General features: G+C 39.5%; 47 protein-coding genes and 1 pseudogene (1 of these 48 running past the window's edge). 34 read left to right on the plus strand and 14 right to left on the minus strand.

Annotated elements, in window-relative coordinates:
* Nucleotides 1–530 precede the first annotated feature (530 nt).
* Complete coding sequence (locus BAU15_RS10740; RefSeq protein ID WP_161842744.1) at nucleotides 531–2,384, plus strand: acyltransferase family protein; 1,854 nt, start codon at nucleotides 531–533, stop codon at nucleotides 2,382–2,384.
* Between the two features lie 138 nt (nucleotides 2,385–2,522).
* On the opposite strand, the gene BAU15_RS10745 is transcribed toward BAU15_RS10740, so the two are convergent.
* Both BAU15_RS10745 and BAU15_RS10750 read right to left on the minus strand, forming a co-directional pair.
* Nucleotides 2,523–2,810 carry a GIY-YIG nuclease family protein gene (locus BAU15_RS10745; RefSeq protein ID WP_161842745.1) on the minus strand — a complete coding sequence of 96 codons (288 nt, stop codon included), beginning with the start codon at nucleotides 2,808–2,810 and terminating at the stop codon, nucleotides 2,523–2,525.
* Nucleotides 2,800–3,534 (minus strand): tRNA1(Val) (adenine(37)-N6)-methyltransferase, encoded by a 735-nt coding sequence (locus BAU15_RS10750; RefSeq protein ID WP_161842746.1) that lies wholly within the window; start codon nucleotides 3,532–3,534, stop codon nucleotides 2,800–2,802. Before BAU15_RS10750 ends, BAU15_RS10745 begins: the two co-directional genes overlap by 11 nt.
* A gap of 174 nt (nucleotides 3,535–3,708) precedes the next feature.
* Here BAU15_RS10750 and BAU15_RS10755 point away from each other — a divergent pair, with 174 nt between their 5' ends.
* From BAU15_RS10755 to BAU15_RS10770, 4 genes are all read left to right on the plus strand, one after another.
* Nucleotides 3,709–4,329: a lysophospholipid acyltransferase family protein gene (locus BAU15_RS10755; RefSeq protein ID WP_161842747.1), complete on the plus strand. Its 621-nt coding sequence runs from the start codon at nucleotides 3,709–3,711 to the stop codon at nucleotides 4,327–4,329.
* Between the two features lie 368 nt (nucleotides 4,330–4,697).
* Nucleotides 4,698–5,831 carry an exonuclease SbcCD subunit D gene (locus BAU15_RS10760; RefSeq protein WP_161842748.1) on the plus strand — a complete coding sequence of 378 codons (1,134 nt, stop codon included), beginning with the start codon at nucleotides 4,698–4,700 and terminating at the stop codon, nucleotides 5,829–5,831.
* Nucleotides 5,832–8,984: an AAA family ATPase gene (locus BAU15_RS10765; protein ID WP_161842749.1), complete on the plus strand. Its 3,153-nt coding sequence runs from the start codon at nucleotides 5,832–5,834 to the stop codon at nucleotides 8,982–8,984.
* Between the two features lie 16 nt (nucleotides 8,985–9,000).
* The gene (locus BAU15_RS10770; protein WP_161842750.1) at nucleotides 9,001–12,186 is read left to right on the plus strand and encodes a DEAD/DEAH box helicase; all 3,186 of its coding nucleotides are present in this window, start codon (nucleotides 9,001–9,003) and stop codon (nucleotides 12,184–12,186) included.
* Between the two features lie 185 nt (nucleotides 12,187–12,371).
* Here the strand turns inward: BAU15_RS10770 and BAU15_RS10775 are convergent, their stop codons facing one another.
* The gene (locus BAU15_RS10775; RefSeq protein WP_161842811.1) at nucleotides 12,372–13,082 is read right to left on the minus strand and encodes an HAD family hydrolase; all 711 of its coding nucleotides are present in this window, start codon (nucleotides 13,080–13,082) and stop codon (nucleotides 12,372–12,374) included.
* 304 nt (nucleotides 13,083–13,386) lie between these two features.
* Here BAU15_RS10775 and BAU15_RS10780 point away from each other — a divergent pair, with 304 nt between their 5' ends.
* From BAU15_RS10780 to pepF, 5 genes are all read left to right on the plus strand, one after another.
* On the plus strand, nucleotides 13,387–15,102 hold the full coding sequence (locus tag BAU15_RS10780; RefSeq protein ID WP_161842751.1) for an ABC transporter ATP-binding protein: 1,716 nt from the start codon (nucleotides 13,387–13,389) through the stop codon (nucleotides 15,100–15,102).
* Between the two features lie 748 nt (nucleotides 15,103–15,850).
* On the plus strand, nucleotides 15,851–16,249 hold the full coding sequence (gene spxA, locus BAU15_RS10785) for a transcriptional regulator SpxA (RefSeq protein WP_161842752.1): 399 nt from the start codon (nucleotides 15,851–15,853) through the stop codon (nucleotides 16,247–16,249).
* Nucleotides 16,250–16,571: 322 nt separating this feature from the next.
* The gene (locus tag BAU15_RS10790) at nucleotides 16,572–17,228 is read left to right on the plus strand and encodes an adaptor protein MecA (protein ID WP_161842753.1); all 657 of its coding nucleotides are present in this window, start codon (nucleotides 16,572–16,574) and stop codon (nucleotides 17,226–17,228) included.
* Nucleotides 17,229–17,525: 297 nt separating this feature from the next.
* On the plus strand, nucleotides 17,526–18,587 hold the full coding sequence (locus BAU15_RS10795; RefSeq protein WP_161842754.1) for a competence protein CoiA: 1,062 nt from the start codon (nucleotides 17,526–17,528) through the stop codon (nucleotides 18,585–18,587).
* Nucleotides 18,588–18,667: 80 nt separating this feature from the next.
* On the plus strand, nucleotides 18,668–20,485 hold the full coding sequence (pepF, locus tag BAU15_RS10800) for an oligoendopeptidase F (RefSeq protein WP_161842755.1): 1,818 nt from the start codon (nucleotides 18,668–18,670) through the stop codon (nucleotides 20,483–20,485).
* Nucleotides 20,486–20,690: 205 nt separating this feature from the next.
* Here pepF and BAU15_RS10805 read toward each other — a convergent pair whose 3' ends face one another.
* Together BAU15_RS10805 and BAU15_RS10810 are read right to left on the minus strand one after the other, a co-directional pair.
* The gene (locus BAU15_RS10805) at nucleotides 20,691–21,341 is read right to left on the minus strand and encodes a ClpXP adapter SpxH family protein (protein ID WP_161842756.1); all 651 of its coding nucleotides are present in this window, start codon (nucleotides 21,339–21,341) and stop codon (nucleotides 20,691–20,693) included.
* Nucleotides 21,342–21,450: 109 nt separating this feature from the next.
* Nucleotides 21,451–22,026: a CYTH domain-containing protein gene (locus BAU15_RS10810; protein ID WP_161842757.1), complete on the minus strand. Its 576-nt coding sequence runs from the start codon at nucleotides 22,024–22,026 to the stop codon at nucleotides 21,451–21,453.
* A gap of 197 nt (nucleotides 22,027–22,223) precedes the next feature.
* Between BAU15_RS10810 and yjbM the strand changes: the two genes are divergently transcribed.
* Genes yjbM through mgtE form a run of 4 tightly spaced genes read left to right on the plus strand, consistent with a single transcriptional unit; the run spans nucleotide 22,224 to nucleotide 25,983 of the window.
* On the plus strand, nucleotides 22,224–22,889 hold the full coding sequence (gene yjbM / locus BAU15_RS10815; RefSeq protein WP_161842758.1) for a GTP diphosphokinase: 666 nt from the start codon (nucleotides 22,224–22,226) through the stop codon (nucleotides 22,887–22,889).
* A 13-nt stretch (nucleotides 22,890–22,902) separates the two neighbouring features.
* Nucleotides 22,903–23,700 carry an NAD kinase gene (locus tag BAU15_RS10820; RefSeq protein ID WP_161842812.1) on the plus strand — a complete coding sequence of 266 codons (798 nt, stop codon included), beginning with the start codon at nucleotides 22,903–22,905 and terminating at the stop codon, nucleotides 23,698–23,700.
* A 3-nt stretch (nucleotides 23,701–23,703) separates the two neighbouring features.
* Complete coding sequence (locus BAU15_RS10825) at nucleotides 23,704–24,594, plus strand: RluA family pseudouridine synthase (RefSeq protein WP_161842813.1); 891 nt, start codon at nucleotides 23,704–23,706, stop codon at nucleotides 24,592–24,594.
* Nucleotides 24,595–24,618: 24 nt separating this feature from the next.
* The gene (gene mgtE, locus BAU15_RS10830; protein ID WP_161842759.1) at nucleotides 24,619–25,983 is read left to right on the plus strand and encodes a magnesium transporter; all 1,365 of its coding nucleotides are present in this window, start codon (nucleotides 24,619–24,621) and stop codon (nucleotides 25,981–25,983) included.
* A 134-nt stretch (nucleotides 25,984–26,117) separates the two neighbouring features.
* Here the strand turns inward: mgtE and BAU15_RS10835 are convergent, their stop codons facing one another.
* Nucleotides 26,118–26,762, minus strand: a complete 645-nt coding sequence (locus tag BAU15_RS10835) for a copper homeostasis protein CutC (protein ID WP_161842760.1) — start codon at nucleotides 26,760–26,762, stop codon at nucleotides 26,118–26,120.
* A gap of 107 nt (nucleotides 26,763–26,869) precedes the next feature.
* Between BAU15_RS10835 and BAU15_RS10840 the strand changes: the two genes are divergently transcribed.
* From BAU15_RS10840 to recD2, 4 genes and pseudogenes are all read left to right on the plus strand, one after another.
* On the plus strand, nucleotides 26,870–27,727 hold the full coding sequence (locus BAU15_RS10840; RefSeq protein ID WP_161842761.1) for a methyltransferase domain-containing protein: 858 nt from the start codon (nucleotides 26,870–26,872) through the stop codon (nucleotides 27,725–27,727).
* 228 nt (nucleotides 27,728–27,955) lie between these two features.
* Complete coding sequence (trmL, locus tag BAU15_RS10845) at nucleotides 27,956–28,462, plus strand: tRNA (uridine(34)/cytosine(34)/5-carboxymethylaminomethyluridine(34)-2'-O)-methyltransferase TrmL (RefSeq protein ID WP_161842762.1); 507 nt, start codon at nucleotides 27,956–27,958, stop codon at nucleotides 28,460–28,462.
* A gap of 234 nt (nucleotides 28,463–28,696) precedes the next feature.
* Entirely contained in the window at nucleotides 28,697–29,332 is a 636-nt protein-coding gene (locus BAU15_RS10850) for a histidine phosphatase family protein (protein ID WP_161842763.1), read from the plus strand.
* A gap of 142 nt (nucleotides 29,333–29,474) precedes the next feature.
* Nucleotides 29,475–31,773: pseudogene (recD2, locus tag BAU15_RS10855) on the plus strand (SF1B family DNA helicase RecD2); the annotation flags it as partial.
* Nucleotides 31,774–32,280: 507 nt separating this feature from the next.
* On the opposite strand, the gene BAU15_RS10860 reads toward recD2, so the two are convergent.
* A complete protein-coding gene (locus BAU15_RS10860; protein ID WP_161842764.1) occupies nucleotides 32,281–33,255 on the minus strand; it encodes a diacylglycerol/lipid kinase family protein in 975 nt (324 codons plus the stop codon).
* 204 nt (nucleotides 33,256–33,459) lie between these two features.
* Here BAU15_RS10860 and BAU15_RS10865 point away from each other — a divergent pair, with 204 nt between their 5' ends.
* The 3 genes from BAU15_RS10865 to BAU15_RS10875 all read left to right on the plus strand — a co-directional run bounded on the left by BAU15_RS10865 (nucleotide 33,460) and on the right by BAU15_RS10875 (nucleotide 35,817).
* Nucleotides 33,460–33,903, plus strand: a complete 444-nt coding sequence (locus BAU15_RS10865) for a MerR family transcriptional regulator (protein WP_161842765.1) — start codon at nucleotides 33,460–33,462, stop codon at nucleotides 33,901–33,903.
* 1 nt (nucleotide 33,904) lies between these two features.
* Nucleotides 33,905–34,306 (plus strand): FMN-binding protein, encoded by a 402-nt coding sequence (locus BAU15_RS10870; RefSeq protein WP_161842766.1) that lies wholly within the window; start codon nucleotides 33,905–33,907, stop codon nucleotides 34,304–34,306.
* A gap of 485 nt (nucleotides 34,307–34,791) precedes the next feature.
* Nucleotides 34,792–35,817: a glycosyltransferase family 4 protein gene (locus tag BAU15_RS10875; protein WP_161842767.1), complete on the plus strand. Its 1,026-nt coding sequence runs from the start codon at nucleotides 34,792–34,794 to the stop codon at nucleotides 35,815–35,817.
* 122 nt (nucleotides 35,818–35,939) lie between these two features.
* Here the strand turns inward: BAU15_RS10875 and BAU15_RS10880 are convergent, their stop codons facing one another.
* Both BAU15_RS10880 and BAU15_RS10885 read right to left on the minus strand, forming a co-directional pair.
* Nucleotides 35,940–37,103, minus strand: coding sequence for an NAD(P)-dependent malic enzyme (locus BAU15_RS10880; RefSeq protein ID WP_161842768.1), 1,164 nt, complete (start codon nucleotides 37,101–37,103; stop codon nucleotides 35,940–35,942).
* A gap of 148 nt (nucleotides 37,104–37,251) precedes the next feature.
* Entirely contained in the window at nucleotides 37,252–38,523 is a 1,272-nt protein-coding gene (locus BAU15_RS10885; RefSeq protein ID WP_420022126.1) for a 2-hydroxycarboxylate transporter family protein, read from the minus strand.
* A gap of 214 nt (nucleotides 38,524–38,737) precedes the next feature.
* On the opposite strand from BAU15_RS10885, the gene BAU15_RS10890 reads away from it, so the two are divergent.
* From BAU15_RS10890 to efp, 5 genes are all read left to right on the plus strand, one after another.
* Nucleotides 38,738–40,288, plus strand: a complete 1,551-nt coding sequence (locus tag BAU15_RS10890) for a Spo0B domain-containing protein (RefSeq protein ID WP_161842770.1) — start codon at nucleotides 38,738–38,740, stop codon at nucleotides 40,286–40,288.
* Nucleotides 40,266–40,970, plus strand: coding sequence for a response regulator (locus BAU15_RS10895; protein WP_161842771.1), 705 nt, complete (start codon nucleotides 40,266–40,268; stop codon nucleotides 40,968–40,970). Before BAU15_RS10890 ends, BAU15_RS10895 begins: the two co-directional genes overlap by 23 nt.
* A gap of 768 nt (nucleotides 40,971–41,738) precedes the next feature.
* The gene (locus BAU15_RS10900) at nucleotides 41,739–41,987 is read left to right on the plus strand and encodes a GlsB/YeaQ/YmgE family stress response membrane protein (RefSeq protein ID WP_161842772.1); all 249 of its coding nucleotides are present in this window, start codon (nucleotides 41,739–41,741) and stop codon (nucleotides 41,985–41,987) included.
* A 177-nt stretch (nucleotides 41,988–42,164) separates the two neighbouring features.
* Nucleotides 42,165–42,566, plus strand: coding sequence for a transcriptional regulator Spx (gene spx, locus BAU15_RS10905; protein WP_161842773.1), 402 nt, complete (start codon nucleotides 42,165–42,167; stop codon nucleotides 42,564–42,566).
* Between the two features lie 153 nt (nucleotides 42,567–42,719).
* Nucleotides 42,720–43,283 carry an elongation factor P gene (efp, locus tag BAU15_RS10910; RefSeq protein ID WP_161842774.1) on the plus strand — a complete coding sequence of 188 codons (564 nt, stop codon included), beginning with the start codon at nucleotides 42,720–42,722 and terminating at the stop codon, nucleotides 43,281–43,283.
* A 564-nt stretch (nucleotides 43,284–43,847) separates the two neighbouring features.
* Here efp and BAU15_RS10915 read toward each other — a convergent pair.
* The 4 genes from BAU15_RS10915 to BAU15_RS10930 form a co-directional block, all read right to left on the minus strand.
* On the minus strand, nucleotides 43,848–44,195 hold the full coding sequence (locus BAU15_RS10915; protein WP_161842775.1) for a DUF6176 family protein: 348 nt from the start codon (nucleotides 44,193–44,195) through the stop codon (nucleotides 43,848–43,850).
* 241 nt (nucleotides 44,196–44,436) lie between these two features.
* Entirely contained in the window at nucleotides 44,437–45,081 is a 645-nt protein-coding gene (locus BAU15_RS10920; RefSeq protein WP_161842776.1) for a FusB/FusC family EF-G-binding protein, read from the minus strand.
* Nucleotides 45,082–45,420: 339 nt separating this feature from the next.
* Nucleotides 45,421–46,365, minus strand: coding sequence for an acetylxylan esterase (locus tag BAU15_RS10925; RefSeq protein WP_161842777.1), 945 nt, complete (start codon nucleotides 46,363–46,365; stop codon nucleotides 45,421–45,423).
* Nucleotides 46,362–47,540 (minus strand): AGE family epimerase/isomerase, encoded by a 1,179-nt coding sequence (locus BAU15_RS10930; RefSeq protein ID WP_161842778.1) that lies wholly within the window; start codon nucleotides 47,538–47,540, stop codon nucleotides 46,362–46,364. Before BAU15_RS10930 ends, BAU15_RS10925 begins: the two co-directional genes overlap by 4 nt.
* A 140-nt stretch (nucleotides 47,541–47,680) precedes the next feature.
* On the opposite strand from BAU15_RS10930, the gene BAU15_RS10935 reads away from it, so the two are divergent.
* The 8 genes from BAU15_RS10935 (at nucleotide 47,681) to BAU15_RS10970 (ending at nucleotide 57,318) form a co-directional block, all read left to right on the plus strand.
* The gene (locus BAU15_RS10935) at nucleotides 47,681–48,613 is read left to right on the plus strand and encodes a glycoside hydrolase family 113 (RefSeq protein ID WP_161842779.1); all 933 of its coding nucleotides are present in this window, start codon (nucleotides 47,681–47,683) and stop codon (nucleotides 48,611–48,613) included.
* A gap of 90 nt (nucleotides 48,614–48,703) precedes the next feature.
* Nucleotides 48,704–50,020, plus strand: coding sequence for an ABC transporter substrate-binding protein (locus BAU15_RS10940; protein WP_161842780.1), 1,317 nt, complete (start codon nucleotides 48,704–48,706; stop codon nucleotides 50,018–50,020).
* Nucleotides 50,021–50,330: 310 nt separating this feature from the next.
* Entirely contained in the window at nucleotides 50,331–51,215 is an 885-nt protein-coding gene (locus BAU15_RS10945) for a carbohydrate ABC transporter permease (RefSeq protein WP_161842781.1), read from the plus strand.
* Nucleotides 51,215–52,072: a carbohydrate ABC transporter permease gene (locus BAU15_RS10950; RefSeq protein WP_161842782.1), complete on the plus strand. Its 858-nt coding sequence runs from the start codon at nucleotides 51,215–51,217 to the stop codon at nucleotides 52,070–52,072. Before BAU15_RS10945 ends, BAU15_RS10950 begins: the two co-directional genes overlap by 1 nt.
* Before the next feature lie 22 nt (nucleotides 52,073–52,094).
* Entirely contained in the window at nucleotides 52,095–52,694 is a 600-nt protein-coding gene (locus tag BAU15_RS10955) for a hypothetical protein (protein WP_161842783.1), read from the plus strand.
* A 114-nt stretch (nucleotides 52,695–52,808) separates the two neighbouring features.
* Nucleotides 52,809–55,088: an alpha-galactosidase gene (locus BAU15_RS10960; RefSeq protein ID WP_237580185.1), complete on the plus strand. Its 2,280-nt coding sequence runs from the start codon at nucleotides 52,809–52,811 to the stop codon at nucleotides 55,086–55,088.
* A gap of 2 nt (nucleotides 55,089–55,090) precedes the next feature.
* Nucleotides 55,091–56,518: a glycoside hydrolase family 1 protein gene (locus BAU15_RS10965; RefSeq protein ID WP_161842784.1), complete on the plus strand. Its 1,428-nt coding sequence runs from the start codon at nucleotides 55,091–55,093 to the stop codon at nucleotides 56,516–56,518.
* An 83-nt stretch (nucleotides 56,519–56,601) separates the two neighbouring features.
* Complete coding sequence (locus BAU15_RS10970; protein WP_161842785.1) at nucleotides 56,602–57,318, plus strand: GntR family transcriptional regulator; 717 nt, start codon at nucleotides 56,602–56,604, stop codon at nucleotides 57,316–57,318.
* Between the two features lie 134 nt (nucleotides 57,319–57,452).
* Here the strand turns inward: BAU15_RS10970 and BAU15_RS10975 are convergent, their stop codons facing one another.
* On the minus strand, nucleotides 57,453–57,671 hold the final stretch of the coding sequence (locus tag BAU15_RS10975) for a pyruvate, water dikinase regulatory protein (RefSeq protein ID WP_161842786.1). It continues 600 nt past the right edge of the window; the window shows 219 of its 819 coding nt (coding positions 601–819); the start codon falls outside the window, past its right edge — the gene reads right to left on this strand; it ends in the stop codon at nucleotides 57,453–57,455.

Here is a 57,671-nt window from a genome sequence, read left to right on the forward strand (position 1 = left end):
AAGTATACTTAATGTTTTTCCTTTTTCTCGATTTAATAATTAGTTGATACCCTGAGTTAAGAAATGCTTGGCAAAGTAAGATTATCGAAAGAGAAATAACAGGGATTGGAAATATTCTACCGTTAACTAATGTTTCATTCACCGCGAAAAGAGGGGATAACTACGGCTTGATTTACCGGAATAGTTCAGGGGAACGCCAATCAGGGAATTAATTGTAAATTTATCGAAGGAAGCTTCTGGCGAAGAGATTGCTTTACTAGAAAATCAAAAAGGTATCCGTGATTTCTTAGACAAGAAATTTGTGAGTCAATCTATATCTCTTATTACAAACAGAATACTAGATTTCCAATTGTTACGAAATGTTAAATTATCTTGAAGGTCTCACAAAAATTTGAAAAATGACTCCTTTTTTAGCTGATTTTGTGGGAAGATAGAGTATACAAAAAATTATCACTAGTTGCGCTCAGCTATTACACAATAACTGTTGTATAATATAGCTATGAAATAAATTGAAAAGTTGGAAATAATCAATGGAAAAACAAAAACGATTAAAAACTAGTCGCTACATTACAGGGATTGATGGGCTTCGCTCATTGGCTGTGATTGGCGTTATCTTATATCATTTACTGCCTTCAACTATGAAGGGTGGATACCTAGGGGTTCCCGTGTTTTTTACGGTCTCAGGTTATTTAATTACTGACTTACTCTGCCAAGAATGGGAGCAAGATAAGCGAATCAGCATCGGCCAATTTTATGTTAGGCGGATGAAACGATTGTACCCGAGTTTAGTGTTTCTATTAGTCACTGCCTCGGCTTATATTACACTATTTCAACGGAATTTACTGGCGAATTTGCGTGAAACGGTTTTTAGTTCATTAGTCTATCTAAATAACTGGTGGCAAATTAATAATGGGCTATCCTATTTTGATCGATTTGCAAATGAGTCGCCATTTACGCATATTTGGTCATTAGCTGTTGAGGGACAGAATTATCTGATTTGGCCGGTGCTCTTTTATTTTTTAATGAAGTTTGTTAAAAGGCGTGATCGGATATTTTATTTTATTATGGCGCTTTCGGTGCTATCTGCTATTAGCATGGCCGTGCTTTATACACCGAATGTCGATCCGACAAGGGTCTATTATGGAACAGATACTCGGTTCTTTTCGATTGGCTTGGGGAGTGCGCTAGCTTTTGTCTGGCCAAGTACTCGCTTGAAAAAGGAAGTGCCGCAACAGGCTAAACGATTGATGAACTATGCAGGAATTGGTTCGTTTCTAATTCTTGTTTTGGCGTTTTTATTTCTAGATGCTCATTATAATTTTATTTATTATGGAGGCATGTTCCTTGTGAGCTTGCTCTGCGTCATTTTGGTGGCTGTGACGGCTCACCCAGGTGCGAGTATTAATCGCTGGCTGACTAATCCGGTCTTTACTTGGATTGGGAAACGGAGCTATGGGATTTATCTGTATCAGTTTCCGGTAATGATATTCTATGAGTCAAAAATTTCTAATCTAGGGGATCAAGTCGGCTTGCACACGTTGATTGAATTGGTTTTGATATTAGTCATCAGCGAGTTGTCGTATCGTTTCATCGAACGGCCTCTTGGACGCTTTGATTATGGTCATCTGATTACCAAATTCAAACAGCGTATACGGACACCACTTTTGCCCAAAGAGATAGCACTATTAACAGTTTCTGGATTGGTCTTATTGACTGCCTTAGTGGGGTGGATTATTGCTCCAAATAATACATTGACTGCTGATCAAACGAAACTGCAGCAGCAAATTTCTGATAATAAAAAAGTCGCAGAGAAAAGTAAAACAACCAATCAGGAAGCCGTTGCACCTGAAAAACTTACTAAAAAATACGAATTAACCACTGCTCAGGCAGAACAGGCCAAAGACTTGCCACTGACTTTATTCGGTGATTCACTGGCTTTAGGTGCGACAACTGACTTACAAGATGTCTTTCCAAATATCGTAGTGGAAGGTGAAGTGGGACGTCAGTTGTACGACAGCCCACCAATTATTCAGTCTTTGATAGATCAAAATCTACTGGCTGAGAATGTCTTAATCATTTTAGGAACAAATGGCTCATTTACAGAAGCGCAGATGGATGATGTTATGAAAACGATTGGGCAACGGAATGTCTACTGGGTCAATACCCACATCCCGACCAAGCGCTGGCAAAATGAAGTCAACGCGATGCTAGATAGAGCAGCTGAAAAATATGATAATTTGTTTGTAATTGACTGGTATGACTATAGCGAAGGAAATGACGAATGGTTCTACGATGATCGTGTCCATCCTAACGAAGATGGAATGGAACGCTATGTATCATTTATTTCTGCGAAGTTGTTGGAAGAGGTAGAAAAAACTAAATAGTGTACAGAAAAGCTGAGCCACAGTGATGGGCTCAGCTTTTTTTGGAATATTGGGTTAGTTTTCACTTTATATTTATCTTCGGAAATCTCTTTTGAGATGGAGCACACATTGCAATGAAATTCATCCTGATTATTGAATTCAGCCTTTCGGTACTGGATAACTTGCGGCTGGATTTTTGAGGTAGGCTTCTTTTTGTTTTCTGCTTAGGCGTTTGAAGGCGGCTTCGGCTTTTGTGGCTTCGCTTCGGGTGGCAAAGCTTTCCGCGTGGATCATTTCCAGCGGGCGGCGACTTTCTGGATGCGTGTACTTGGCACCGATTCCTTTGTTATGTTCGGTGAGTCGACGAGCTAAATCGGTGGTGTAGCCGCCATAAAACGTGTTGTCTTTGCAGTGTAAGACATAGAAGTAATGTGCATCAGCGGCCATAGAGCATCTCCTTTAACTCTGGGGTATACTCATTTTCTTGACTATAGGTAAAGAGTGGAGGAAGCACTCGGAAGCCGTTCATTCTTCCGTCTTTGATGCCTTCGATGAGTAGCGCATTAGCTTCTTTGCCAGCTTTTGGATAGACGAACTGAACTTTTTTAGGAGCAATCCGCTGTTGCTTCATCTCATCGATAATTTCTAGGAAACGATCCGGTCGATGGACCATAGCTAGATGACCGTTTGTTTTTAATAATTTAGATGAAGTCGCAATCACTTCGTGTAGAGTCGTCTGGATTTCATGACGAGCAATCGCTAAATAGGGATTTGGATTCTTTCGACTGGTGGGTAATTCCTTGAAATAGGGTGGATTACAAACGACCAAGTCAACAGAATCAGGGGCCACTTTTTGGCAGGTATCTTTCAAATCCATTTCATATAATTTGATTTGTTCTTCTAGTTGGTTAAGGCGAATACTGCGCTGCGCCATATCAGCGAGTCGAGGTTGTAATTCGACTTGGATAATTTCTGTCTTGGTTTTTCGGCTCATAAATAAGCCAACTGCACCGTTTCCTGCACAGAGATCAACAATCCGGCCTCTTTTTGGTGGCGTAGGAAAGTTAGCAAGAAGGACCGCATCGATTGAGAAAGAAAAAACCTCTTTGCTTTGGATAATTTGGATATCTTCAGCGTAAAGCTGATCGATTCTTTCGCCTTCTTTTAGCATACGAAACAATTCCTCCTTGAAAATTGATAAGAATTACTTAAAAAAATCATACTTATGTATTATACTACGTTAAGTGGGGAGAAGAAATAGGGAATCAAGCTTGCTAAAAAGTGAGTGTGTTCTTTGTTTAAGAATCCTTATTGATGTGACCAATGGCCAGGAGAGGAAGAGACTATGTTTTATAGATTTATGCGCGGCATTGTCCGTTTTGTATTGTTTGTGTTGAATGGAAATGCTCGTTATCAAAATAAGGAAAAGCTACCAACAGATGAAAATTACATTTTGGTGGCCCCTCATAGAACTTGGTGGGAGCCTTTGTATCTTGCAGTTGCAGCCGCGCCAAAACAATTTAGCTTTATGGCTAAGGAAGAATTATTTAAAAATCCGATTCTCTCATTTATTTTGAGACATGCTAATGCGTTCCCTGTAAATCGAGACAAACCGGGACCTAGTGCGATTAAGACTCCTGTTAAGCGGTTGAAATCAACGGATTTAAGCTTAATTATGTTTCCAAGTGGGACGAGACATTCATCAGAATTAAAAGGTGGTATGGCGCTAATCGCTAAAATGTCGAAAACGAAGATTGTTCCTAGTGTCTATCAAGGACCGCTAACTTTTGGCGATTTATTAAAGCGGAAACGCGTAATTGTCCGATTTGGTGAACCAATCGATATTAGCGACATCAAAAAGATGGATAAAGAAGGCTTAGCTGAAGTTGAACGCCGTACGCAAGAAGCGTTTAATCGACTAGATAAAGAAATTGATCCGAATTTTACCTACGAAGTAAAAAAATAATCGAGTAGGAAATAATGAGTTGAATAAGAGAAGGCTAGGAGCAAGCAGTTCCTGGTCTTTTTTTGATGTGGGCTGAAAAAAATGGACTCTTTTCCAAAGATTGCTCTATGCTTACCGTCCCACTAAGTACTATTTATTGGATATGAATGGTTCCAGTTTCCTTTTATCTCATATTTAAATAACAATTTTGGAATAATAGAATCATAAAACTTTGGGATTTGTTTTTCAATTTGAGCTTTTCGTCGTGTTTGAACGAAAATATGTCACGAATATCGCGAAATTTGTTATAATGGTAAGAAGCCCTTTTTTATAGGGAGACGAGAGAAGAAAAATACAACTAAACTGGTAAATAGGTTGAGGTGAAGAGCATGCGATTTTTGCATACAGCGGACTGGCACATTGGGAAAAAGCTTCATGGCTATGATTTGTTAGAGGACCAAAAGAAAAGTATGAAGGATATTTTGGCGATTGCACAAGATGAAAAAGTTGATGCGATTGTCATTGCGGGGGATTTGTATGATCGCTCAGTACCTTCTGTAGAAGCGGTGGAGGTCTTTAATCAGCAGATTATTGAGATGAATTTGGAGGCGAAGTTTCCAATTTTGGCGATCTCAGGAAATCATGATAGCAGTACGCGATTAGAGGCAGGAGCGCCGTGGTTTTCTCAAACTAATTTCCATTTGTATACACGATTAGAACAAGCTTTTACACCGATTGAGTGGGAAGATACGCAGTTTTTCTTATTGCCTTATTTTGAACCGATTGCGGCTCGTTTATATTTTGAGGATGAATCGATTCGAACCTTGCAGCAAGCGATGGAACGTGTGATTGCAGCGATGAAAGAATTATTTTCCCCGGATAAAAAACAGGTTTTAGTGAGTCATTTCTTTGTTGCAGGCAGTGAGAAGAGCGATTCAGAGACGAAAATAGAGGTCGGCGGGTTAGATGGTGTGCCTGGGAGTTTGCTGACAGATTTTGATTACGTAGCGCTAGGACATTTGCATGGCAAAGATGCCTTGCATCAAGAGAATGCCCGTTATAGTGGCTCGCCGTTGAAATTTTCACTATCGGAGCTGAACCAAGAAAAAGGCGTTTGGCTTATCGAGACAGAGCCGACCGTCTCGTACCGCTTTGTTCCATTGACGCCTTTACATGAGATGGTGGCGGTGACAGCGGAGTTCAATGAGTTGATTTCACCTGACTTTTATCAGAACATAGAGAGAGAAGATTATTTGCAGATTCGTTTATTAGATCGTGCAATTATTCCGAATATGATGAATCAATTACGGCAAATTTATCCGCATATTCTAAGTGTTGAGCGGGTAAATGGTCGTGAAGAGGGTTCGAAACGCCAAACAAATTTGCAACAGAAAAAGTTAAACCCTAGTGAATTGATTGCGACCTTTTTTGAGGAAATGACTGAGGAACAGTTGACTGATCAGCAACAGGTTTGGGTGGCTGAAGCGTTACAAAACTTAAATGAATTGGAGAGAAGAAAATAAATGCAACCGAGAAAATTGACATTAAAAAATTTCGGACCGTTTATCGATGAAAGCTTAGATTTCTCGAAGCTTTCAGATTCTTCTCTCTTTTTGATTAGTGGGAAGACCGGTTCAGGTAAAACGACTTTATTTGATGGCATGACGTATGCTTTGTTTGGTGAAACTTCTGGACGCTTACGTTTAGGAAAAGAGATGCGTTCTTCTTTTGCGCCACCGTCTGAAGAAACGGCGGTTTCCTTTTTATTCGAGCATCAGGATTTATTGTATTTGGTGGAAAGAAGACCGGAGCAGATTTTGACGAAAAAAAAGGGCGAGGGCGTCCGTACCCAAACGGCGAAAGTTTCTCTGACGATTATGGAGGCTTCTGGAAAGGAGCTACGCCAATACACAAAGAGAACTGAAGTCGATCAAACAATTAAAGAACTGCTGCATTTAGATGCGAAACAGTTTTCCCAAATCGTACTTTTACCACAAGGCGAGTTTCGCAATTTCTTAGTAGCTAACAGTAATGAAAAAGAAGCGGTATTAAGGAATTTATTTGGCACACAGCTGTACCAGACGATTAATGAATGGTTGAAGAGTCGCTTGAAAAAGCAGCAAGAGCAGTTGGATCATTTGTTTATCGAGACGGATCATTTACGGCAACAGTTTATTTGGCAGGGTGAGCCGGTTGAAGCAGTTTCTACACAGGAATTGATGACTAATTGGGCAACAGATTTAGCGCTTCAAGAGGATGAAGTGAAGCTGGTTAATACACAGTTTGAGGCGTTGCAGAAACAGCAGGAGTCGGCGGAAAGAACGTATTATCAATCGAAGGAATTGATGGATGCGTTTGAACAGTTGGCAGTGGTGCAAGAGCAGCAACTGAAAAATCAAGCGAAGCAACCAGAGGTAGCTGAACTGAAACAGCGCGAGCAGGCGTTACGCTGGGCAGAGAAACAACAGGGGCTTGTGGAAAAACAAGAAACAGCTCGTAAACAGCTGGTAAAAATCACGAGTCAAAAAGAGCAAGTATTGAAAACACAGAGTGAATGTGTGCAGGCTTTCTCGATTTGGGAAGAGCAAAAGGAAGCGGCTGTTGCGTGGGCTGAGCGATTGAAGAACGCGCAAGAACGCGTGCAGAAGGTCCAATTTTTATTGCCGATTGCTAAAGAATACGAAGCGTTACTTACCAGTCAAAAGGAACAGGAAAAGGCGCTAGAAGAGTTGACGACACAGAGTCAGCAACTGGAAGAGGCCAAACAGACGAACGAAAAAGAGCGAGATCAGTTAGCACTCATTAGTAAAGAACGTGAATCGTGGCAGGAAGAGAAGCTGTCATTATATGAAACGGATCAGTTATTTACAACTTTTCAACAAGCTGAGGATTCACACAAAGAGGAACGCGCTAAATACGACGTCTTAGTTGAAAAGAACGCGCAAGGAGCCCAACAGCTAGAACTATTTACTGCGCAGGTACAGGAAAAAACACAGGAGTTAGCGACCGTTAAAAGTCAGTGGGCAAAGATGCAGATTGCGCGTTTGAGTTTATTGTTAGTTCCTGGCGAGCCTTGTCCAGTATGCGGGGCAACAGAGCACCCAACTGGCACAGCTGAACATCAGACGTATTCGGCTGAAATGATTAATGAGAATGAAGAAGAGCTTGCTTTGGCCGAAGAGAATTTGTTGCAAGCACAGCAGAGAGTGCAACAACAAGAAGCGCAACAGCAGCAGAATTCATTATTAATTCAGGCTAGTCAAGCGCAACAAGAGCAATTATTGAAACAGGTAGAGGCATGTGAACAGAAGCTTTGCGAACAGATTCAAGCGAGCTATGCTTTAACACCTGAATTATTGACAGCTTTTGCGGATCAGTCATATGCTGATATTTTGACTCAATTGACGACGATGCATCAGGAGCAAGGGCTGAAAATTCATCAGGCAGAGCAACAGATGCTAGAAATTGATGAGACCTTGGAACGTGTGAAGTCAGAGCAGATTGTGGTGGAACAGAGTCTAGCGGAGAAGAAAAATAAATTGGGTGAGCTCTCCGGACAGATGCAGTCGATTGCTAAGCAAATGGGCCAAGAATCATTGCCACAACTAGAAGAAGAACAGGCCCGTTTAACAGCAGAGATGGAGCAATTAGCGGCACAAATAGCTACTCATGACAAGGAAGGCATACAGTTGCGCGAGGATTTGTTGAGAATTAAGGAACAGGTTCATAGCCTTGAAGAACAACAAGCTGAACAGAAAAAAGCGGTAGCGACAAATCAACAGGTGTTGGAAGAAGTGATTGCTGATACTTCTTTTGTTGAAACACTGGAAGACGTAAATGGCTTATTAGCAGAGGTTGGGCAGCTAGAGAGCATGCAACAAATGATTCAGGAGTATGAGCAAGAGGTCGTAGTCTTGAAGAGTCGCTGCCAAACGTTGAAAGACAAAATTGGTGAGCAGGAACGACCAGATTTAACCGCTATTCAACTGATTTGGGAAGAGAAGAAGCAGCAAATGCTTGCCTGCAAAGAAGAAGTGGTGCAGAAATCAGAGCAGGTGCAGAGAAATCAAAGCTATCTCAAACAGTTGACTGATCTGTATCAGAAGAGTCAAGCGCAGCTGGATGAGATTAGCTCATTCCAACAGTTATCACAAACACTTAATGGCGAAAATACCTTCAAGATTAGTTTGGAACGTTATGTATTACAGGCCTATTTGGAAGAAGTTTTAGTAGTCGCGAATCAGCGTTTAGGTCGATTGACCAAAAATCGTTACCAGTTTGAACTTTCCGATGGGGTAGGTAGTTACCGTAGTAAGACCGGTTTAGAAATTAATGTTTACGATGATAATGCTGGGACAACGCGGAGTGCGCATACGTTATCTGGTGGTGAGAGTTTTATTGCAGCTCTGGCTCTGGCCCTCTCTTTAGCAGAGGTTATTCAAAGTCAAGCAGGCGGCATTACAATAGAAGCATTATTTATTGATGAAGGATTTGGCTCGTTAGATGAAGAGTCATTAGAGATGGCTATGGAGGCGTTAGAAACGATTGAAAATGAAGGAAGAATGATTGGGATTATTAGTCATGTGCGGGAACTTAAGGAACGCATTTTGCAACAAGTATTGGTAAAAAGTACGGGTACTGGCCAAAGTACAATTGATTATCAACTAGCTGAGTGAGAAGGGAGGGATTCAGATGAAATGGAGTATACCGGAAAAAGTAATTGAGCGAGGTCGAACTTATTTAAATGAGGGGCGTGTTTTATCAGTGACCCCTGATTTCGATCAGAAGGTATGGCATGCGGAGGTTTTAGGTACCGAATTATATTTGGTTGATTTGGATGGCACCTCTAAAGAAAATGATTTGTGTCAATGTCCTTATTGGCAAGACCATCAATATTGTAAACATACGATTGCGGTGGAACTTTATCTAAGAAAACAAACAATTTCACGTGTGATGAAGGATCGCCAAGTGATGCCTGAAACCAATCGTGTCTCAACTTCTTCGATGTTCACCAAGGGTTTTGCTCGCTTACAGGAGCCGAAAAAAAGAACGGATATGACCCCGTTATTTGCCGAGTTCACGGTTGAGTCGATTGAGACTAATCAATATCATCCTGAATTCTCTGTATTGGGAATTGCCGTGAGAATTGGTTATGCGACAGGCAAGAAACGTAGTTATGTCGTGAAAAATATTTATGAATTTCTACAGGCGGTGGAAGAAGAGGGCGAGTATACCGTCAATAAGCAGTATGCTTTTTCGTTGGTGAAACGAGCGTTTGACTTAGAGCAATGGCTCTTGTTGAAGGAACTTTCAGCGATGGCTCAAACGCAACAATTATTGGGCACGACGGGGCTTTCAGTTAAAGGGAAATTAGATAAGCGCTATTTACTTTTACCTGTCCAACGTGGCAAAGAATTGCTTGAGCGGATGGCAGAAGTGAATGAGTTGAAGTTAGTAATTGGCGACGATACGTATAAACAAATCCAATTTACGACAGATGATTTACCTTTAGAATTGGTAGTTGAGAAAACAGAAGATGCGTTTGAGTTACAGGTGACACAGACTTTTGAGCACTTTTTCAGTTATTATCATTGGGGCATGATTGCTGGTAAATTCTACGTTTTAACATCTGAACAACAAGCAATTTATACCACGTTAGAGCAATTATTAAAACGACTGAAAGAACCAGCTGTCGCGTATCAACGCCACGAGCTATCTCAATTATTTAGAGAAGTTTTACCTGTCTTGAAAAAAATAGGACGTATCGAAGTCCAAGAATCGGTGACAGCTGAGGTCAGCGATACACCGGTGCAAGCGGTAATGTACTTCCGAAAAGTGAAGGGCATGATTCAGGTACGCGTTGATTTCATCTATGGCGATGTAGTGTATTCCACCGATAAAAAGCATCAGGTACTACCTGAGGGACGTAAAGAGGTCTTGCGGGAGACCGTTCGAGAAGAGCAAATTCTTTCCTTGCTTCCTTTATATAGCTATAAAAAGAATGCGACTGGTTTTGAAAAAAATCTGCCAGCTGGTGAACGCTTATATGCTTTCTTCACGACAGAATTAATGGTTTATCGAAGACATGCAGAAGTGAAAGTCGGTAAAAAATTACGCGAATTATATCTTGATGCGCAACATTATCAACCGCAAATTGAAGTCAAGGATGATGGTTCGTGGCTAGATGTTCGCTTTGATGTGACGGGGATTGAAGAGCAGGAGATTGATGCGGTCTTACAGAGCTTGCTGAATAATGATCGTTTTTACACCTTAGAGAATGGGCAAGTGCTGTCGTTTGATTCTGAGGAATTTCAACAAACGAGTTCTATGCTCTCACAATTGAGAGAGAAAATCTATTCTGATAATGGGCGCATCCAGGTTCCTCGAAATCAAGGATTAGTTATCCAAGATAAATTGAAGGGATCTCGGACACATTTTAGTGCCTCATTTGATAAGATGGTGACGGATTTAATTCATCCGGAGGAATTTTCTGCGACGTTGCCTAAGGGCCTCAATGCAACCCTTCGAGAGTACCAAGTGACCGGCTTTAAATGGTTGAAGATGCTGAGTCATTATCAATTTGGCGGCATTTTAGCTGATGAGATGGGGTTGGGTAAAACAATCCAAATGATTACCTATTTACTCTCTGAAAAAGAGGAAAATGGGGCTATCTCGGCTCTAATCGTTGCGCCGGCTAGTTTAATTTATAATTGGCAGGCTGAAATCAAAAAGTTTGCGCCAAGTTTGACCTCAGTTGTAGTAGGTGGCAATCGCAATGAGCGCGAAGCGTTATTGCAGACACCCGTGGATATCCGCATCACGTCTTATGCGAGTTTGCGTCAAGACGAGGACTTGTATCAAAAAGAGCAAGTTGGCTATCTTGTGTTGGATGAAGCTCAAATGGTTAAAAATAGTGCAACGAAGACAGCGCAAGCGTTAAGAAAATTACAGGCACCGCAACGTTTTGCTCTGAGTGGGACACCGATTGAGAATAATTTAGAAGAATTGTGGTCATTATTTCAAACGATTATGCCAGGATTCTTCCCAGGGAAAAGTAAATTCCGCGAGCTGACAGTAGCTGATATTTCGCAGATGATTAAACCATTTATCCTGCGACGGGATAAAACAACGGTCTTGAAAGACTTGCCTGAGAAGATTGAATCTAATCTGTATAGTGTTTTGACTGAGGAGCAGAAGAAGGTTTATCTAGCTTACTTGCGTCAAATGAGAGAGCAGGTTAATTCGATGGATGCTGCTACATTCAAGAAGAACCGTATCAGTATTTTAGCGGGGCTGACTCGTTTGCGTCAAATTTGTTGCGATCCACGTCTATTTATCGATGATTATGTGGGCGGCTCTGGTAAATTGGCACAGGTTAAAGAGATGGTGATTGCGGCGAAAGAAAATAATCGCCGGGTCTTACTCTTTTCACAATTTACTAGCATGCTCTCGATTATTGAAGAGGAATTAGCTGAGTTAGGCATCACTTCGTTCTATTTAAGAGGGAGCACTAAACCTCAGGATCGAATTACCATGGTTGATGCGTTTAACGAAGGGGAAAAAGATATCTTTTTAATCTCCCTAAAAGCTGGTGGTACTGGACTGAACTTAACAGGTGCAGATACCGTCATTCTCTATGACTTGTGGTGGAATCCAGCCGTGGAACAACAAGCCGCTGGGCGGGCTCACCGGATTGGTCAGAAAAATGTCGTGGAGGTTTGGCGAATGATTGCTGAAGGGACCATTGAAGAACGAATGGATTCTCTACAACAAGAAAAACGCGAACTTTTCCAAAAAGTTATTCAAGGAAATGATGAACAATTAAGTAAATTAACAGAAGAAGATATTCGCTTGATTTTGAGTATTGGCGATAGTTAATAGAAAAGAAACGACGACTTGAAGTAAAAAGTCGTCGTTTCTTTCTATTGTTGACTAACTATAACTGATAGGTAGCTACGCTGAGTTGGCGCGGCAAGGGATCAGACATAAAGCTAAGTAATAGGGCGCAATGACTGGTCTTAGTTGTCAGCCATTCATGTTATAAAGCCACGATAATTCGCAAGCTAAAAGAGTGCTTGAATAGTTTCAAGTAATTGTTCGAATGAGGTAATCTCCCAATCAAAAAGTGGGGTTGAACCTGCGGGGATTGCTCGATTTCTATGATTAAACCAAAGCGCGTGCCAGTCACTATTTTTTGAACCAACCACATCATTTTCGAAGCTATCGCCGACATACAAAGTAGTTTCTGGTGAGAAGCCGAATGTTTTTTCAGCTAATTTAAAGATTTCGACTTCTGGCTTTTGAAAGCCTGTTGCCTGAGAGATAATCACGCGATCACTAGCCACCCAGTCTTCGAGACGCAGCTGTTTGACCTTCTTATATTGATGATCAGTAGGGCCGTTTGTGATAATTCCGATGGGGATTTGCTTTTCTTGCAAATAATTCAGTGTTCTTCTGACTTCTTCATGCATGCAAATATTGGCTAACTCATCTTCATAGACTTTTTGAAAAAGAAGGCCATCTGCCTCAGTAATGAGTGGGTAATCTAAATCGAGTAAGGATTGGCTAATGCGCTGAGCTCGCATGTATTCAAGTGTCCATTCGTTTGCCATGACTTTTGGGAAATTTTCGTCACTATGGTAGCGAAAACGAATATAAAGTGCCGCCATATCTTCTTCAGTTACTGCAGGAATTACTCGCTTAACCGCGTTTCTAAAGGGTTGCTGTTGGTCATAAATTGTATCATCTACGTCAAAGACAATTGCTTCTATCAAAAATAGTCCACGCCTTTCAAAATTTTCATTTGTTTCCAAAGTAAAATCCTCATTCATTGTAGACGATATAGACAGAGAAAAAAAGGGGAGAAATGCTGATATATAAAGGTTTTTTCTACCTATTTTCGATGAACCTTGATAGAATAAGCAAAGCTAGATTTCAGTTTTTTTCACCGAAAAAGAAAAAGTTATCATTTTTTCAGAAAAAATCAAAAAAACTTTGAGGAGCAGCTGTGGTGAAAAACAATATGGTATACTAGGGATTGTTTGAATTTTATTTATAAAGAACAGTGGAGGAAAATAGATGTTAAAACGATTTTTTAGTTATTACAGACCGTATAAAAGCCTGTTTATATTAGATTTTTCATGTGCCGTACTAGCTGGTTTGCTGGAGCTAGCTTTTCCGATAGTAGTGAATCAAGTGATTGATAAAATTATGCCAAAAGGCGATTTTCGCCTGATTGCCTGGGTGTGTATTGGCTTGTTATTGTTTTATGTGATTAATACTGCCTTGCAATATATTGTCGTCTTTTTTGGTCACAAATTAGGAGTGAATATCGAAACGGACATGCGCAGAGAGTTGTTTCAGCATCTACAAACGCAGTCTTTCGATTACTACGATAATCAGAAGACAGGTAAATTAATTAGTCGCCTCACGACGGATTTATTTGAAATTTCGGAAGTTTCGCATCATGGGCCAGAAGATGTTTTTATCACGGTCATGACCTTATTGGGTTCATTTCTATTGATGCTGAATATTCACGTGAAGCTGGCGATTGCAACCTTTATTTTATTGCCATTTATCACGATTGCACTGGTCTTCTTTAATAAAAAAATGACTAAGGTGAACACCAAGATTTATGATAATTTAGGGGAGTTTAATGCAGGGGTAGAAGCTTCGGTCAGCGGAATTCGAGTGACTCAATCCTTCTCTAATGAAGCCTTCGAAAATCGTCGTTTTGAAGGATTGAACCAAGCTTATCGCCAATCGAAGATTTTATTTTACAAAGTGATGGCAGTTAGCTCCTCATACAATTATTTTTTAATTCGTTTAATTAACTTATTCGCACTGATTTTTGGTGCTTATTATACAATTAATGGGGAAATTACTAATGGGGAATTTGTCGGCTTCATCCTATTATCAAACGTCTTTATTCGGCCAATTGAAAAGGTCAACAATATGATTGAAAGCTATCCTAAAGGGATTGCTGGCTTTAAACGTTTGACTGAGGAGCTAGATAAAAAGCCGGCAATTGAGGATCGGCCAGGGGCTCGTGTGGTCACAAATTTGGAGGGGAACATTTCCTATCAAGATGTTTCGTTTGCCTATAGTGAACGGACGAAAGTTTTGGATCATATTAATTTAGAGATTCAGCCAGGAGAAACAGTGGCATTTGTGGGTCAAAGTGGTTCTGGAAAAACGACATTATGTAATTTGCTCCCGCGTTTTTATGAAGTAACTGACGGGGCGATTATGATTGACGGTCTAAATATTCAAGAGATGACGTTGGCGTCTCTACGTAGTCAAATTGGTATTGTACAACAGGATGTCTTCTTATTTCCAGGCACGATTAGAGAGAATATTGCCTATGGAAAATTAGATGCGAGTGAGGAAGAAATTCGTCAAGCAGTGAAGCTCGCTCATTTAGAAAAAGTGATTGAGCAAATGTCAGATGGCTTAGATACGGTCATTGGTGAGCGCGGAGTGAAACTTTCAGGCGGACAAAAACAACGAGTGGCGATCGCTCGGATGTTTCTGAAAAATCCACCGATATTAATTCTAGATGAAGCGACTTCGGCATTAGACACGGAGACTGAACAAGTCATTCAAGAATCGCTTAATTCATTGGCTAGTGGCCGGACGACTTTAATTATCGCGCATCGATTGGCAACGATTAAACACGCGACGCGAATCATTGTTGTGAGTGAAGAGGGAATCTTGGAAGAAGGTACCCACGATCAATTAATGGCGGCTGAAGGGCACTATCGAGCGTTATATGAGGCGCAATTTAGAAAATAAAAGAATTCAATAATGGTATAAATGACGATTGCGATAGGAGCTGTTGCTAAGTCATCGTTTCGTTGAAAAAGAGCATGACAAGTTTTGTCAGAGCTCTTTTTTTCTATTCTGATTAGTTAGTCTAGAGGGCTATGCGAAAAAGAGAGATTCTAGCATAATTCCTTAAAAACTGATTAGTTTTTAACGGAAAAATCTTCTGTCTTCAATGGAAAATTGGTAGGGAAAAAATTCTATTTACCTAAAATTTAATCGAAAATAAAAGAGAAAATAGGGTGTCGTAACTTCTTTAAATAACGGGAATTTATTTTGTTTTTTTGAGAAAATTATTCCTAATCATGAGGAAAGAAAATCAAGTGGATTTTGTAGTGGTTCCCATCTATAAATTCTTTTTTTATTAAAAGAAGATAGCTTTTTTGATTATAGAAGGAAAATAAAAAAACAAGAAGTGTAAAATAATAGAAAGAAAACGGGCTAAACAGGGGAATAAGTAGTACAGATTTCCAACCTGTTTCATGTATTTTTTTGGATTTTCTGGTTTATTTGAATATTCTCATTTTCACAAAGTATCTTTCGAAAAAAGATTGATTTTATAGTGAAAACTTTTTAAAGAACATTCATTTTTTTTGTGTTTATTAGAGAATTGGGTAGCATTTTATATAAGTATTCGTTATAATAAGCACAGATAGAAGAATGAGCTCTGCTTCTGTTCCAAAACTGTGACTCTGTTCACAAAAAGGAGTGATGCACGTTGTTAACACTTTTTACTTCCCCAAGTTGTACCTCTTGTCGTAAAGCTCGTGCGTGGTTGCAAGAACATGAGATTCCTTTCGTAGAGAGAAATATTTTTTCTGAACCTTTAAATATTTCTGAACTAAAGGATATTTTACAAATGACTGAAGATGGTACTGAGGAAATCATTTCGACACGTTCGAAAGTTTTCCAAAAGCTAAACATGGATTTGGACGAATTGTCCCTACAAGATTTATTAACGCTTGTACAAGGAAATCCAGGGTTGTTACGTCGTCCAATCATGATTGATGAAAAACGTCTGCAAGTTGGTTTTAATGAGGATGAAATTCGTCGTTTCTTACCACGTGATGTTCGCCAATTAGAATTACGTCAAGCGCAACTGATGGCAGGATTATAAAAAATTGTACGATCAACATATAGGCAGTACCAACAACAAATAACTTATAGGTAGGCTGAGGCAGGTTTCTTGCTTCGGCCTATTTTTTTTTTGAGCAAAAAATAATCGCACGTTGTCCAAACAAATCAGCAGTTGAACGTATCTGGATTGTTAAAGGATATAGAGAGTCCGTTAAATCCAGCGCATATTTCCTGAATATGAATAATTGTCTACTTTTTTTGTAAATATCTGTGAGGATAGAAGTTTTTCCTTTACTTTTAAAGTGTTTCAGCTACAATGTACGTATATACCTATTACTAGGTAGAAGTGAGGTGTAGCTAATATGGAAATGGAACATATTAATGAAAATACTATTCGAGTATTGATTGGCAATGAAGATTTAGCTGCTAGGGGAATCACTTTTTTGGATTTATTAGGTAACCATAAAGAAATAGAAAATTTCTTTTATAGCATTTTAGAAGAAGTCGACGTGGAAGATGAATTTCAAGGAAGCGAAGCGGTGACGTTTCAAGTACTTCCCAAGGGTGATGGACTTGAGCTATTTATTAGTAAGAGTTTATCTGCTGAGGAATTATCTCAACTTGACGACATGCAGGGTTCTAATGTTGATGAAATTAGTGAATTTATACGAGCGCAGGTTTCTGATGATGACGCAGATGACTTAGGCCTGAAATCTGAATTTGAGAGTGCCTTCCAAAGCGTTATTTTTGTGCTCGATGACTTTGAGCAAATGATTGCTTTAGCCAATGAGACTTATTTAGAATCAGCTTGGTCAAACCTTTATCGGTTAAATGATTCCTATTATTTACAAGTGAATTTTCTGATGGATGATCTATCGAAGCACGACGTGGAGGATCAAATTGCCCAATTGTTGGAATTTGCCAAATTATCGCCAGTGACTGAAGAAGTTTTAGCTGAACATGGTGAATTAGTGATGGAACGAAATGCGTTAGAATTGACTCGTTTCTACTTTAAATAAAGTTAAATTCCCATAAATAATAGTTTAAGCAACTCAAATGCCCTGATGTAGGGGTCTTTGAGTTGTTTTTTTTGAGTTGCTTGATGTGTTTAAGGCTCTTAACGAAGTCTCAAAGGACCAGAATCTATTGTCCAATTGGTTTTGAGCAGATTAGTCGTCAAAGTTGTGAAATAAATAGATTCAAAAAAGATTCAAAAAAATAAGTTCAAGAAGATAAGTTCAAAAGAATAGATAAGTTCAAAAAAATTGGAATAATTCTGGCGTATCTTGCTTATGAGGGGATAAGGAGATGAGCAGATGTTAGTCGCTAAATGGCAGAGGCAATTGGTTTATGCGGCGGATGTAGCGTCGGGGCGTGTAGTAATTAGTCGTGAGGAGCTGCGTTGTCCGTCTTGCAATAAGCCAGTTATTCTGAAAAAAGGAGACTTAAAGTCAGCACATTTTGCTCACCAGAAACATTCGGGCTGTCAGCCGTTTAGTGAGGGAGAAACAGTGGAGCATAACACGCTAAAAAAGACTTTATTTGACTGGTCTGATCAACAGTTTGCTTTAGAAAGCTATTTGCCCAATCTCCATCAACGACCGGATTTATTGTCAGCGCATCTCGCTATCGAAATTCAATGTTCTTTTTTGGCGCAAAAGCGCATGATTGAACGGACAACAAACTACGTTGCGCATGACTATCAAGTATGGTGGCTACTGGGAGAAAAGTTAGCTCCTAAATCGCACAAAAAACTAACGCGGCTACAGCGGACTTTTTGTGGGTATCATTCCCAATGGGGCTGTTACTTCTGGTGTTTAGATTCGGAGACTAGAGAAATAACCTTGTGCTACCAAGTGATTGAGTACCCCAATGGGCGTCTAACATTTCAAAAGAAGCGCTGGACGTTTAAGCAAGAATCGTTAGCTGCTATCTATTCTGTGACTACCTCGGTTACAACAAAACAGGTTAGAGGACAGACAACCTCTGCTGAACGAAAGTACTTTTGGGGAAACTATCAACGCATCATTCAACAAGGGATTCTGAGACAAGAAACGCAGATTATCAAACTTCAAAAAGAGTGTTACCGTAGGCGAAAGAACTTACAAACCCTCACACAATGGATGTATCGGCCAAGTGCTTATTATCTTTTCTATGGCGTTCGGCTTTTGGCTTGTCGTTTGTGTTTTGAAGAGTTAGTTAAACAACGACGTCGACTCTCTAAAAATGAAGCCAATGAGCTGTATAAAATATGGTGTAGACAAACGACCATGAAGTGGTTGTTTCCTTTAATTTCGCAACAAAAAATACAAAAATTACTTTTTCTTGAATGCATTCAGTTGACGCAGGTGACGATTGTCAGAAATTTCGGAAAATAACGAATAAATCAAGTCTGAAATAGTCAAACTTTTTCTAACTATGATAAAATAGGAGTAGATTAAATGAAGGAGTGTGTGGAATGAGCGAAACAAAACAATTACCTGAACGTTCTTCTTTGGCAACAGAGGTAACGTGGGATTTAACTAAAATCTTTGCCAATGATGATGTATTTGAAGAGAAATTTAAGGCCCTTTCAGATGAACTGGAAAAAGCCGATACATTCAAAGGAACTTTAGGCGAAGGAGCTAAGCAGTTCTTAGCAGCCATCGAGTATTTATTAGATGTCTATCGAAAAGTGGAAGTTATTTATGTATACTCACACTTGAAAAATGATCAGGATACAGCAAATGCTACCTATCAAGCAATTTATGCACGAGCAAGTAGCTTATTAGCGAAAACAAGTGCAGCAGTTTCTTGGTTTGAGCCTGAAGTTTTAACGTTAACTGATGAACAAATTTGGGCTTATTTTGATGAAGAGCCTCAATTAGAAGGCTACCGTCATTTCGTCAAACAAATGGTTGATAATCGCGCCCATGTACTTTCTTCTGAAGAAGAAGCTTTGTTAGCTGGAGCTAGCGAAATTTTTGAAGCATCAAGCGATACCTTCGCTATTTTGAATAATGCTGATTTAACGTTCCCTGTCGTGAAAAATGAAGACGGTGAATCTGTTCAATTATCTCATGGAGTGTATGGACAATTATTAGAAAGTACAGATCGTTCGGTACGTGAAGCTGCCTTTAAAGGGTTGTACGGTGTGTACCAACAATTCAAAAATACCTTTGCTTCAACTTTGAGCTCACATGTCAAAGGGCACAACTTTAAAGCGAAAACGCGTAAATATAGTTCAGCAAGAGAAGCGTCGTTAAGCAATAATCATATTCCTGAGAGCGTATATGATACGTTAGTGGATGTAGTGAATAAAAATCTGCCATTGTTGCATCGCTATGTTGCTTTGAGAAAACGTTTATTGGCTGTGGATGAGCTACATATGTATGACTTATACACGCCGGTACTAGGGGAAGCGCCAATCAAATTTACTTATGAGCAAGCGCGTGATAAAGCTGTAGAAGCTTTGCAACCACTGGGTGCTGAATATTTAGCAATTGTTGAAGAAGCTTTTTCAAATCGCTGGATTGATGTGGTTGAAAATAAAGGCAAACGTAGTGGCGCTTATTCATCAGGAGCGTACGATACTTTACCGTATATTCTAATGAATTGGCATGATTCTTTGGACCAATTGTACACGTTAGTACATGAGATGGGACACAGCGTTCATAGCTACTTTACACGTAATAATCAGCCTTATGTGTACGGCGATTATTCTATTTTCTTAGCAGAAATTGCTTCAACAACGAATGAAAATATTCTAACTGAACATTTATTGGAAACAGAAAAAGATCCACGAGTTCGCGCTTATGTTTTAAATCACTATTTAGATGGATTTAAAGGCACGATTTTCCGTCAAACGCAATTTGCGGAATTCGAACATTTTATTCACACTGAAGATGCCAAAGGCACGCCACTTACTAGTGAGTTCTTAAATGATAGCTATGGCGAATTAAATGCCAAATATTATGGTCCAGCGGTTGAAAAGGATAGTGAAATCGCTCTAGAATGGTCACGGATTCCTCATTTCTACTACAATTATTATGTCTTCCAATATGCAACAGGCTTCTCCGCTGCTTCAGCGTTGGCAGATAAAATTGTAGCGAATGAACCGAATGCTTTAGAAAACTATCTAACGTATCTAAAATCAGGAAATAGTGATTATCCAATCGAAGTTATGAAAAAAGCCGGTGTCGATATGACTCAAGCAGCATACATCGAAGAAGCTATGAAGGTCTTTGAAGCACGCTTGAATGAATTAGAAGCCTTGATTGGTGAATTAGAGAAATAAGAAAACAACTAAAGTTTAGTTACTTTCGAGGAGTATGGCAAAGATTTGTCATGCTCCTTTTTTCGGAGAAACGGTGTACCAGAAGTAGCTTTTAGGGCAATTTCTGAAGAACTAGACCGAGTGATGCGATAATTCATGTTTTGATTTAGCGCAAACCAAAAAGAAGCTCTTCTTAGATCCTGTTTATCTAAGAAGGGCTTCTTTTTTATACTAATCGGAGCAAATGTCCGTTTGAACCTAGGCGTCGTTTATCTTTTTCAAAGTAATCCTTTTCTAAGATGTCATAGATATTTTCTGGTGAGTGACAAATCTCAAATATATCACTCATCGCTGCTTTGCCTTCTACAAGTACGCCAAATTCTCTATTGTAAGAAAAATTATAGACGACAGCAGACGGATGTTGCGTAATATCCATTTCTCTAGCTATCTGTTGATCAGAATAGAAAGCTTCTTTAACAAACTCAGATTGTCGATCTTCTAAGAACATCTCCAAATCGCCACCGGTTTCCACCACTAGCTTTTCGACTAACTTCTTTGAATATTCTTCCCCATGGCAGCCGACTGCTTCTTGTAAACGTAAAAGAAAATGCCGACCTTTCTTCTTTCCTTGCAGTTGCGCAGCTTTATAATCGAGAGAAGCGGAAAAAATAGTCTCGAACAAACGATTTCGTTCTTTTATATCATTTGGTGACTTTCCTTCGCGTTTCATCAAATCCCCAATTGTACGTAAATTTACCAGGGGTATAAAGCGAAATTGAATTTTTTTAGATCCGTTTTCTACAAAATCTAGTATTTGCTTTTCAGTGTGATAGCAAATACTCCCCAGTGGGTTAATAAATAAATAAATCTCTATCAAATGAATCTCCCCCAAACAGACTCGTGACAAATATGTCAACATCCTAATATACCTTACCAAAATAAATAAAAAAAAAGAAGTTAAACGGCTCGGAAATTGCAGGTGTCTTTTAATTTTTTTCTTCTAACATGCGTTGGATTTTATTTTTTGCAGGTTGATAGCTAATAGACAAGCGACTAAGCAAGTGCTCAAACTGCTTTTTCCCAACAGCATAGTCAGCGACCTCAAGTTCCAGTTCATAATCATGCGCGTGACCGTACCAACTTTCATCGAGAGCAAGTAACCCCTCTTCGATTGAAAATTCGGCCCGTTTTGTTGTGAGCTTTCCAATGGACTTTAGTGTACGACAATCGATTGAAGCATTCTTAAGGAAATCATAGACTGCACCAAAAGTAGGCAGACTATCTTTTAAAAGGAAATCCTGTGCTTGACTGAGCGTCAATTTATCCGTTGTTTCTAGTAACCCTTCTTTGGCAGGACTTTTTAAAGTTAATTCAGCATAGGTGGGCAAGAGACGAATGCGTAACCCCATCTGTTTTTCTTTTAAGTCACTTGTTTGATTATCAAAGTAAATATTTGTTTGGCTATGAAAATCTTGCTCTCCTAATTGGTATAGCTGACAAATAGCTTGATAGTCAGATTCAGTTAATAAAGTTTTAAATTCAATTTCTAAGTTTTCGCTCATGTAGACCCCTTTCTTTCCTTACATTGATTGTCACATAATTCAAATTTTTCTGCCAACTAAACGGCTTATTTTTGATTGTCTATTTTTGGAGATGCATTTTGTAAAAAATGGTTATTCTTGAAAGGATTCGCTGAGTGTTTTGCGTGGTTTATGTTAAAATATAGTATGAATGTTAGAAGATAAGTTGAGGGATTGCTATGGAACGAGATTGGGAAACATTTTTAGCGCCATATGAACAGACGGTTTCAGAATTAAAAGTCAAATTGCGTGGAATCCGCAAGCAGTTTAGAGAACAGAATCGTCATGTCCCTATTGAATTTGTGACAGGACGTGTCAAACCAATAGAAAGTATTATTACAAAATCACAATTACGGCATATTCCGATTCAACGTTTAGACGAGGAAATGTCAGATATTGCTGGTTTAAGAATTATGTGCCAATTTGTTGACGATATTCATCAGGTTGTTCAAATCATCAGAAACCGCAAGGATATGAAAGTGGTTCAGGAACGAGATTATATTACGAATAAAAAAGCCAGTGGCTATCGTTCGTATCATCTAGTGATCGAATATCCGGTGCAGTTGGTCGGTGGCGAGAAGAAGATTCTGGCTGAGATTCAGATTAGAACATTAGCGATGAATTTCTGGGCAACGATTGAACACTCACTCAATTATAAATATCAAGGTGCCTTTCCAGAAGAAATGAGTGAACGTCTGCAGCGTGCAGCTGAGGCAGCCTACCAATTAGATGAGGAAATGTCGACGATTCGAGAAGAAATCCAAGAGGCCCAACGACTATTTTCTCATGGTCGAGGGAAATCAGAAGATGTCTATTATCATAAATCGATGGATCAAGAGGAGTGATAGCATGGTGAGTATGAAGGTAGCAATTGTTCAGAATCACGAAGAAAAATCACAGATTATTGCGCAAAAATTACGCGAGATGTTGCGTAAAGCAGATATAAAAATTGAAGATCAAAATCCTGAATTAGTCATTTCAATTGGGGGCGATGGGACGTTACTATCAGCTTTTCATCGCTACAATCATCGATTGAATGAAGTGAGTTTCCTAGGTGTTCACACGGGACATCTAGGTTTTTATACGGACTGGCGCGACTATGAGCTGGAGGAGCTAGTGGCTAGCTTGAGCAGTAATCGCGGCAAGAGTGTCAGCTATCCTTTATTGGACGTGCGGATTACTTTTTTAGATGGCAAATCAGACAAACATTTTCTGGCTTTAAATGAGTCCACGATTAAGCGAGGTAACCGAACAATGGTTGCCGATATTTTGATTAAGGATGAGCTATTCGAACGTTTTCGCGGCGATGGGTTGTCTATTTCGACACCGACAGGTTCAACCGCGTATAATAAAAGTATCGGGGGAGCCGTCCTCCATCCAAGTATCAACGCGTTTCAGTTGGCTGAGATTGCTTCTTTAAATAATCGCGTCTTTCGAACACTAGGTTCGCCGATTGTGATTGCCCATACTGAATGGTTAGAAGTTAAATTGCAAGATAGTACAGATTATTTGGTGACAGTCGATCAACTAGATATCGAGCAAGAAAATATTGCTTCTGTTTACTATCGGATTGCGGATGAGCGCATTCATTTTGCCTCATATCGACACATGCATTTTTGGGGTAGAGTCAAAGATGCGTTTATTAGTGAGGGGTAGATGATGGAGTTTTCTTGGTCGTTTCAAAAAGAACAAACACAACAGGTAAAATATTTTTTAAAAGAGCAGGGCATTTCCAAGGGATTGCTAGCAAAAATTAAGTTTCAAGGTGGGCAAATTAAAGTCAATGGAAAAGTTGAGAATGTCTTGTTTTCTCTTTCCTACAATGATATGGTAACAATTGTGATTCCGGATGAAGGCGAGCATGAGACGTTGTTATTGGACGAGACGCCGATCGAGATTGTTTTTGAAGATGAGCATCTATTGGTGGTGAATAAGCCAGCAGGTGTTTCTTCAATTCCAGCTCAGTACCATCCGAATTATACAATGGCCAATCGAGTGAAGGCTTATTATAAAAGGCAGGGCTACGTGAACCAAGTGATTCATGTTGTCACACGCTTAGATCGTGATACGACGGGCTTGATGCTCTTTGCCAAGCATGGCTTTGCCCATGCAAAACTTGATGTTCAATTACGCGAAAAAAAAGTTGTCAAAAAATATCAGGCGCTCGTAAGTGGGTCCTTGGAGCGACTTATGGATCATGCAGAAATCAATTTGCCGATAGGTCGTGATTATACTTCTTTATTAAGAAGAAAAGTCAGCGAGGATGGCCAAATTGCCAAAACAGAATATTGGCTTGAAGCGAAGCAGAAAGAGCTTGCTCTAGTGGATATTCAGTTGCATACTGGCAGAACACACCAGATTCGCGTACATTTTTCTGCGTTGGGTTGCGCGCTATTGGGTGATGAAATGTATGAAGGACGAATGGATTTAGGCATCACTAGACAAGCGTTACATTGTTATGCGTTACGGTTTGATCATCCTTTTACGAATGAGTCGTTAGCGTTTCAGCAACCATTGGCAGAAGATATGGCGAAATTAGTGCGCCAATAAAATCAACAGTGAGGTGAGATTGATTTGGATGAAAATCAAGAATTAGAAGAACAGTTTGCTTTATTACTCAAAGACTTGCAGGAAAATAATATCCAGGAATTTCGGGAGAGATTCTTAGAGATGCACATCTACGAGCAGGGCCAGTTCTATCAATCTCTAGCTGATGAGGAACGTTTAATTGTTTATGCCTACCTTTCACCAAAGGAACTGGCAGATATGTTTGACGTTATCGAAGAAGATAACGAAAATATGAAAGATTATCTTGCAGAGATGCGCCCAAGTTACGCGGCAGAAATGTTATCAGAGATGTATACGGATAATGCCGTCGATTTGTTAAATACTTTAGATAAGAAACAAATTGCCAAATATTTAAGTTTAATGGATACCGAAGATGCCAGCGAAATCAAGGATTTACTGCATTATGAAGACGATACAGCTGGGTCTATCATGACTACTGAATATGTTTCAATCGTGGCTAATCAAACAGTTCGTTCGGCGATGTATGTCCTGAAGCATGAGGCAGATGTTGCAGAAACGATTTATTATATTTATGTAGTTAATCAAGAAAACCAGTTACTAGGTGTTATTTCTTTACGTGATTTGATTGTGAATGAGGATGACACGATGATTGCGGAATTGATGAGTGAGCGGGTGCTTTCCGTGCACGTGGGCGACGACCAAGAAGATGTCGCTCAAACCTTCCGTGATTATGATTTCCTAGCATTACCGGTCACAGATTATGATGACCATTTGCTGGGAATTGTAACTGTCGATGATATCATTGACGTTATCGATGATGAAGCGGCCAGTGATTACTCTGGTTTGGCGGGGGTTAACGTCGAGGAAGTCAGTGAGAATCCATTGAAGGCTGCTTCAAGACGTTTGCCTTGGTTGATTACCTTACTATTTTTAGGGATGTCGACGGCGACTTTGATTAGTCATTATGAAGCGTTAGTCAGTGAAGCCAGTATTTTAGCCGTCTTTATCTCGTTGATTACGGGGACAGCCGGCAATGCTGGGACGCAATCACTGGCGGTTGCGGTACGTCGTTTGGCTTTGGCTGATGAAAAAGATAATAATTTTGTGCGCTTGATTTTCAGTGAAGTGTTGACGGGTCTAGTCACGGGTTTGGTGACTGGCTTTACGATCTTTTTGATTGTTGGATTCTGGCAAGGGAATTTTATCCTCGGGTTTGTGATCGGTATGGCGATGCTCTGTGCGATTACAGTCGCCAATCTGGCAGGTAGCTTAATTCCCATGTTAATGGACAAATTGGGCTTTGATCCGGCAGTTGCCAGTGGCCCGTTTATCACCACGCTGAGTGATTTGACCAGTGTTTTAATTTATTTCAGTATCGCCAGCTTGTTTATGAGTTACTTTTTAGCCTAGAATAGGCATTTGATGATGGCAAATAAACTTAGTTTAGACGACCAAGAAGCCTCAGGGAAATGGGTATAAAACCATTTTTCTGAGGCTTCTTGGTCGTCTAGAGTCGACTAGCAAGCTATACGCAAAAAATTGATTTAGTTGTTAGCGAGTTCGACAATTTTAGTGCCGTGGACTTCTTTGACACCTAGCGCCGCTACGACTTCTTCAGCATTTTTGTAGGAAATACCTGCGCCTGGTAGAATCATAAGACGGTTGTCCGCATAGTCAATCAATGCTCGTAGATGATCAAAATTCTTTTCAATAGGAGTATTAGCTGGGCCACCATGGGTTAAAATTCGTTGCACGCCATGTTCGGCTAACCAATCAATTGCTTCAAATTGACGCTCAACTGGAATTTCATCGAAAGCCATATGGAAAGTAATCTGTAAACCTTCCGCGTGTTCAATTAAGACCTCTAAGGCTTCTTCGTCCAGCCAATTGCTAGGCGTCAGACAACCAATCACTACGCCATCTGTTCCTAATTTTTTTGCTTCTATTAAATCAGTGTGCATGATTCTTAGTTCAATATCATTAAAAATAAAATCGCCGCCACGTGGACGAATCATGGTCATCACAGGTACCTGTTTTTCTTGGGCATAACTCAAGGCTTCTTCAATGACACCAGTACTTGGTGTTGTACCGCCGACCGCTAAATTATCACATAGTTCAATACGATTAGCACCTCTAGCGATGGCCTCTTGAATATGAGTGAAATTCTCTGCGCAAAATTCTTTAATCATTTGGGCTCTCTCCTCCTAAACTTCTTCCATGGCATTGTATCACATTTTTTTTGATTGCTAAAGCAGAATAAGAAAGGTAAGATGGTCAGTGGAAGGGGGACGAACGAGTGCTTAAAAAAATTGATCAGGGTGCTTTATTTTTAGAGAAACATGTGACTGATTTTCGTTGTCCAGTGTGCCATGAAACGATGAAGGCGGGGAACCGAGCGGTGATTTGTGCTAGCGGGCATCGCTTTGATGTATCAAAAAAGGGAACCCTTTATTTCTTAGATCATCAGATAAAAACTGAATACACCAATGAAATGTTTCATCCTAGAGGAAGAATGATTGAGGCGGGGATGTATAATCCTGTGATGGACGAGCTCGCTCAGTTGGTAGATTATCCAGAATTTGTCTTAGATGTTGGCTGCGGAGAAGGCAGTTTCTTAACGCAGTTAAATAAACGAAAAAGTCTAAAGAAAATGATTGGCTTTGATATTTCTAAGGAAGGCGTGTATTTAGCCACTCAACAACCGATTGATGCATTTTGGTGTGTGGCAGATTTGACGAATTTACCTTTTGCAGACAACTCCGTATCGACGATTTTGAATATTTTTTCACCGTCTCATTACAAAGAATTCCAGCGTGTCTTAGCTTCCGATGGGCAATTAATCAAAGTGGTCCCACAGGCGGGCTATCTGACAGAACTACGTCAAGCCTTTTATCCGGATGAAATTGAGAAACAGAGTTATTCAAATGAAGCTGTCGTAGAAAAATTCAAAGCGGAAATGACTTTTATTGAACAAAAAAGAGTGACGTATACTTTTGATATCCCTAAAGAGAATCAGTTGGATTTATTGAGTATGTCTCCACTTGAGTGGGGCGTCTCTGAAACGGTCAAACAAGGCTTAAAACAAAACCCTTTGGAGAAAATTACAATCGATATCGAAATATTAAAAGGTTCTCATAGTAATCGTTTTCATTAAGTTTTTTTAAAGATTAGTGGTTGTCAAAGTAACATTTTGGTGATATAGTAGCAACAAGTTGTTTTTTCATTGGTTTTTATCAGGTTCCTGTTCTGATAAAAGTTAGTGAGAAGAGCTTCACTAACGTAACGACTCGCAGTGATCTAACACCGAGGCGGTACGTTTTTTTTATGCCAAAAATTAGAACAGCTCACTCAAAATGAGTTATAAAAAGGAGAAATCAGTCGTATGACGAATCACATTGTTTTGTTTGAACCACAAATTCCTGCTAACACAGGCAATATTGCCCGGACATGTGCCGCGACAAACGCACCTTTACATTTAATCGAGCCATTAGGATTTTCCACAGATGACAAACACTTGAAGCGTGCAGGACTGGATTATTGGCATGATGTGAATATTACCTATCATAAGGATTTAGCGGCTTTCTTAGCTCATTTAGGCGATAAGAAGCTGCATTTAATTACTAAATTTGCGAATCAAGTGTACAGTGACGAGACCTTCAATGATGATCGAGATCATTATTTTATGTTCGGTAAGGAAACAACCGGTCTGCCAGAAGATTTTATGCGCGATAATCAGGAAAAATGTTTGCGAATTCCGATGAATGACGAACATGTTCGCTCGCTCAATCTCTCGAATACGGTGGCTTTAGTCGTTTATGAAGCACTAAGACAACAGTCTTTCCCCAATTTAGAATTACAACATCATTATGACCACGATAAATTAGATTAATCAGACGATTTTCTGATTGGCTAAAGCAAGTTTATGCTAAAATAGAACAAAGACTGAAGAGGGTGTTCCAGAAGTTACTTCTAGCACATCATTCATTAGAAAAAAGGGGGGATGACAAGATTTTTTGTCACACCCCCATAAATTATAAAACAGGGGCTGTTACTGGCGGGATTTACAAGAACCGAGTTTCTATGAATCGTACGAGGGCAGAGCACTTATCGAGGAGCGCATGGGATGAAATTATATTTTACAAGACATGGGAAAACGCAATGGAATCAGGAGAAACGATTTCAAGGAATGGGTGGAGATTCACCACTCCTAGCTGAAAGTTATGCTGAGATTAAGGCGCTAGGAAAGGCCATCAAAGAAGTTCCTTTTGAGAAAATTTACTCAAGTACATCAAAAAGAGCCAGTGATACGGCACAAGGGATTTTAGCAGAACTGAATGAGCCGGTTGAGATTGTTTATACGGATGATTTGCGTGAGCTGGGCTTGGGGTCACTAGAAGGGCAATTAATCGAAGAGATTCGTAAGACGCATGGGGAAAATCTCGATAATCTTCGCCATCATTTAGAAAAATATGACCCAACACCGTTTGGCGCTGAGCCGATGGAGCATGCGATTGCTCGTATCGAATCAGTAGTTCGTAAGGCAGTCAGCGAGGCTTCTGAAGGGCCTCTACTCTTTGTCGGTCACGGAGCAGCCTTGACTGCAGCAATTCAGTCAATGGTAGGGAAGCCGTTAGAAGAGTTGCGAGCAGCTGGTGGCTTATTAAATAGTAGTTTAACAATCCTTGAGACAAATGAAGCGGACGTAGATGGTCCCTATCAAATGAAGTTATGGAATGATGTTTGCTTTTTAGAAAAGTAAAACTGGAACGATAGCTACTCAATAAAAGTAAAATAAAAGTTAGACAAATAGCATAAGTAAGGGTCATAAAAACGACCAAGAACAGTACCGCACAAAAGGTGACAACGGGGAAAGAATAATTTTCGTATGAGGAGGCGTAAACATGCAAACTGAGATGCTTGAAGCAAAGTACATAGTTGGAAATGTGGCAGCTATCTTCTTTCAAAATCCTAGTAATTTCTACAAAGTTTTATTGATTCGTGTGACGGATACGAATACCGACTATAAAGAAAAAGAATTAGTAGTGACCGGAAGTTTTGGCGAAATTCAAGAGGAAGAAAGCTATCGTTTTTTTGGTGAGTTTGTAGATCATCCTCGATATGGTCGACAATTACAAGTGGATCGCTACCAACAGGAACGCCCCACTTCAGCAAATGGACTTGTCAATTATTTGTCCAGTGATAAATTCCCTGGGATTGGTAAAAAGACGGCTGAAAAGATTGTCGAAATTCTAGGTGAAGACGCGATTGAACGGATTATTGAAGAGCCTGATGTATTGAAGCAGCTGCCTACCTTAAATGAGAAGAAGCGCCAGGTTATCGTTGAAACGATCCGCCTAAATCATGGGATGGATCAAGTCATCGTTGGTTTGAACCGCTATGGCTTTGGGAGTCAGCTGTCCTTTGCTATCTACAAGACGTATCAAAATGAAGCGCTGGATATTATTCAGGAAAATCCTTACCAATTAGTTGAGGATATTGAAGGAATTGGTTTTAAACGAGCAGATAATTTGGCTGAACAATTAGGAATTGGCGCACAATCACCACAAAGGATTAGAGCGGCTGTATTGCATCAAGTTTTTCAACAATCTATCCAGACGGGAAATACCTATATCGAAGCCAAAAACTTATTGGAACAAACCGTTCGCCTGCTTGAAACGAGTCGGCCTATCGAGATTGTTCCAGATGAGGTGGCAACGATTATTCTTCAACTTGTCGAAGAAGGGAAGATACAGCAGGAAGAAACCAAATTGTATGAGAATAGTTTATACTTTTCTGAATTGGGAATTGGTAGTTCTATTCAGCGATTATTGTCACGCAAAAAACAGATTAAGTATGAAAAGAAGACCGTTAAAAAGACCCTACGTATCTTGGAGAAACAACTGAAAATCAGCTATGGCGAATCTCAACAAAAAGCGATTGAGGAAGCCATCTGTTCACCGCTCTTCATTTTGACTGGTGGACCTGGAACGGGTAAAACGACAGTTATTAACGGAATTGTGAATTTATTTGCTGAGCTGAATGGCCTGGAGCTGGATCCTACTAAGTATTCGCAAGAAGTCTTTCCGATATTACTGGCAGCCCCGACTGGACGTGCGGCGAAACGAATGAATGAAACGACGGGATTGCCAGCTGGGACGATTCATCGATTATTAGGCTTAAATGGCCATGAAAAGACGCCCACCATTAGCACAAAAGAGCTAGAAGGGGGCTTATTAATTGTCGATGAGATGTCGATGGTTGATACATGGCTAGCCAATACGCTATTTAAGGCGATTCCCACTAATATGCAGGTTATCTTTGTAGGCGATAAGGATCAGCTGCCGTCGGTGGGGCCGGGTCAGGTCTTACATGATTTACTTCAAATAGATGAGATACCGAAAATGGAATTGACGGAGATTTATCGACAGGGCGATGGTTCAAGCATTATTCCCCTAGCTCATGAGATTAAAGAAGGGCGTTTGCCGGCCGATTTTACCAAAAATCAAAAGGATCGTTCTTTTTTCAGAAGCGATGCCTATCAGATTGAATCGTTGATTTCTCAAATTGTCGAAAAAGCTAAGAAAAAAGGATTTAGTGCACAGGATATTCAAGTGTTGGCACCGATGTATCGGGGACCAGCCGGGATTGATGCCTTGAATAAAATGATGCAAGAAATCTTTAATCCGAATAATGGTCAGAAAAAGGAAGTTAAATGGAATGAATCGGTTTATCGAATTGGCGATAAAGTCTTGCAGTTGGTCAATTCACCGGAATTAAATGTCTTTAATGGCGATATGGGCCAGATTACGGGGATTATCTATGCCAAAGATTCCGACGATAAAGTCGATGAATTAGTCATTCAATTTGATGCCAATGAAGTTTCTTATAAACGAAATGAATGGAATAAAATTACGCTGTCTTATTGTTGCTCGATTCATAAGTCTCAGGGAAGTGAATTTAAGATGGTGATTCTGCCGATGGTCCATCAATTTCAGCGGATGCTGCAACGAAATTTACTGTATACGGCGATTACCAGAAGTAAAGAAATGTTGATTATGTTAGGGGAAGAGCAGGCGTATCAAACGTGTGTTACCCATGAATCAGCTAGTCGTTTGACGACGCTTAAAGAACGAATTCTGACGGCTAACGAGATGAGCTTGACTATGCGCAGCAAGTTAGAAGCTTATGAAGAAACTCTTTCTAGTGATCAGCCGTTTGGTAGCTCATTAAATGAGGCGCCCAAAGTGACGTCTCATGAGAAGCAAACCACAGACTTTTCTACGAGTAATCAGTCATCGGCGGAAAGTATAGGTGTGGCACAAGCGAATCAAGTAAAAGATCATCAAGTAGAGACAAATTCGGCAGCTAGCATGCAAGAAAACTCAGCTAAACGAGAGCTGAAGGCTACAGCTAGCTCGCACGATGCGTTAGCGCAAGGAGAGGTTTCTTTATTTGAGGATGAAGAGCCAGTTAGTTTGCCAAAAGAGCCAATCCTGACGATGGAATTAATTAAAAGTCAACGAATTGATCCAATGATTGGAATGGGGAACATGAGTCCTCAGCAGTTTATGGGGGCATAAGAACGTAATAGAACAAAGTAAAGGGGTCTGACAAAAATTTTGTCAGACCCCTAGTTTGCGAATAAACGGTCGTCCAGCAGTTAGCTCAGCTGGGTTTGTTTTTCGCTAATCTTAGTTTTTTAGGATATTAGCACCAGATCCATTGTTTTTTCATAGAAAAATAAATATCGAATGAACGTGAGCCCATGACTTCACCGTCTGCTTGTCCGTATTGCGGCATAGTGGAGACGATTCTGAGCTTATTTGCTGTGAAGTGATGAAAGTATTTCGAGTTCATTTGTTTCTTTTGGAGCAACAAAATAATTAACCAGAAAATTTTAAAGAGATTAATTCGTTCAACGAGTACAAAGTCTAGCTGATTTTTTTCTGCATTGGCTGTGGGTGCAATCGCAACACCGCCACCAAAATAGGGATGGTTAGTGGTGGTGCAGAGGAACGCCTTGGCAAAATTTTTCTGCTGACCGTTGATATCTACCATGATGGGAAAGCCTTTTTGCATGAATAACACTTTTATAATAGAAGCGATATAAGCTAAGGAACCCAAATTATACTTGTTAAGACGTTTTTTGGTGGCTGAATCATTGGTAGCATGGACAATCGCCGCATCGAGACCGATGCCGACATTATTCATTACAACGCCGCGCTCTTCTTGGATTTTTTCATCGTAAGCAATTAGCGATACTTCACGTGGGAAAGGCGTCTTTACAATTTGCCAGAATGCTTTCTCAGCTTCTTTAGGGAGACCAATTCCTCTAGCAAAATCATTTCCTGAACCTGCTGGTACGTAGGCGACAGGAATCTCAACTGCTAGGTGATAAAAAGCATTAACGACTTGATGCAATGTGCCATCGCCGCCAATCACGACGAGTAAGGGAAACGTGGTGTCTTCGTCTAGTTCAGATAAGTTGTCAGCTTTCCAAGGAATCAGCGTTTCTTTTGCCAGGTCTTGAGCAATTTGCTGTTCATGTCCAGCGAATTGTGTGTAATAGGTTGTATAAGGAAAGCCTCGTGTTGAGGCGATATCGATAATACGTGCGACTATTTTCTCAGCACTGCCACTGCCGGCAGTGGGATTGATTAAAAAATGATAGTGGAATTGCATAATTTTCCTCCTAAAAATAATCAATGGTTCAATTTTACATTATAGCAGACGTGTCCCAAGATAAACATCAAAAACTTCCTCTATCATTTTTGCGAAAGAATCAAGGGAGATAAGCCTTTGTAAAAGAGGTTACTTTTTAATTCAATAATAGGCATTGACCTTCACCTTTAGTTTAATGTTATCATGCAAGTAAGGAGGTGGCTTATGAAGACAATTAAACAAGTGTCAGAGCTGCTGGGGATGAGTAAGGTAACCTTGCGTTACTATGATAAAATTGGGCTTTTAAAGGTCAATCGTGCAGCGAATGGCTACCGCATATATGACGAGCAAGATATTCATATTCTCCGCAATATTGTAGTCTTTAAACAAGCGGGTTTCTCTTTAGAGGATATCAAGCTACTGATAGGTTTGTACTCATTTGAAGAAGGGGATGAGTGTAACAATCGGGCCAATGAGATTATCTTAAAAAATTTAGCAGAGATGAAAAAGCAAATTAGTTTTTTAGGAAAAGTCACAACGATTATTGAAGAACTTTTACCACTTTTTGAAACACACCAACTGTATAAAATAAACCAGGAAACGCTTGAAATGAATATTGAGGAACTATTTGAAGAAACAAAAACAAATCAAATAGAGGAGACTACATAGAATGAGAATGAAAAAACGAACGGTTATTATTGGTCTAGTGGCGCTTGTGCTGATTGTTGCAGGCGGTTTTGGGATTCGATATTTGCTAGCTTCAAAAAACTATCAAGACGCGGTGGCAGAAATTGTTATTGAAGAACCTGATTTGAGTAAACTCGCAGATGGTGAATATATTGGAGAACATGATGTCGATTTTATTCAAGCAAAAGTCAAAGTGACGATTACAAATCATGCGATTAAAGCGATTGATTATGTTTATCATAAAAATGAGCGCGGTGAAAAAGCCAGCCGAATTACTGAGGATATGATCCGAGAACAGAAGATCAAGGTTGATACGATATCGGGCGCCACAAATTCAAGTAAAGTCATTCAAAAAGCAGTTGAACTGGCGCTCACCGAAGAGTAGAAGAAGTTCGGAGATAGAAATTGAGCGACATAAGTTAGAGAGAAAAGGTGGCTGAAGAATATCAGAAGGACGGCTTTTACTTAGAAAAATCAATGAAATAATACAGATGCTAGAGCGGCTGAGACTGACAATTGTCTTAGCTGCTCTATCTGTCTTTTTATGAAGTCTGGGAATGATTAATTTGTTAGCTAGATGTGACAATTTCATTCGTATACAAGTGGGTATATTTCTGCTAGAGTTAGAGTCTAGCCACTATCAGTTTAGATAAAACTTAAGATATGAGACAGTAATGATGAAATGTCAAAAAATAACAACAGTCTTATGAGGAACTTCCAGTGCATTGTGGAAATTTTCGTTTGTTTAGGATACACTGATAGTTGTACCCATTGTCAGAGTGGAATCAGTTCGTATGCTTCTCAATAGTAGATAAGTCAACAGTAAGAGGCATGGCAATTAGTGAACTGTAAATGTAAAAGGAGCAAGTTATGATTAAAATTACAATGTTTTCGACAGCCGATAAAGTGAAAGGCCAAGGCGTGGGCAGTGCTTATCTTGAGCTGTTGGCGATGCTTAAAAAATATTTTTCGAAGGAATTTTCCATTGAAATAAACACCTATAAGGCTGCGGATATTTCCCATTACCATACGGTTGATTTCGTCTATTACTTATCGACTTTTCTATGGAATCGTGGCGTGAAGCTAGGATATGTTCATTTTCTTCCGGAAACTTTGGAAGGCAGTATCAAGCTGCTGCCGCTTTTTCAGAAAGTTTTTAATTGGTATGTCTTGTCTTTCTATAAACGAATGGATCATTTGGTGGTTGTTAACCCCAGCTTTATTGAAAAATTAGTCGCTTTAGGTGTGCCCGAAGAGAGAATTACTTATATTCCTAACTTTGTTTCGCCAAAAGTATTCTATGAAGCACAGGCTGAGCAGAAAACGGCTTGGCGAAAAGAGAATAACTTGTCTGAAGAGGATTTTGTTGTTTTAGGTGTGGGTCAGATTCAACAGCGCAAAGGCATTGATGATTTCGTCCAGTTAGCGATTCAAAATCCTGAGGTTCAATTTATTTGGGCAGGCGGCTTTTCTTTCGGGAAAATTACCGATGGCTATCAAAAATATCAAAAAATTTATGATAATCCTCCAAAGAATTTGCGATTCACTGGCATTATCGAACGTGATGAGATTGTGCAGTATTACAATATGGCTGATTTATTTTTACTACCTTCCTATAATGAACTTTTTCCGATGTCGATTTTGGAAGCTTTTAGCTGTGGGACACCTGTGATGCTAAGAAATTTGGATCTCTATGATTCTATTTTAAAGGAAACTTTTGTTACAGCTGACGATATCGATGAGATGCAGGTTAAATTAGTGCGTCTAGTCGAAAATCCTGATGAGCTACACGATTTTCAAGAGAAATCTCGGCGGGCGGCGCAACGTTATTCAGAAGAAAGCTGTGCTGCAACCTGGCTATCTTTTTATACAGAGTTAGCGAAAAAGAAGAAATAACGTGTCGAAATATAGAAAATTATTGTCTTGATGAATAATTGAAGAAAAAGAAAGGATTGAGCGATGATTGCTACTAAGCAATCGTGGCTCAATCCTTTTTGGATTAGTTTTAGTAGATTATGTTAGTCAGTGACGGCTTGGCTGACACTTTTGGCAACAATCTCAGCGACACCTTCTTGAAAAGCATCCGGAATAATGTTGGTTGTGGTTAGCTCATTGTCAGGAATAAGGCTAGCAATTCCTTTGGCTGCAGCGATTTGCATCTCTACGGTAATCTTTTTAGCGCGGGCATCTAGCGCGCCACGGAAGATACCAGGGAAGGCTAACACATTATTAATTTGATTAGGAAAATCACTGCGTCCAGTACCGACAATATAAGCACCAGCGGCTAAGGCTTCATCTGGAAAAATTTCTGGTACGGGATTAGCCATTGCAAAAATAACTGGTTTATCATTCATTTGACTGATCCATTCGGCCTGCAAGGCACCTGGCGCAGAAACACCAACAAAGACGTCAGCGCCTTTTAATGCGTCAGCTAGGCTACCTTTTCGATGGCTACGATTCGTTACTTTGGCAATCTCAGCGTGATGGGGAGCCAAGGTTGTATCACCTTCACAGATAATTCCTGGGCGATCGACAACTGTGACATGTTTGACGCCAGCAGCTAGGAATTTACGCGTGACAGAGAGTCCCGCTGAGCCACCACCATTTACGACAACATGCACTTCATCGATGGATTTGCCGATCAATTTTAGACTATTATATAAGGCTGCCAGTACGACAATTGCTGTACCATGTTGATCATCGTGGAAGACAGGAATATCTAATTCTTCAATTAAACGCTGCTCAATCTCGAAGCAACGAGGCGCACTGATATCTTCTAAGTTAATACCACCGAAAGTTGGGGCAATCATTTTAACAGTCCGAATAATTTCCTCTGTATCCTGGGTGTCTAAGACAATCGGAATCGAATCCACGTTGGCAAAACGTTTGAATAAAGCGGCTTTCCCTTCCATTACTGGCATGGCTGCTTCTGGACCGATATTTCCTAAGCCTAGCACGGCAGATCCGTCACTGACTACCGCGACCGTATTTTTTTTGGTTGTTAGTTCATAAGCAAGCTCTTTGTTTTCGTGGATAGCAGAAGATACGGCTGCGACACCAGGTGTGTAGGCGATGCTTAAATCTTCGCGGCTATCAATCGTAACTTTCGAAACGACTTCTAATTTCCCACCAAATTTCTTGGCTTGTTCAATGGCTAATTCTTTAACATCTTTGTTTGACATGTTGAACCTCCTGAGTTTTTATTTACTATTATAGTGATACAAATAGGAGCCAGTGTGAAGCGTGTTGCTTAATATTTATTTCCTAGTTGATTTTGAGCAAATGGTGTTTCAGAAGTAGCTTCTGTTACAACCTCTTTATTAGTATACCCTAAAATAGCATTCTGAAAATAGCTGTCATGGCAATTACGGTAATTGCTCCGCCTAAACGTGTGGCAACTTGGGCGAAAGGCATCAAATTCATGCGGTTTGCTGTACTCAATATAGCGACATCACCGGTTCCGCCCATCCCACTTTGACAAGCAGAGACGATCGCAGCTTCGACAGGATTCATATTCATAAATCGTGAGACGAAGAATCCGGTAGCAATTACAGTAAAGACAACGCTGATTACGACGATAAAATATTGCCACGTTAACATGCCCACGACGTCTTTTAATGGAATGTACAGCATGCCTAATCCGACCATTAATGGGAAAGTAAAGTTTCCAGAAATGAATTTGTACAATTGTTTCGAGCCTCGTTGCATTTCTTTAGGCACGACATTCAAATATTTCAAGAAAGCGGCTGCGATAATCATCAAAACAGGTCCAGGGAAGCCAGTCAAATGTTGTAATAAGCTACCGGTAATGAATAAGGTACAAGCAATTAGAACTCCTGAACCCATCATTTTCAAATCGATTGGCGACTTATCTTCAGCTAAGGCATCACTTAAATCATCTCCACCGTTGATTTTAACTAATTCTCCTTGGCCAGACAGTTCAGGACGTTTTTCCCCAAGACGACTTAAGAGACCGGAACACATGATGGCAAAAAAGTTACCGATGATTGTTGCTGGAATCAATTGACCGACTAATTGTTCGCTAGGAAGCCCAGTAATAGCACTATATCCGAGGGATAAGGGGAGAATTCCTTCACCGATTCCACCAGCTAAGACGGGTGTCACAATGTAAAACAAGCTGTGTTTCCAACCGAGACCTAGTAATGTACCAACTAAAGTCCCCACCAACATAGCGAAAATCATACCTAAAGCCATAGGGACGATCATGCGCATTAATCCTTGAACGAGAATTTTACGATTCATTCCCAAGATACTTCCGCACACAAGACAAGCGATGTAAAAGTATAAGAAATTGGCTTGTTTCATCAGAATATCAGTCGATGCTAACACATTTTCATTTAATAAGTTGAAGAAAACCATGATTGAAGGTATGAGTAAAGAAAGAATGGCTGGACCACCGAAATTTTTCAAAATAGGGATGTTGCCGCCAATCGTACCAAGTAACCAGCCCATCGAAAGAATTATTGCAAAGCCGCCGAGCATATTGACTGGCAGTTGTTCTAAGAGTGCAGTCGCTAAAATAACTGCCGAAGTGACGAGATAAACGGGCAATGAGACTGAACCAATCCGGACATCTTTCATTTTTTTGAACCAGTTTGGCTTAATTGAAGAGGTAGTTGTTGCTATCTTTTTTTCCATGTGTGTTGCCTCCTTATTTCTCTTGATGACCTCATTCTAATGAAATCGTTTTCTACAAGATAGATTATTTAACTAATTTAAGTAAACGCAAGTTCTTTAAGCAAGTGCAAGTAATTTCCTGTGCTATACTTTGAGTAGAAAATCAAAGGAGTTTATGATGAAAAAAGGGGCAAAGCTCTGGCGCTTACTTTCTGTTATCTTTATTACGACACTGATCATAATGATCACATTTTTATATGGCGTCATGACGAAACAAACAATTAAAGAAGTCAGAACGAATCAAGAAAATTCACTATTGGCGTTAGGTAGACAATTATCAATCGAAGACCAGGTGATTGCAGCGTTAAAAAATAATCAGAGCACTGCGGCATTAGAAGAATACACCATGAAAGTGAGCGAAATTCATGGCTTAGATTTTGTGGTCATTATGGACATGTCGGGGATTCGGTTGACGCATCCTGACTTAGGGAAGATTGGGAAACATTTTGAAGGGGGCGATGAATTGCCTGCCTTAAAAGGCGCGGAACATCTTTCTGTTAGTGAAGGAAGCTTAGGGGAATCTCTTAGAGGCTTCGTGCCAGTCTTTGATGGGAATCGACAGATTGGGGTGGTCTCAATGGGCATTAAACTGACTTCATTATCCAATTTAATCGATCGCACCAAGAAGGACTATACGATGAGTTTAGTTGTGAGTGTCGGCTTCGGCTTGTGCTTAGCTATCGCTGTTTCCTACTATCTGAAGAAACAATTACATGACTTGGAGCCTCAAGAAATTGCCCGCTTACTGGAAGAGCGCAATGCGATGTTAGAAGAAACTAAAGATGCAATAGTCGTGATTGATCCCGAAGATAAAATTTTATTGGCAAATATCGAAGCGACCAGCATGTTTCAACGGATGACGAATCAAGAAGAAGAGCTGGTGGGTCGACCGCTGTCTGACTTAATCTTACACATGGAGAAGCTAACAGTTGAATCTAAAACAGAACAGTTTTATCAACAAAATGGTCAGGATTACTTTGTTTCTATTGCGCCAATTAAGGTTCAAAAAAAGGATATTGGGCATGTGGTTTTCTTGAAAAATGCGACAGAAACCTTCATTATTGCAGAGCAATTGGTTAGTACGACTACCTATGCTTCGGCGTTGCAGAGCCAATCTCATGAATTTATGAACAAGATGCACGTTATTTATGGCTTGGTTGATCTAGAAGACTATACGGCCTTGAAACGGTACCTAGCAGATATTCTTAAACCTGAAAAAGAATTTGCCCAACGTTTGGCGATTCTTGTGCGAAACCCGGTCTTAGCAGGTTTTCTTAGTGGCGAACGGATGAAGTTTAGCGAGTTGAAGACACAATTAGTTGTGGAAATTTATCCTGAGATTCCGCCTAATGTTCATGATTCAGATACCCAAAATTTACTTGCTTTGTATCGCTACATCAATCGTTTCTTTATGGAACAAACACTCCCAGAAGAGATTGTGCAAAAGATTGAGTATGAAGGGGAGACGTTAACAACAACTTTTACCTTGGCTTATTCAAAGGAGCAGCTGGAACGATTTGAATTAGAGTTTCAAACTTCTTACTTAACGACGCTTCTAAGTAAGGCCAAGGCTGAAATTCACTGGGAAAACCAACAAGATAATTGGCTGTTAATGGTTATGACGGTGCACTATGAAGGAGTTCGAGATGACAAACGTATTAATTATTGAAGATGATCCGATGGTGTCATTTATCCATCAAAAGTATTTGGAGAAGATGGGTGGTTTTGGGTCGATAACGATTGCCAAAACTGTTCAGGCGGGGCTAGAGGCAACAAAAAAAGAAACTCCAGACCTCGTATTATTGGATTTACATTTGCAAGATGGGAGTGGCCTGAGCTACTTGAAAGAAATTCGAGAGAAAAAGACAGATATTGAAGTTATTTTTATCACGGCTGCTAATGAGGTCGATATTGTGAAGCAAAGTCTGCATTTAGGCGTCTTAGATTATCTTGTCAAACCTTTTTCATTTGAGCGATTTGCCAAAAGTGTCCAGATATTCCAGGAGAAGCAGGGGAAGCTGGCGAAAACAATTCAGACAGTTTCCCAAGAGACGATTGATGATTTATTCAAGCAACCAACAAAAACTACGGAGTCTGAATACGCTGATTGGCAGAACTTACCTCTCGAAAAGGGACTGACTCGCTCTACCTTACACTTATTAGTTGAGAAGATGAAGGGGCTGTCTGAACAATTTACCGCGCAAGAATTGTCTGAAGCTAGCAAACTTTCGCATGTGTCAGTCCGTAAATATTTACTGTTCTTAGAGGAGAAGGGTCTACTAGAAAGCCACAGTGTCTATTTGAAGGTGGGCAGACCGTATCAAGTATACCAGCTAAAAAAAAGTGAATAATCTGGAGTGAAGAAATCTTTCTTCTATTAGAATAGAGAAAGTCTAAATAATAGAAAGAAAAAATCCGAGCGATTACTGAATAGTGATTCGCTTGGATTTTTTTGTTGTAAGGTTCCTTTTCTATTTTTTTCCAAACGACGGAAATTTTTTTGAGTAGTGAAGAAAAAAAACTTCTCGCTATTTTTGGTTAGTTTGTTGTCAAAATGAGAGAAATTTTACTTAAACAGTGGAAAGTAAGAGGTTTTATCATTAAAATACCATGTTATTTAAGAGAATCGCTTTATATAAGGGATGTTCGGTTAAAAAATAATGAAATAACCGAAATGATTTGTTGGATATGATGAATTTACAAGCAAAATTTGAATAAAAATGAAAAAAAATCAGGTTTTCCGATAGGTTTTAGTTGTGTTTTCTGTGAAAATTTGTAACAATGTACCCATAGAAGAAATTATCCTATTTCGGTAAGTTAGTTTCCGAAAAAGTTTTGAAAGCGAGGGTTGTCTATTCATTTAGCTAGTTTTAATGAATAATAGTTCAATCACCATCTAATAAAAGGAATCAAAATGCCAAATTCACTAACCCATGACTCTTTGTTAATTGAAAACAGGTCAGAGTTTTCTGAATGGTCTTTCATGCTATTCTTTAAAATAACGAAGAAAATAATTTGAATAATAAAGACAGACATTCTGATAATTGTTGGATTGAAACTAAGAAGTGAGAAATAAGAAAGAAATAAGAAATTAAATAAAAAGAAAGAAGGAACAGGACATGCATTTAATATGGACACTGATTGTAGGAGCTGTTATTGGAATGATCGCTGGAGCAATTACAAATAAAGGCGGTTCAATGGGATGGATTGCAAACATTATTGCAGGACTAGTTGGCTCGTTTATTGGGGAAAAACTATTAGGTAGTTGGGGACCTCACATCGCTGATATGGCAATTTTTCCATCAATCATCGGTGCAGTAATATTAGTTGCGATTGTTTCATTTTTCTTTGGACGGGCAAGAGATTAAGGCTCAGTAAGCAAAAATAAGAAGAATAAACAAATAGTAATTATTTTAAAGTCAACCAGAACAAATGAGTGGTTGCCGGAACATTTTTGGTTAAATGGACGCAGATGAGGATGAAAAACAGGAACATCTCTCAGACAAAAAAAGAAAAAAGGAATTATTTTAAAGGAGTGTACATTCATGATATCTTTATATACAACACCTAGTTGCACATCATGTAGAAAAGCAAAGGCTTGGTTAATTCAGCAAGGACTACCATTTACAGAAAGAAACGTATTTTCTCAACCATTAAGAAGAGAAGAGTTAAAACGTATTTTAGCTTTATCAGAAAACGGAACGGAAGACATTATTTCAACTCGTTCTAAAGTGTATGAAAAATTAACAGTCGACATTAACGATTTACCTTTAGGTGAATTATTGACATTGATCGAAGAAAACCCTGGATTATTACGTCGCCCAATCATTATTGATGAAAAACGTCTACAAATTGGGTATAACGAAGACGATATCCATTGCTTCATTCCGCGTGAAGTTAGAAATGTGATTTTTAAAGAACGTCAAAAATATTTTGCCTATGAATAGACAGATAGATGGAAAAGGAGCAGAAGCTCCTTTTTTTGCGTGATATGAGCTAGAGAGCTAGGCATAGATAGCTGCTGAAAACATGACTAGTATAAATGGCTATAATTTGCTACAATAGGAAAGTATGAGTTTATAGACAAAGGAGAAATTAAAATGATTGCAGTAAGTGATTTAAGAGCTGGAATGACATTCGTGTTAGATGGAAAATTAATTAAAGTATTAGATGCTAGTCACCATAAACCTGGTAAAGGTAATACAGTTATGCGTATGAAATTACGTGACGTACGGACTGGGGCAACTTACGATACTACGATGCGTCCGGATGAAAAAGTTAAAAAAGCGCATATCGACACAAAACCTGTTCAATTCTTATATGTGCAAGATGATATCGCAAACTTCATGGACTTAGAAACATATGAACAATATGAAGTACCGACTGAATTAATCGAAGACGAATTAAAATTCATGTTAGAAAACATGGAAGTAAAAATCCAATTTTTCGGAACAGAAGTCATCGGATTAGCAGTTCCAACAAGTGTTGTCTTAAAAGTGGTTGAAACTCAACCATCAATCAAAGGCGCTACTGTAACTGGTTCTGGTAAACCTGCTATCATGGAAACAGGCTTAGTAGTCAACGTCCCTGACTTTGTTGAAGAAGGCGAATTACTAGAAATCAACACGCAAGAAGGTACGTACTTGAAACGTGCTTCAAAATAAATTTTTAAAATGAAAGAGATTGTGCGACTAGTCGATTTGACTATGCGTACAATCTCTTTTTTATCGATAAAGGATGTATAACTATTGTGAGTGCTAGTAAGATTTCATGATAGACTGCTCAACATTTTCATTTGTCCGAAACCATGTGCCGCATCCGGGGTTCCTTCCATCAAAAAAGTTTGCAGTCTGGTCGCAAGCAGCTCAACAAAGAACGTTGATCTCATTGCTAAATCAGTTCAAACTAGCTGTAGGTACAAGGAGCAACAGCTAATAATTCATGATTCCCCTTTAGGGACTGCAGAACTTTTTGATTACAGGAACTCCTACTGCTAGATTGACTATCCTTGCTTTGGGAAACTGAAAAGGCGTATTAAAAAAAAGCAGATTTTGATTCAATTTGGTTAAAAACGATGGAGTAAATTTTATATCTCTTGACTGCTAGAGAAAGTCAAATTCATTTTTGGTGTTCCTCTAATAGACTTTTTACGTATTAATGTCCTGTATTAGGCAGCATGCCAAGTGACTGTGGCTTTCTTAGTAATGAGCTTCTAATGTGTAATTTTCCTACTTAATCTGGTCACGAATAGCAGTTGGGATCATCACGACTTCGGTTTTCAAATCAATAGGTCTAAACTCTCTGTCGATGCAGGCTGCCCAGTATTCTAGATGTTTTTTGTCGATCCAGTGATCTGATTCCTCTACTTCAGGTGCATCTTGGCCTTGGACGGAGTACCAATATAAGTATTCGACGCCGTCTAGCGTTTCTCTGAAGATGGTTTCCACATACATTTTTTCTTGTTCCAATGTGAGTAATGTCTCAGCCATATGTTCATTTAGGAAGGCTAACCATTCATCGACTGTTTTGCTCATACCTTCTTTTACTTTGAATCTTGTGAGTTCTACGTTTAGCATAGGAGACTCCTTTCTAGTAGTTTATGAGTAATAATATAACATAGGTTCGCGTATTTAAAATAGGGTGAAGGCGCAAAAATAGCTGTTTTTTAGCTAGTAGTGGACAATTTCAGCTTTCTGACTAATAAATAGTGGCTAGCACTGAATGTGGATTTCATTTCTACCTAACTTAGATACAAAAAAACTGTAATGAAACTCAGGGAGTTTCATTACAGTCTGCAATTTCGGTGCTGACAATCAATTATTTTTCAGCTTTAACAGTTTTTATGAAGCTGTGTAAAGGTTCAAGCTTTTGAATCTGCTGATTACACCGTTCGCTGTCATGGCAAATGTAGTTACCGCGTTTTGTGTAGGTACCATCACCAGAAGATTTAATTAGTGATAAGAACATAGAAACTTCTGATGTTTTGTGGCAGATGCTGCAGATACCTTTCGAAATATCTGTTGATAGTGTCCCGTGAACGGCTACCAATTTGTTGTCCTCATACAGAACAATATATTTTCTTTGCGTGCCGGCATCGTTCCAGCCGACGTAGCTGTGATTTCGTAGGTCTAATTCAGACCATTTAGGAAATTTCAGTTTTTTGACTTTGCGAAAAGCTTTCGTCAGCTGTTGCGTGCTCGGCTCATTAAATGGAATCACTTCATTTTTAAGTGTTTCTAAATATTGATCCGCTTTGACTTTAGTTAAATGGTCATCTGTGACAAGTGCCATGAATTGTGTGACTTTCTCAGGAACTTCCTCAAATAAGGCATTAACCTGTCCAATAGTCGAAGCCTGTACGGTCTTTACAGTATTTTTATCATTGACAGACGAGTACGTATTTAATAACACGTCGACTTGATTTCTTATAAAATTATATTGATATGGTTGAATCGTTGGCATAAAAATTTTCCTCTCCAAGTGCCTATCGTACATTTAAAATGTTGTTGGAAGGCATTTTTTGACCAACAACATTGATCAAAAAAGAAATCCTTGGGTAGCTAAATACGATACAGTAGTGTATATCATAGCATCACCCCCTTTATGGGTTATTTATTTAGTTAAAAATAGTCTTGTTTGTAACAAAGCAACTTATTTTATAATAAAATGGGTTGATAAACAAGCACTGTGCGTAGTTATTTGTCAAATTATATGGAAATACAAGAAAATTATAAAAAAACAAAGCAAAAAAACGAGTAGAAGTTGAGACAGACTTTCTACTCGTTTTTTGATGTTTAGCTATTAATCGAGAAACACATGGCGCAGTTGATCACTGATTTTTGGCAAATATTCGTGTCCATATTCTGGCAAAGTGTACAGTGATTTTTGACTTAGGATTTTATTATAGGTAGCTAATTGTGTTTCTGGCGGAACAATCGTATCTTGAAGGCCCATTAACCAGTAGACATCAGCTTGAATACGCGGAGCTAAGTGTTGAATGTCAATGTATTCCAAGGTGTTAAAGAATTCTTCTTCTTGTTCATGCAAAGGATCCCGGAATTGAAACCAGTAAGGAATCTCTTCGAACGCAGAAGTTTGTGCGCCCATTTGATAGGCTTTGCGATAATCTGATAAGAAAGGATAGGTGGCGATGACTTTCTTTATTTCAGGAACGAGAGCGGCACAAGCAATCGTTAGTCCACCGCCTTGAGACGCACCTTGCGCATAAATATTTTCTTCGTCTACTTCCTCTAGTGACATCAGAATCTTCGTCGCTTTTGCTGTGTCTAAGAACACGCGCACGTAATAAAGATTTTCAGGCCCTTCTTCGACGCCGCGAATAATCAAGCCTTTGGTGACGGTCCCCGCTGTTTGAGAGTTATCCTCTGAGAGTCCGCCTTGTCCTCTAGCATCCATTGCTAAGACGACAAATCCTTCCGCAACCCAACCAATCTTATCTTGCCAATCGCCCGAATTTGTATGGTAGCCATGAAATTGAATCAAGCCTTTGTGTTTGCCTTTTTTATTTTTAGGAAGTAAAAGCTGACAGTGAACTTTTGCTCCACCAACACCTGTGAAATACAGATGGTAAGCGTCTGCCACTGAGGAGGCTAGGTCGAAGGGAACAAGTTCATAATCAAGGCCCGTTTCCTCCATTTTTTTTAGTTGTGTTTCCCAAAAAGTATCGAAATTGGCTGGTTTTTTACCTAATCCTTGGTAGTTTTTCCACTCATCAAGTTGAATCATCTGTCTTGCTCCATTCGTTTAATTATTTCTAGATACATTCTCACTGTATGATAGGGACCTTTCCAGTTGTCGCTAATTGATGTGGAATGTCTCTTGCTCAATTTAGTGGGCGTCTCTGCTGAGAGATAGGCTAACCATTCGCTAGCTTTTCTTGGGTCGATAAAATAAGTTTGGATGGCTTGCCATAAACGTTCAGCTGCTTGAATAAATCTATCGTCTTGTGTTTTTTGGTAAGCATTATAAAAGCCAATTAACGCTTCAGCTTGCACCCACCAGACTTTTGTTTGATCGATACTCAAATTCTTTGATGAATCATTCATCAAGCCTTGTGTATCAAGGCCATTTTCTAGTGCATAGGTTGCCAAATGGATAATTTCAGCATCTAGCTGGTTGGTACGAATCACTGATTGTCCACGATCCAAAAGCCAAGAGGTTTCGATGTCATGACCATAGGAAATCTCTGTGGTTAGAGGCTGCCAAGTGTTTGAGAAAAATTGGCGACAGTAGCCATCTTTTTGGATGATTTTTGTTCGAAACAGATCCATCAAAAATCGAATTTTCTCTAAAAGTTTTTGGTTTGGCCAGATTTCATACAGCACCGTATAAGCTTCGAATAAATGCAGATGTGTATTGGTGGTGAATGTCAGGTCATCAACGGCCGTGCCAACTTCGTGAATCGGAATTTCTTGCCAGTCGCGTGAAAATTCTTCATTATAGCCTGCTCCATCTTGCCGAAAAGCGTGCTTTTCAATCAATTCAAAGAGCTCTTTAGCCAAGGTCAGAGCGGGCTCGGTTTTAGTGGCTTTGTAATATTCACTTAATGAATAAAGCGCGAAGCTTTGTGCATACAAAACTTTTTTATCTTTGGTTACTTCTCCATCATAAGAGACTTGCCAGTAAACACCGCCGAATTCTGAGTCCCAAAAAGAACTTTTTAGAAATGAGAAGCCATGTGCACACGCAGCTTGTAACTCTGGTGAAGGCGTTAGTTGAGAGGCAGCAGAAAAGGCCCATAGGTAACGACTTTGCATGACAGAATTTTTAGGTTCTTGCGGCAATTGTTTTAGGTCCTGATTCACTTCGCTGATAAATCCGCCATATTGTTGATCTTTTTGCGCGAGCCAAAAGGGTAGAATGGTCTGGGTTAATTGGTCGCGTAATTCTTTTTGCTTCATTGGGTTCCTCCTTTGATTATTGGATAAATAAAAATCATTCTTTACAAATCGGACAAGATATTTCATAATGCTGTTATCGGTTACAATTTAAATATATATACTTTTTATGCAAGATGTCAATATTTTTAGGAGGGATTTTTATGGATTATGTAAAAGGAATAACGTTTGGCTTCATGAGTAAGCGCGGGGAGTGGGCGACTGAAGAAGCAAGAGAGTCATTGCGATTGATGAAGGAAGGCTGTGGGGCAGACCATGTCATCCTACCGATTGTGGCGGAACAAGATACGGCGCAGTCGATAGAAATTAATTGGCGTAGGGAGACAGTTTTATCGGATGAGGAAGTAGTGGGCATGATTGATTATGCAAAAGAAATCGGCTTGAAAGTGATTCTGAAGCCAATGGTTAATGTCAGTGATGGCACCTGGCGTGCGCATATAAATTTCTTTGATCATGATGTGCCTTGTGAACCAAAATGGCATGAGTGGTTTGCTTCTTACACAGAGTATTTGATGCATTATGCTGCGATTGCGCAACGAACTGCCTGTGAAATTTTTGTGATTGGCTGCGAATTAGTTAATACGGACCGACGTGAGAATGAATGGCGTATGTTGATTAAAGAGGTTAGGACAGCATACCAAGGGGCAATTACTTATAACTGTGATAAATATCAAGAATCAAACGTGACTTGGTGGGATGCCGTTGATGTAATTTCTTCATCAGGCTATTACCCAATCGACAAATGGGAACAAGAGCTGGATCGAATCGAAGCAGTTGTCTTAAAAGAAAAGAAACCTTTCTTCTTTTGTGAAGCAGGCTGTCCGAGTCGAGCAGGAAGTGAGTATCTGCCAAATGATTGGTCGATGGCAGGGGAAATTAATCAGGAATCTCAAGCAGCGTGGTATGCAGCGATGTTTTCTGCATGTGAAAAGAGAAATTGGGTCGAAGGATTTGGACTTTGGGACTGGAAAGCAACGCTTTATAAAAAAGATCAAGCAAAATTTGATGACGATTATGCCTTGTACAATAAGCTTTCTGAAGGGATTGTAAAAAATTATTACGAAAATATAGAATAAAAACGACTAAAGTATATACATTTAATTATAAAAGTGTTATTATCTAATTGTAATCGCTTACGATTAATTATAATTTTTGGAGGAATCATAATGAAAAAGAAAACATTAGTAAGTTTATTAGGTCTTTCAGCGGCAAGTGTATTTGTTTTAGGAGCCTGCGGTAGTAGTAAATCAGGTGATTCAGCGAAAACAGATAAAGATGGCAAAGAAACTATCACGTTCATTAACCACAAAACCGACTGGGAAGGTAATGGTAAGTGGGATGAGTACATGAAGGAATTCAACGAAAAATACCCAGATATCAAAGTTGAAATCCAAACGGTTACTGATTATCAAGGGCAGATCAAAACACGGATGAACAGTGATGAATATGGGGATTTATTAATGCTTCCTGGTGATTTACAACCGCAAGAATATTCAACTTTCTTCGAACCATTAGGTGATAAAGAAGAATTAGCTAAAACTTACATGGGCTTAAATGATCGCTCATTTGAAGGCGTATCCTATGGTATTCCAACACAGATGAATGCAACAGGTATGGTTGTGAACATGAAAGTTTTCAAAGATGCAGGCATTACAGAATTCCCTAAAACGACAGAAGATTTTGTTGCAGCATTAAAAACAATTAAAGACAAAAATCCAGATGTGACACCACTTTACACAAACTATGCAGCAGGTTGGACACTTTCTAACTGGGACTTCGTTCGACCAGGTGCTTCAGGTGATAAAGACTTTACAAATAAAATGACAAGTGACAAAGCCCCATTTGAAGATGGCAAAGTAATGAACGAAATCTACAAAACTTTGTATGATGTTAGCAAAGAAGGCTTGATTGAAGCAGATCCAACAACAACCGATTGGGAACAATCAAAAGCTGATATGGCAGCCGGAAAAATTGGCGTAATGGTCTTAGGAAGCTGGGCAGTACCGCAAATTCAAGAAATAAACCCTGATGCAGCGGACGATATCACGTTCCAAACATTCCCAATGACAGCAGCCGATGGCAAACAATACATGGCAGTTGGCGGCGACTACAACTTAGCAATCAACGTACACAGCGAACATAAAGAAGCAGCACGCAAATTACTAGACTGGTTAATCAATGAATCTGATTACGCAGTCGACAACGGCGGACTTCCAGCAGTTATCGGTGGCGAATACCCAACTTCATTAAAATCAAGTCAAGAAGCCGGCGTAGAATTAATCGAAGAAAACCCAGCGCCAGCCGGAAAAGAATCACTATTCAGCGACATCAACAACCAATCTGAATTAGGAGTAGGTTCAACAGACGCTGAAAAACAAAGAATCATCGACGCAGCAACAGGCAACACAAACGAAAGCTTCGAAGACATCATGAAAGACTTCAACCAAAGATGGGCAGACGCAATTAGTACTGTAAGTGAATAAAAGGATGAAAACCAGTCGCCTTGCCCTGAGCAATTGGAATAAACCAAAAATAATACGCTTTTCAGTATTACTTTTGGTTTACGAAATTGCCGAAGGGGCAGACTATTTTTCACCGTGGATCAAAAGGATGAAAAACCAGTCGTTTAAATCGTAGTTCAAAGGTATGAATCAAAGAATCAGCGATTACAGTATTACAAGCACAAGAACATTTTTATAGGAACTAGAACGAGCTGTGACTACAGTGTTCTAGTTCCCTATTTTTAAAAACAGTCTATATCAGGTTTACAATTTTTAAGGGGGGAATCGAAAAATGAAAAAATCTAAACTTAGTCAGAAAACGGAACAACGAATTTTAGTCCTCAGTTTTACCATCATTCCTGTTTTGCTCTTATTGGTCTTTTCTTATTATCCGTTGGTAAAAATGATCCAATATAGTTTTACAAATTGGAATGGCTACAATCCTTCGAGTGAATCAGTTGGTTGGGCGAACTATAAAACAGTCCTGACGAATCCAAATTATTTCACAGTCTTTAAGACGAGTTTGTATTACTTTATAGCGACGTTCTTTCAGTTAGGATTTGCGTTATTATTTGCGACAATTCTTTCATTTAAAGTAAAATTTGCTAACTTTTGGAAAGGAATTCTGTTCTTTCCGTACTTATTAAATGGTGTAGCTATCGGCTTTATCTTCTTATATTTTTATAAAGGTGGAGGAACACTAGATACTGTACTTAGTAGTTTAGGTTTAGAGAGTCAAATCCGTTTATGGTTAGGCGATCGTTCGATTAATAATATCTCGCTAGCCTTTACTTCCGTTTGGCGTTATACCGGCTTTAACTTTTTGATTTTCTTGGGGGCTATTCAATCAGTCAACCCCGAAATTTATGAAGCTGCCGATATTGATGGCGCGAATCGTTGGGATCAGTTCCGTTACATTATCATCCCTAGTATTAAAAAGATTCTATTTTTGAATATTATTCTAGGTGTCAGCGGCTCACTAAGCGTGTTCGATATTCCGTATATTATGACAGGTGGTTCAAATGGAACAATGACCTTCGTTATTAAAACGATTGATACAGCCTTCAAATATAATAAAGTTGGACTGGCCTCAGCGATGGCTCTTATCCTACTGGTAATTGTTGTTTCTGTGACGGTGGTTCAACGATTTGCGACTAGAGAAAAGAGGGATGCATAATGGAATTAGCACAAACACAACAAAAGAGAAAGAAAAAAATAAAGGTTACTCCAGGCAGTATCTTTAAATATCTGGTCTTAATTATTGGCGCGATTGTTGCGTTATTGCCAATCTTGGTGGTTTTTATTGGCTCATTTAAGTCAAATAGCGAATTCTTGAGTACTGGCGTTTTGTCGCTACCTAAGAGTATCGATCTTTCAAACTATAAGACGGCTTTTGTGAATGGTCAAATGCTGTTGGGTTTCAAAAATACCTTGATCATTTTCGTGATTAGTATGGTTGGGAAACTGACTCTGGGTTCAATGTTTGCCTATGCTATGAGTCGTTTCGAGTTTCGTTTGAAAAAAGTCATCATGGTCTTGTTCATGATGGCGATGTTGATTCCTGGGATTACTAGCCAAGTAGCGACGTTCCAAATTATTAACAGTTTAGGTTTGTTTAATACGATGTGGTCGGTGATTGTCTTGAATCTTGGGACTGACGTTATTTCAGTCTATGTTTTCTTACAATATCTCGATGAAATTCCGATTTCTTTGGATGAGTCAGCTTATCTTGATGGGGCGTCTTATTTTGGTATCTTTTGGCGGATTATCTTGCCAAACTTGAAAGCACCGATCGTAACTATGCTGATTATCAGTGGTGTAGGCGTCTATAATGACTTTTATAATCCGTTCTTGTATATGCCAGATCGTAGCTTGAAAGTAATTTCTACTGCATTATTTGCTTTCAAAGGACCTTATGGCACTAATTGGCCAGTTATTTTGGCAGGGGTTATTATTGTTATCTTACCGATTCTAATTGTCTTTGTCTTTTTACAAAAATACATTTATAACGGCGTTGCTGGTTCCGTGAAATAAACAGTCAGGAGGGTGAATGTTGATGGAGGAAAAACAGTCTAGATTAGTACGTGGTGTCGAGTTTTTTTATGAGCTCGTCAAGGCAAGTCTGTATTTTTGGTTTTTGCTAGTCAAAAATGGTGTGGTTTATGGTTTGTTACCAGCGCTCAGCTATACGATGGCTTATGGCACAACGACTGAAAAAAAGGAAGAGAAATTTTATGGTGTGCTGACAAAAAAACGAACAGCTATTCATTACGCAAAAGGTTTTTCTTTCGCTTGGTTCTTTGTTGCTGGACTGCTGGTTTTGAGCATTTCTTTGCTGAAAGAAACTAGCCAACCAGTTGTTCAAATCCTCAGCATCGCCGTTTTATTTTCGTTTATTTTATTTACTTTGTACATGGTTTGGGTGGCTTGGCTGTTCGTAAAAAATCCGATGCAAAAACAGCTATATGCAGTGGCTTTGGATCAATTAGTTCGTCACCCGTTGATCAGTTTATATGGACTTAGTTTATTAGGAACAGCTGTCTTACTTGCGTGGGTAAATTTATTGATTTTCATTTGCCTAGCGCCAGGAATCTTCGTTTGGTTAATCGATAAAGGCTTTACTAAATCACTCGCACAACCACAAACACAAGCTTAATAGACGTCTAATACATGACGGAATGTACTAACGGCAGAAAGAATCGAGCATGGATCAAGCCTCGCACGATCCTGTCGAATAGTCAGAGAATTATTCTAAAATGGAGGGAAACACGTGGCACTCATTTATGTGAATCAAGAAACGCTAGAATTTCATTTGACGAATGGGCAGGTCAGCTATATCTTTCGTGTGATGGAAAAAGTTCAAACGTTGGAACAGTTATATTATGGCAAAGCAATCAGACATCGAGAAGATTTTTCTTATCTGATTGAGCGTGAAGTTCGCCCATCAAACAATCAGTTTGACGGGGATCATACTTCATCTTTGGAACACGTGAAGCAGGAGCTGCCTGTGTATGGTACGACTGATTTTCGTTATCCGGCTTTGGAAATAACGTATCCGGATGGCGATACGATTAGTCGCTTTCGCTATCAGTCGTATGTTGTCCAGAATGGTAAGCAGAAGATTGCTGGACAGCCAACGACCTTTTCGAAAGAAGCAGATGCTCAAACGCTAGTGATTTACTTGAAGGATGAATATTCTGATGTAGAGCTGCAGTTGAGCTATACGATTTTTAAAGAATACCCAGTGATTACTCGCCATGCGACCCTTACCAATTCTGGTCAAGAGGAAGTGACGGTTAATCGTTTGATGAGTTTAAGTATTGATTTACCAACCAAAGATTATGAACTGCTTCATTTAACGGGTGCTTGGGCACGAGAAACGCAGGTTCAACGAGAGGCTTTACACTATGGTGTTCAATCAATTTCTAGTACGCGTGGGGCGAGTAGCCACGTGCATAATCCGTTTTTTGCCTTATGTGAGCCGACAGCTAATGAAGTAGCGGGTGAGGTTTTCGGTTTCAGTTTGGTCTATAGTGGGAATTTTTTAGGTCAAATAGAAGTTGATACTTATGAGGTGACGCGACTGATGTTAGGGATTAATCCTTTCCAATTTGCCTGGCAATTAAAGGCAGGGGACTCCTTTTCAACACCGGAAGCTGTGATGGTCTATAGTGACACTGGCTTGAATGGGATGAGCCAAACGTTTCATTCCTTTTATCAAAATCAGTTGGTTCGCCCACAGTGGGCGCACAAGGAGCGACCTATTTTATTAAATAATTGGGAAGCGACTTACTTTGATTTTGATGAAGCTAAGCTTGATGCGCTGATTGAAACGGCAAAAGAGCTGGAAATTGAGTTGTTTGTCTTAGATGATGGCTGGTTTGGTGCGCGCAATAGCGATAACTCATCGTTAGGAAATTGGACGGTGGATCCTAAAAAATTACCAAATGGTTTGTCGGCGCTGTCGAATAAAATTCATAAGGCGGGCCTGAAATTTGGATTATGGTTTGAGCCAGAGATGGTTTCAGCTGAAACAGCATTATATGAGGAACATCCTGAGTGGCTTTTAGGTCATCCAAAAAAGAATCGCTCACATGGGCGTAACCAGTTTGTCTTAGATTTCGGTCAACCAGAAGCGGTCGAAGAAATTTTCCGTCAGATGAAAGCTATATTAGATGAAACACCGATTGATTATCTAAAATGGGATATGAATCGCTATATCTCTGAAGCTTTTTCGACACATTTGGCCAAAGAGCAACAAGGCGAAGTTTTCCATCGCTATATTTTAGGCGTCTATACGCTTTATGAAAAATTATTAGCCGCTTATCCAGAATTGCTGATTGAATCTTGTGCGGGAGGTGGCGGTCGATTTGACCCAGCACTGCTGTATTATGCTCCGCAGACGTGGGCGAGTGATGACACGGATGCCGTCGAGCGTTTGAAAATTCAATATGGTGCATCGATGATCTATCCTTTGTCGAGTATCGGCAGCCATGTGTCTGAGGTGCCGAATCATCAGGTTGGTCGGATCACTTCACTTAAAATGAGAAATGATGTCGCAACCTTTGGCACCTTCGGCTATGAACTAGACGTGACTAAGCTTTCTGTTGAACAAAAAGCAGAAATTAAGCAACAGGTTCGCGTGTTTAAAGAGTCACGTGGCTTGATCCATTCGGGTGATTTCTATCGTTTAGTCAGTCCATTTCATTCAAATGAAGCAGCTTGGATGGTAGTTTCAAAGGATAAACGTCAAGCGATTGTAGGTTATTACCAAGTATTGGCAGAACCTAATCCAATCTATAAACGACTGAAGTTACAAGGCTTAGCAGACGACTTTCAGTATCAAGTGAGTCAGCAACCAGCAGAAACAGAGCAAGATCAAAATCAAGTACAAAATCAAAAACAGGCACGTTATGGCGATGACTTAATGAATGTCGGGCTGATTTTTGGTGAAAATTATATTGATCGGGCCCAAGAGTATTGGGCAAAAGAAAAACAAGGGGACTTTCACAGTCAACTTATCTATTTGAAAGCAATTGATGAGGTGTAAAAATGAAGAAAAAATTTCCAAAAGATTTTTGGTGGGGTGCCGCGACGTCTGGTCCACAAAGTGAAGGACGTTTTAATAAACAACATACAAATGTATTCGATTATTGGTATGAAATTGAGCCAGAAGCGTTTCACAATCAAGTTGGCCCAGATACGGCCTCAAATTTCTATAATAGTTATAAAGAAGATATCCGTTTAATGAAGAAAATCGGGTTAAATAGTGTCCGCACATCGATTCAATGGACACGTCTGATTGACGATCTTGAAGAAGGCACGGTCAATCAGGCAGGCGCCGAATTTTACAATCAGGTGATTGATGAATTTATCGCGCAAGGGATTCGTCCGGTGATTAATCTGCATCACTTTGATTTACCGGTTGAACTTTATCAAAAATATGGTGGCTGGGAATCGAAGCACGTGGTCGATTTATTTGTTAAATTTGCTAAGCAATGCTTCCGTTTGTTTGGTGACAGAATTACCGACTGGTTTACTTTCAATGAGCCGATGGTGATTGTTGACGGCCAATATTTGTATCAATTCCATTATCCAAAGGTCGTTGATGGGAAAAAGGCTGTCCAAGTAGCCTATAATCTGCAATTAGCTTCGGCAAAAGCCATTCAAGCGTTTCGCGAAATTAATCAAAATGAAGCGAGCCGAATTGGCACAATTCTCAATCTGACGCCGTCATACCCTGCGACAGAGGAACCTGAAGATGTAGCGGCGGCTGAATTTGCTAATCTTTGGTTGAATCAACTGTTTTTAGATGCTTCGGTGAAAGGTGAGTTTCCAGAAAAATTAGTTTCATATTTAACTGAAGATCAAGTGATTTGGGAGTCAACAGCTGAAGAATTAGCCATCATCAAAGAGCAAACAATTGATGTTTTAGGGGTCAATTTCTATCATCCGCATCGTGTTAAACGACCAAGCGTTTCAGCGGACAGTCTAGCCGTTGATTGGATGCCAAATAAATATTATGACGAATATGAGATGCCTGGTAGACGTATGAATGTCGATAAGGGCTGGGAAATTTATCCGCAAGCTTTGTATGATATTGCGGTAAACATTCGCGATAATTATGGCAATATTGATTGGTTTGTCTCAGAAAATGGCATGGGTGTGTCTCGTGAAGAGCGCTATTTGAATAACGAAGGTATGATTGAAGATGATTATCGGATTCAATTCATAGAAGAGCATCTGTATTGGTTGGCTAAAGGGATTGAGGCCGGATCGAACTGTTTTGGTTACCATTTGTGGACGCCAATCGACTGTTGGTCATGGGGCAATGCGTATCGGAATCGCTATGGCTTTATTTCTAACAATATCCATACACAGGTCAAGACGATTAAGAAGTCTGGTCACTGGATTAAGGAAGTTGCAGCGGCAAATGAAGTAGACTTTTCAGAGGCTGTTACGAAAAAATTTGCTGAATAATCAAAAGATAGATAGACAAACGAATCTAATACACCTATACTTTTAAAGTAGAAGAACAATTTTTTTCTTGGGGAGGAAGAATGATGCAAAAATATATCCTTATTTCAAATGACATCAGAAATAAGATTTTGAAGGGCGAATATACAGCAAATCAGCAGATTCCTTTTGAAAAAGATTTATGTGTATATTATGATTCGAGTAAAATGACGGTTAAAAAGGCCTTAGACATGCTGGTGACAGAGGGGCTTATCATTAAGCGACGCGGTTCAGGGACCTTTGTCAAAGATATTGGTCCGGATGAATTGGAGCGTATGAGTGTTGCCAATCAGTTCAGAGGAACCACTGCCTTAAATCCGGATAAAGAAGTCACGAGTACGATTCTCAATTTTTCGGTGATTCCTTGCCCTGAGAATGTTCAGAAAAAGTTGAATATTGATGCGGATAGTTTTGTTTACGATGTTTATCGGGCACGTTATATTGACGGTCAGCCACATGTGATGGAAAAAATGTATATGCCGATTGATTTAATTCCAGGCTTGAAAAAGGCCAATATTGAGCGCTCTATTTATGAATATATAGAAGAGAAGCTCCACCTGGTCATTCAAAGTGCCCATCGAACGATCACTGTGCGTAAAGCAACTGCTCACGAAGCCAAGTATTTAGCGCTTCAAGAAGGCGATCCAGTTGCTGTAGCCGATCAGATTGGGTATTTGGACACAGGGGCAGCCTTTGAGTATTCAACCTCTGTTCATAGATACGATGAATATTCTGTGGAGATTGTGTTGACCAGAGATAATTAAGCTCTCACTAAATATAATAAAAATAGCTGAAATAGCTAGGAATAGTCTATGTAGACAAAAAAGACAGAAGCCCTTTTGAGGTTTCTGTCTTTTTTTGCTTGCCTAATTCTGTGTGGTTAGCACGGTGAATGTCCTTAGGCAAATTGTTCTTTATCGAGTGCTTCCAAAACTAGGAAAGCGGACTCTTCAATAGATTTATGTGTTACATCGATGACGGTTACACCTAGCTTTTCGAACAAGTCTTGGGCATATTGTAACTCTTCTCGGATTCGGTCACTGTTTGTATATTTAGATAATTGGTCGAGGCCTAGTGATTGCAAACGATTCGTTCGGATTTTTTCCAAACTGTCTGG

Source organism: Candidatus Enterococcus huntleyi (genome assembly GCF_009933175.1).
Classification (GTDB): domain Bacteria; phylum Bacillota; class Bacilli; order Lactobacillales; family Enterococcaceae; genus Enterococcus_K; species Enterococcus_K huntleyi.

Bases quoted from the DNA above. Each gene is read 5' to 3' on its own strand.
- BAU15_RS10755 (WP_161842747.1), top strand. From the start codon at position 3,709: ATGTTTTATAGATTTATGCGCGGCATTGTCCGTTTTGTATTGTTTGTG.
- BAU15_RS10790 (WP_161842753.1), top strand. From the start codon at position 16,572: ATGGAAATGGAACATATTAATGAAAATACTATTCGAGTATTGATTGGC.
- efp (WP_161842774.1), top strand. From the start codon at position 42,720: ATGATTGCAGTAAGTGATTTAAGAGCTGGAATGACATTCGTGTTAGAT.
- BAU15_RS10780 (WP_161842751.1), top strand. From the start codon at position 13,387: ATGTTAAAACGATTTTTTAGTTATTACAGACCGTATAAAAGCCTGTTT.
- BAU15_RS10900 (WP_161842772.1), top strand. From the start codon at position 41,739: ATGCATTTAATATGGACACTGATTGTAGGAGCTGTTATTGGAATGATC.
- BAU15_RS10820 (WP_161842812.1), top strand. From the start codon at position 22,903: ATGAAGGTAGCAATTGTTCAGAATCACGAAGAAAAATCACAGATTATT.
- BAU15_RS10750 (WP_161842746.1), bottom strand. From the start codon at position 3,534: ATGCTAAAAGAAGGCGAAAGAATCGATCAGCTTTACGCTGAAGATATC.
- BAU15_RS10810 (WP_161842757.1), bottom strand. From the start codon at position 22,026: ATGAGCGAAAACTTAGAAATTGAATTTAAAACTTTATTAACTGAATCT.
- BAU15_RS10795 (WP_161842754.1), top strand. From the start codon at position 17,526: ATGTTAGTCGCTAAATGGCAGAGGCAATTGGTTTATGCGGCGGATGTA.
- BAU15_RS10940 (WP_161842780.1), top strand. From the start codon at position 48,704: ATGAAAAAGAAAACATTAGTAAGTTTATTAGGTCTTTCAGCGGCAAGT.
- BAU15_RS10955 (WP_161842783.1), top strand. From the start codon at position 52,095: ATGGAGGAAAAACAGTCTAGATTAGTACGTGGTGTCGAGTTTTTTTAT.
- trmL (WP_161842762.1), top strand. From the start codon at position 27,956: ATGACGAATCACATTGTTTTGTTTGAACCACAAATTCCTGCTAACACA.
- BAU15_RS10850 (WP_161842763.1), top strand. From the start codon at position 28,697: ATGAAATTATATTTTACAAGACATGGGAAAACGCAATGGAATCAGGAG.
- BAU15_RS10965 (WP_161842784.1), top strand. From the start codon at position 55,091: ATGAAGAAAAAATTTCCAAAAGATTTTTGGTGGGGTGCCGCGACGTCT.
- BAU15_RS10860 (WP_161842764.1), bottom strand. From the start codon at position 33,255: ATGCAATTCCACTATCATTTTTTAATCAATCCCACTGCCGGCAGTGGC.
- yjbM (WP_161842758.1), top strand. From the start codon at position 22,224: ATGGAACGAGATTGGGAAACATTTTTAGCGCCATATGAACAGACGGTT.
- BAU15_RS10925 (WP_161842777.1), bottom strand. From the start codon at position 46,365: ATGATTCAACTTGATGAGTGGAAAAACTACCAAGGATTAGGTAAAAAA.
- spx (WP_161842773.1), top strand. From the start codon at position 42,165: ATGATATCTTTATATACAACACCTAGTTGCACATCATGTAGAAAAGCA.
- BAU15_RS10930 (WP_161842778.1), bottom strand. From the start codon at position 47,540: ATGAAGCAAAAAGAATTACGCGACCAATTAACCCAGACCATTCTACCC.
- BAU15_RS10915 (WP_161842775.1), bottom strand. From the start codon at position 44,195: ATGCTAAACGTAGAACTCACAAGATTCAAAGTAAAAGAAGGTATGAGC.
- BAU15_RS10745 (WP_161842745.1), bottom strand. From the start codon at position 2,810: ATGGCCGCTGATGCACATTACTTCTATGTCTTACACTGCAAAGACAAC.
- BAU15_RS10765 (WP_161842749.1), top strand. From the start codon at position 5,832: ATGCAACCGAGAAAATTGACATTAAAAAATTTCGGACCGTTTATCGAT.
- BAU15_RS10870 (WP_161842766.1), top strand. From the start codon at position 33,905: ATGAGAATGAAAAAACGAACGGTTATTATTGGTCTAGTGGCGCTTGTG.
- BAU15_RS10970 (WP_161842785.1), top strand. From the start codon at position 56,602: ATGCAAAAATATATCCTTATTTCAAATGACATCAGAAATAAGATTTTG.
- BAU15_RS10825 (WP_161842813.1), top strand. From the start codon at position 23,704: ATGGAGTTTTCTTGGTCGTTTCAAAAAGAACAAACACAACAGGTAAAA.
- BAU15_RS10740 (WP_161842744.1), top strand. From the start codon at position 531: ATGGAAAAACAAAAACGATTAAAAACTAGTCGCTACATTACAGGGATT.
- BAU15_RS10935 (WP_161842779.1), top strand. From the start codon at position 47,681: ATGGATTATGTAAAAGGAATAACGTTTGGCTTCATGAGTAAGCGCGGG.
- BAU15_RS10835 (WP_161842760.1), bottom strand. From the start codon at position 26,762: ATGATTAAAGAATTTTGCGCAGAGAATTTCACTCATATTCAAGAGGCC.
- BAU15_RS10770 (WP_161842750.1), top strand. From the start codon at position 9,001: ATGAAATGGAGTATACCGGAAAAAGTAATTGAGCGAGGTCGAACTTAT.
- BAU15_RS10945 (WP_161842781.1), top strand. From the start codon at position 50,331: ATGAAAAAATCTAAACTTAGTCAGAAAACGGAACAACGAATTTTAGTC.
- BAU15_RS10920 (WP_161842776.1), bottom strand. From the start codon at position 45,081: ATGCCAACGATTCAACCATATCAATATAATTTTATAAGAAATCAAGTC.
- BAU15_RS10880 (WP_161842768.1), bottom strand. From the start codon at position 37,103: ATGTCAAACAAAGATGTTAAAGAATTAGCCATTGAACAAGCCAAGAAA.
- BAU15_RS10885 (WP_420022126.1), bottom strand. From the start codon at position 38,523: ATGAAAGATGTCCGGATTGGTTCAGTCTCATTGCCCGTTTATCTCGTC.
- BAU15_RS10895 (WP_161842771.1), top strand. From the start codon at position 40,266: ATGACAAACGTATTAATTATTGAAGATGATCCGATGGTGTCATTTATC.
- BAU15_RS10875 (WP_161842767.1), top strand. From the start codon at position 34,792: ATGATTAAAATTACAATGTTTTCGACAGCCGATAAAGTGAAAGGCCAA.
- pepF (WP_161842755.1), top strand. From the start codon at position 18,668: ATGAGCGAAACAAAACAATTACCTGAACGTTCTTCTTTGGCAACAGAG.
- BAU15_RS10950 (WP_161842782.1), top strand. From the start codon at position 51,215: ATGGAATTAGCACAAACACAACAAAAGAGAAAGAAAAAAATAAAGGTT.
- BAU15_RS10865 (WP_161842765.1), top strand. From the start codon at position 33,460: ATGAAGACAATTAAACAAGTGTCAGAGCTGCTGGGGATGAGTAAGGTA.
- BAU15_RS10890 (WP_161842770.1), top strand. From the start codon at position 38,738: ATGAAAAAAGGGGCAAAGCTCTGGCGCTTACTTTCTGTTATCTTTATT.
- BAU15_RS10760 (WP_161842748.1), top strand. From the start codon at position 4,698: ATGCGATTTTTGCATACAGCGGACTGGCACATTGGGAAAAAGCTTCAT.